This is a genomic window from Anaerosolibacter carboniphilus (assembly GCF_014205875.1).
In the GTDB taxonomy this organism is placed as follows: Bacteria; Bacillota; Clostridia; order Peptostreptococcales; family Thermotaleaceae; genus Anaerosolibacter; species Anaerosolibacter carboniphilus.
This window is the reverse complement of sequence record NZ_JACHEN010000006.1, coordinates 115344-169307: the sequence shown is the minus strand read 5'-3', so window position 1 is coordinate 169307 and position 53964 is coordinate 115344. Positions and strand designations below refer to the sequence as shown.

General features: G+C 39.3%; 46 protein-coding genes and 2 other annotated features (1 of these 48 cut by a window edge). Of the genes, 7 read left to right on the top strand and 39 right to left on the bottom strand.

Features of this window, described 5'->3' with window-relative positions; translation table 11 throughout:
• Window positions 1-245: 245 nt before the first annotated feature.
• The 5 genes from HNQ80_RS06870 to HNQ80_RS06850 form a co-directional block, all read right to left on the bottom strand.
• Window positions 246-851 carry a methyltransferase family protein gene (locus HNQ80_RS06870; protein ID WP_184309501.1) on the bottom strand — a complete coding sequence of 202 codons (606 nt, stop codon included), beginning with the start codon at window positions 849-851 and terminating at the stop codon, window positions 246-248.
• A gap of 134 nt (window positions 852-985) precedes the next feature.
• Entirely contained in the window at window positions 986-3394 is a 2409-nt protein-coding gene (gene leuS / locus HNQ80_RS06865; RefSeq protein ID WP_184309499.1) for a leucine--tRNA ligase, read from the bottom strand.
• A 50-nt stretch (window positions 3395-3444) separates the two neighbouring features.
• Window positions 3445-3651 (bottom strand) — a binding site (T-box leader).
• A 96-nt stretch (window positions 3652-3747) separates the two neighbouring features.
• Window positions 3748-5652, bottom strand: a complete 1905-nt coding sequence (locus HNQ80_RS06860; protein WP_184309497.1) for a sensor histidine kinase — start codon at window positions 5650-5652, stop codon at window positions 3748-3750.
• The gene (locus tag HNQ80_RS06855) at window positions 5649-6329 is read right to left on the bottom strand and encodes a response regulator transcription factor (RefSeq protein WP_184309495.1); all 681 of its coding nucleotides are present in this window, start codon (window positions 6327-6329) and stop codon (window positions 5649-5651) included. Before HNQ80_RS06855 ends, HNQ80_RS06860 begins: the two co-directional genes overlap by 4 nt.
• A gap of 112 nt (window positions 6330-6441) precedes the next feature.
• On the bottom strand, window positions 6442-7278 hold the full coding sequence (locus HNQ80_RS06850; RefSeq protein WP_184309493.1) for a hypothetical protein: 837 nt from the start codon (window positions 7276-7278) through the stop codon (window positions 6442-6444).
• A 161-nt stretch (window positions 7279-7439) separates the two neighbouring features.
• Here HNQ80_RS06850 and HNQ80_RS06845 point away from each other — a divergent pair, with 161 nt between their 5' ends.
• Window positions 7440-8084, top strand: coding sequence for a RecX family transcriptional regulator (locus HNQ80_RS06845; RefSeq protein ID WP_184309491.1), 645 nt, complete (start codon window positions 7440-7442; stop codon window positions 8082-8084).
• A gap of 39 nt (window positions 8085-8123) precedes the next feature.
• Here the strand turns inward: HNQ80_RS06845 and HNQ80_RS06840 are convergent, their stop codons facing one another.
• From HNQ80_RS06840 to HNQ80_RS06790, 11 genes are all read right to left on the bottom strand, one after another.
• A complete protein-coding gene (locus HNQ80_RS06840; protein WP_184309489.1) occupies window positions 8124-9470 on the bottom strand; it encodes a PAS domain-containing sensor histidine kinase in 1347 nt (448 codons plus the stop codon).
• 392 nt (window positions 9471-9862) lie between these two features.
• Complete coding sequence (locus tag HNQ80_RS06835; protein WP_184309487.1) at window positions 9863-11005, bottom strand: pyridoxal-phosphate-dependent aminotransferase family protein; 1143 nt, start codon at window positions 11003-11005, stop codon at window positions 9863-9865.
• 187 nt (window positions 11006-11192) lie between these two features.
• Complete coding sequence (locus tag HNQ80_RS06830) at window positions 11193-11732, bottom strand: ECF transporter S component (protein WP_184309485.1); 540 nt, start codon at window positions 11730-11732, stop codon at window positions 11193-11195.
• Window positions 11733-11907: 175 nt separating this feature from the next.
• The gene (gene pepF, locus HNQ80_RS06825) at window positions 11908-13797 is read right to left on the bottom strand and encodes an oligoendopeptidase F (RefSeq protein ID WP_184309483.1); all 1890 of its coding nucleotides are present in this window, start codon (window positions 13795-13797) and stop codon (window positions 11908-11910) included.
• A 115-nt stretch (window positions 13798-13912) separates the two neighbouring features.
• Entirely contained in the window at window positions 13913-15214 is a 1302-nt protein-coding gene (locus tag HNQ80_RS06820) for an MFS transporter (RefSeq protein ID WP_184309481.1), read from the bottom strand.
• A gap of 439 nt (window positions 15215-15653) precedes the next feature.
• Window positions 15654-16472, bottom strand: coding sequence for a sugar phosphate isomerase/epimerase family protein (locus HNQ80_RS06815; protein ID WP_184309479.1), 819 nt, complete (start codon window positions 16470-16472; stop codon window positions 15654-15656).
• Between the two features lie 194 nt (window positions 16473-16666).
• Window positions 16667-17008, bottom strand: a complete 342-nt coding sequence (locus tag HNQ80_RS06810) for a hypothetical protein (RefSeq protein ID WP_184309477.1) — start codon at window positions 17006-17008, stop codon at window positions 16667-16669.
• A 42-nt stretch (window positions 17009-17050) separates the two neighbouring features.
• Window positions 17051-18430 carry a glycosyl hydrolase family 18 protein gene (locus HNQ80_RS06805; RefSeq protein WP_184309475.1) on the bottom strand — a complete coding sequence of 460 codons (1380 nt, stop codon included), beginning with the start codon at window positions 18428-18430 and terminating at the stop codon, window positions 17051-17053.
• Window positions 18431-18656: 226 nt separating this feature from the next.
• Window positions 18657-20447, bottom strand: coding sequence for an NAD(P)/FAD-dependent oxidoreductase (locus HNQ80_RS06800; protein WP_184309473.1), 1791 nt, complete (start codon window positions 20445-20447; stop codon window positions 18657-18659).
• A 254-nt stretch (window positions 20448-20701) separates the two neighbouring features.
• Window positions 20702-21451: a GNAT family N-acetyltransferase gene (locus HNQ80_RS06795; protein ID WP_184309471.1), complete on the bottom strand. Its 750-nt coding sequence runs from the start codon at window positions 21449-21451 to the stop codon at window positions 20702-20704.
• Between the two features lie 520 nt (window positions 21452-21971).
• On the bottom strand, window positions 21972-22205 hold the full coding sequence (locus HNQ80_RS06790) for a hypothetical protein (protein WP_184309470.1): 234 nt from the start codon (window positions 22203-22205) through the stop codon (window positions 21972-21974).
• Between the two features lie 149 nt (window positions 22206-22354).
• On the opposite strand from HNQ80_RS06790, the gene HNQ80_RS06785 reads away from it, so the two are divergent.
• Entirely contained in the window at window positions 22355-22519 is a 165-nt protein-coding gene (locus HNQ80_RS06785; protein WP_184309468.1) for a hypothetical protein, read from the top strand.
• A gap of 14 nt (window positions 22520-22533) precedes the next feature.
• Here HNQ80_RS06785 and HNQ80_RS06780 read toward each other — a convergent pair whose 3' ends face one another.
• From HNQ80_RS06780 to HNQ80_RS06770, 3 genes are all read right to left on the bottom strand, one after another.
• Window positions 22534-23211: a beta/alpha barrel domain-containing protein gene (locus tag HNQ80_RS06780; protein WP_184309466.1), complete on the bottom strand. Its 678-nt coding sequence runs from the start codon at window positions 23209-23211 to the stop codon at window positions 22534-22536.
• 127 nt (window positions 23212-23338) lie between these two features.
• Window positions 23339-24403: an ornithine racemase Orr gene (gene orr, locus HNQ80_RS06775; RefSeq protein WP_184309464.1), complete on the bottom strand. Its 1065-nt coding sequence runs from the start codon at window positions 24401-24403 to the stop codon at window positions 23339-23341.
• Between the two features lie 188 nt (window positions 24404-24591).
• Window positions 24592-25134 (bottom strand): flavin reductase family protein, encoded by a 543-nt coding sequence (locus tag HNQ80_RS06770; RefSeq protein ID WP_184309462.1) that lies wholly within the window; start codon window positions 25132-25134, stop codon window positions 24592-24594.
• Window positions 25135-25393: 259 nt separating this feature from the next.
• Here HNQ80_RS06770 and HNQ80_RS06765 point away from each other — a divergent pair, with 259 nt between their 5' ends.
• The gene (locus HNQ80_RS06765; RefSeq protein ID WP_184309459.1) at window positions 25394-27106 is read left to right on the top strand and encodes a methyl-accepting chemotaxis protein; all 1713 of its coding nucleotides are present in this window, start codon (window positions 25394-25396) and stop codon (window positions 27104-27106) included.
• Window positions 27107-27142: 36 nt separating this feature from the next.
• On the opposite strand, the gene HNQ80_RS06760 is transcribed toward HNQ80_RS06765, so the two are convergent.
• Window positions 27143-28504, bottom strand: coding sequence for an MATE family efflux transporter (locus HNQ80_RS06760; protein WP_184309457.1), 1362 nt, complete (start codon window positions 28502-28504; stop codon window positions 27143-27145).
• Between the two features lie 304 nt (window positions 28505-28808).
• Here HNQ80_RS06760 and HNQ80_RS26240 point away from each other — a divergent pair, with 304 nt between their 5' ends.
• Both HNQ80_RS26240 and HNQ80_RS06750 read left to right on the top strand, forming a co-directional pair.
• Window positions 28809-29033, top strand: coding sequence for a glutaredoxin family protein (locus HNQ80_RS26240; protein ID WP_184309456.1), 225 nt, complete (start codon window positions 28809-28811; stop codon window positions 29031-29033).
• Between the two features lie 120 nt (window positions 29034-29153).
• Window positions 29154-30047, top strand: a complete 894-nt coding sequence (locus HNQ80_RS06750; RefSeq protein ID WP_184309454.1) for a DMT family transporter — start codon at window positions 29154-29156, stop codon at window positions 30045-30047.
• 55 nt (window positions 30048-30102) lie between these two features.
• Here the strand turns inward: HNQ80_RS06750 and HNQ80_RS06745 are convergent, their stop codons facing one another.
• The 14 genes from HNQ80_RS06745 to HNQ80_RS06680 form a co-directional block, all read right to left on the bottom strand.
• Entirely contained in the window at window positions 30103-31899 is a 1797-nt protein-coding gene (locus tag HNQ80_RS06745) for a methyl-accepting chemotaxis protein (RefSeq protein WP_184309452.1), read from the bottom strand.
• A gap of 352 nt (window positions 31900-32251) precedes the next feature.
• Window positions 32252-33172, bottom strand: coding sequence for a branched-chain amino acid transaminase (locus HNQ80_RS06740; RefSeq protein WP_184309450.1), 921 nt, complete (start codon window positions 33170-33172; stop codon window positions 32252-32254).
• A gap of 11 nt (window positions 33173-33183) precedes the next feature.
• The gene (gene ilvB / locus HNQ80_RS06735; protein WP_184309448.1) at window positions 33184-34842 is read right to left on the bottom strand and encodes a biosynthetic-type acetolactate synthase large subunit; all 1659 of its coding nucleotides are present in this window, start codon (window positions 34840-34842) and stop codon (window positions 33184-33186) included.
• A gap of 29 nt (window positions 34843-34871) precedes the next feature.
• Window positions 34872-36536, bottom strand: coding sequence for a dihydroxy-acid dehydratase (gene ilvD, locus HNQ80_RS06730; RefSeq protein ID WP_184309446.1), 1665 nt, complete (start codon window positions 36534-36536; stop codon window positions 34872-34874).
• Between the two features lie 10 nt (window positions 36537-36546).
• Window positions 36547-37539, bottom strand: a complete 993-nt coding sequence (gene ilvC, locus HNQ80_RS06725; RefSeq protein ID WP_184309444.1) for a ketol-acid reductoisomerase — start codon at window positions 37537-37539, stop codon at window positions 36547-36549.
• A gap of 61 nt (window positions 37540-37600) precedes the next feature.
• On the bottom strand, window positions 37601-37900 hold the full coding sequence (gene ilvN, locus HNQ80_RS06720; protein ID WP_184309442.1) for an acetolactate synthase small subunit: 300 nt from the start codon (window positions 37898-37900) through the stop codon (window positions 37601-37603).
• A gap of 64 nt (window positions 37901-37964) precedes the next feature.
• Window positions 37965-38241 (bottom strand) — a binding site (T-box leader).
• A gap of 179 nt (window positions 38242-38420) precedes the next feature.
• A complete protein-coding gene (locus HNQ80_RS06715) occupies window positions 38421-40127 on the bottom strand; it encodes a methyl-accepting chemotaxis protein (RefSeq protein WP_184309440.1) in 1707 nt (568 codons plus the stop codon).
• Window positions 40128-40409: 282 nt separating this feature from the next.
• A complete protein-coding gene (locus HNQ80_RS06710; protein ID WP_243183014.1) occupies window positions 40410-41369 on the bottom strand; it encodes a hydroxymethylglutaryl-CoA lyase in 960 nt (319 codons plus the stop codon).
• 148 nt (window positions 41370-41517) lie between these two features.
• Window positions 41518-42306: an IclR family transcriptional regulator gene (locus HNQ80_RS06705; RefSeq protein ID WP_184309438.1), complete on the bottom strand. Its 789-nt coding sequence runs from the start codon at window positions 42304-42306 to the stop codon at window positions 41518-41520.
• Window positions 42307-42619: 313 nt separating this feature from the next.
• The gene (aroQ, locus tag HNQ80_RS06700) at window positions 42620-43057 is read right to left on the bottom strand and encodes a type II 3-dehydroquinate dehydratase (protein ID WP_184309436.1); all 438 of its coding nucleotides are present in this window, start codon (window positions 43055-43057) and stop codon (window positions 42620-42622) included.
• Window positions 43058-43142: 85 nt separating this feature from the next.
• Complete coding sequence (locus HNQ80_RS06695) at window positions 43143-43529, bottom strand: VOC family protein (protein ID WP_184309434.1); 387 nt, start codon at window positions 43527-43529, stop codon at window positions 43143-43145.
• A 35-nt stretch (window positions 43530-43564) separates the two neighbouring features.
• Complete coding sequence (locus tag HNQ80_RS06690; RefSeq protein ID WP_184309432.1) at window positions 43565-44506, bottom strand: ketopantoate reductase family protein; 942 nt, start codon at window positions 44504-44506, stop codon at window positions 43565-43567.
• A 25-nt stretch (window positions 44507-44531) separates the two neighbouring features.
• On the bottom strand, window positions 44532-44966 hold the full coding sequence (locus HNQ80_RS06685) for a MaoC family dehydratase (RefSeq protein ID WP_184309430.1): 435 nt from the start codon (window positions 44964-44966) through the stop codon (window positions 44532-44534).
• 99 nt (window positions 44967-45065) lie between these two features.
• Complete coding sequence (locus HNQ80_RS06680) at window positions 45066-46649, bottom strand: acyl CoA:acetate/3-ketoacid CoA transferase (protein WP_184309428.1); 1584 nt, start codon at window positions 46647-46649, stop codon at window positions 45066-45068.
• 697 nt (window positions 46650-47346) lie between these two features.
• Between HNQ80_RS06680 and HNQ80_RS06675 the strand changes: the two genes are divergently transcribed.
• Window positions 47347-48387, top strand: a complete 1041-nt coding sequence (locus HNQ80_RS06675; RefSeq protein ID WP_184309426.1) for a LacI family DNA-binding transcriptional regulator — start codon at window positions 47347-47349, stop codon at window positions 48385-48387.
• Between the two features lie 103 nt (window positions 48388-48490).
• Here HNQ80_RS06675 and HNQ80_RS06670 read toward each other — a convergent pair whose 3' ends face one another.
• Entirely contained in the window at window positions 48491-49525 is a 1035-nt protein-coding gene (locus tag HNQ80_RS06670; RefSeq protein ID WP_184309424.1) for a LacI family DNA-binding transcriptional regulator, read from the bottom strand.
• Window positions 49526-49884: 359 nt separating this feature from the next.
• On the opposite strand from HNQ80_RS06670, the gene HNQ80_RS06665 reads away from it, so the two are divergent.
• Window positions 49885-51057: a Gfo/Idh/MocA family protein gene (locus HNQ80_RS06665; RefSeq protein WP_184309422.1), complete on the top strand. Its 1173-nt coding sequence runs from the start codon at window positions 49885-49887 to the stop codon at window positions 51055-51057.
• An 86-nt stretch (window positions 51058-51143) separates the two neighbouring features.
• Here the strand turns inward: HNQ80_RS06665 and HNQ80_RS06660 are convergent, their stop codons facing one another.
• The 4 genes from HNQ80_RS06660 to HNQ80_RS06645 all read right to left on the bottom strand — a co-directional run.
• Complete coding sequence (locus HNQ80_RS06660; RefSeq protein ID WP_184309420.1) at window positions 51144-51995, bottom strand: MBL fold metallo-hydrolase; 852 nt, start codon at window positions 51993-51995, stop codon at window positions 51144-51146.
• Between the two features lie 48 nt (window positions 51996-52043).
• Window positions 52044-52967 (bottom strand): DMT family transporter, encoded by a 924-nt coding sequence (locus HNQ80_RS06655; RefSeq protein WP_184309418.1) that lies wholly within the window; start codon window positions 52965-52967, stop codon window positions 52044-52046.
• Window positions 52968-52990: 23 nt separating this feature from the next.
• The gene (locus HNQ80_RS06650; protein WP_184309416.1) at window positions 52991-53779 is read right to left on the bottom strand and encodes an IclR family transcriptional regulator; all 789 of its coding nucleotides are present in this window, start codon (window positions 53777-53779) and stop codon (window positions 52991-52993) included.
• Between the two features lie 114 nt (window positions 53780-53893).
• Window positions 53894-53964: the 3' portion of an MFS transporter gene (locus HNQ80_RS06645; protein WP_184309414.1), read on the bottom strand. 1105 nt of this gene lie beyond the right edge of the window; only the last 71 of its 1176 coding nucleotides appear in the window; the start codon falls outside the window, past its right edge; it ends in the stop codon at window positions 53894-53896.

The window sequence follows — 53964 nt, the reverse complement described above, 5'->3', positions numbered from 1 at the left end:
ATAAGTACTTTAAGATAAAGTTCACACTAGCCAATGTAGGTACTTTTCTTTGGCTTATTTGTTATGCCTATTTTCTATCAACTTGATTTCTCTAGTTTTTTTAAAAAATTTATATTGACTTTTGGTGGCTGGTCTACAACCTCGTCCTTCTGTCGCATCATTCTACTAAGACTACTTCTCTATTTCCCACTGATTTCCTCCTCAATATAAAAATCGATTTATTATACTTTTGAATAAATCGATCCCTAGAAAAATAAATACCTTGCTGTCTCATTCTTATATTCTCTATATCGTTCCTGGAAAATCATCTCTAAATGTTTCTCCTCTTGAAGGATGAGTTTATGAATTGACATAACATTCAATATGAAAACAAAGAATGTGAGTATATTGGGATATGTTAAAAACACACCTGTAAACATGAGATCAAAGCCAACAAAGGCTGGATTTCTGCTATATCTATAGATTCCCTCTGTAATTAGCTCTGTTTTTGTTTTCTTATCAATACCTACCCGCCATGATGTTCTCATTGTAATCATAGCTAAAATAAATAACCCTAGCCCTGCTGCCATGGCTGCGATGCCAACATAACGTATATTATCGTTAACAGGAAAATCTTTAAAAACATTTCTAACCAAATCATCTGCCACTGATTCAAAAAACCATACGAACCCCCATACAAAGGTGGTAATCTTAAGCAAAATTTCCGTATGGTCAATTTCTCTTCCCTTTTTCCCTTTCCCCAGTACATTCCCATGGATACCATGCCTTCTATATAGCATGAATAACTTCATGAGATAAGATACAAGAAAAATGATAAACAATATAAATGATAAAACATTTGTGACTTTCATAATAATACCTCCCAATATTATATGAATAAATGCTCATATAATCATGTATATTATAATACTTCTTTTTCTTCTTTTCAATATGAAAAATGAAAAACAGCCCTAATCTTTTGACAAGGACTGTCTATAAAATATATTTACTTCACAACGATATTAAAGATCTTACCTGGTACGTAGATTTCTTTCACGACGGATTTTCCATCGATAAAGGCAAAAATCTTTTCGTCTGCCATTGCCTTTTCTTTTGCGTCTTCTTGAGAAGCATCAGCAGCGATGACGATGGTACCCCTTACTTTACCATTCACCTGTACAGCCATTTCAATGGTATCATCCTTTGTTTTGGCTTCATCCCACTGTGGCCAAGATTGATCTGTAACCATACCTTCGAACCCATTCATCTGCCACAGTTCTTCTGTAATATGGGGTGCGATTGGATTGAGTAACATTAAGAATACCTTAAATTCTGCTTTATTGATAGCACCTTTCCCATTAAAATCATTGATCAAAGACATCAAGGCTGCTATAGCTGTGTTAAACTTCAAGTTTTCAAAGTCTTCGCTGACCTTTTTGATCGTTTTATGAATGGTGCTTTCCAGGTCACTGGATAGCGCATCTCCATCCACCAAGATGCTTTGAAGTTTCCAAGTACGATCTAGGAATCTTCGGCATCCCTTGATACCATTTTGTGACCACGGTACACTCTTCTCGAAATCCCCAATAAACATTTCATATACTCTCAGGGTATCTGCCCCAAACTCCTCAACAATGTCATCAGGATTTACCACATTGCCTCTGGATTTTGACATTTTCTCGCTGTTTTCACCCAAGATCATACCATGGGACGTACGCTTCTGATATGGCTCTGGCGTTGGTACTACACCATAATCATATAGGAACTTATGCCAAAATCTAGAGTACAATAGATGCAGGGTTGTATGCTCCATACCACCATTGTACCAATCAATCGGTGTCCAATAATCAAGATTCTCCTTGCTGGCCAGTTCTTTATCGTTATAAGGATCTGTATATCTTAAGAAATACCAAGAGGATCCTGCCCATTGCGGCATGGTATCTGTTTCTCTTTCCCCTTTTCCTCCACACTTTGGACAGGTAGTTTCCACCCAATCTCGCATGTTAGCCAATGGAGATTCTCCATTTTCCGTAGGCTCATAGCTCTCTACCTCAGGCAACACCACTGGCAGTTCTTCCTCTGGTACAGGGACCCATCCACATTCCTGGCAGTAAACCAGCGGAATTGGCTCTCCCCAGTACCGCTGACGGGAGAATACCCAGTCTCTCAACTTAAAGTTTACCTTTCGCTGACCAATTCCTTTTTCCTCAAGCCAGCTGCTGATCTTTTCCTTGGCTTCCTTTACTTCTAAGCCATTGATAAATCCAGAGTTTATCAAGACACCGCTCTCTGTATCCGTGTAGGCAGCTTCTTCCACATTACCGCCTGCTACAACCTCCACAATTGGAAGATTAAATTTCTTTGCAAATTCCCAGTCCCTTGTATCGTGGCCTGGTACAGCCATGATGGCACCTGTACCATAGGATATCAATACATAATCAGAAATGAAGATTGGAATTTCCTTTTCTGTGACAGGATTTATCGCCTTAACGCCTTGAATCTCTACCCCAGTTTTCTCTTTTACCAGCTCAGTTCGCTCAAAATCAGACTTCTTGCTGGCTTGTTCTTTATAGGCTTCAATCTCATTTAAATTTGTGATGTGACTTTTCAATTCCTCAATCAATGGATGTTCAGGGGCAATAACCATATAGGTTGCACCAAACAATGTATCTGGCCTTGTGGTATAAACCCTAATCTGTTGATTGCCCGTCACATTAAAATCAATTTCCATTCCTGTGGAGCGACCAATCCAATTTTCCTGCTGAATTTTTACACGGTCGATATAATCGACAATTTGTAAGTCCTTGATCAATCGTTCTGCATATTCTGTTATTTTTAGCATCCATTGGTTTTTGATCTTACGAACGACCTCGCCGCCGCAACGCTCACAAACACCATTGACCACCTCTTCATTGGCCAAACCAACCTTACAATCTGTACACCAGTTAATAGCTGCCTCTTTTTTATAGGCTAATCCTTTTTCAAAAAGCTTTAGAAAAATCCATTGGGTCCATTTGTAGTAGTTAGGATCTGTGGTATCTACCTCTCTTGACCAGTCAAAGGATAATCCCAATGATTTCAATTGAGCCTTGAAGCGAGCAATATTTTGCTCCGTAACGATCCTTGGGTGAATCTTATTTTTGATAGCAAAGTTTTCTGTCGGTAATCCGAATGCATCCCATCCCATAGGATAAAGAACATTATAACCTTGCAATCTTCTTTTTCTCGATACAACGTCCAAGGCTGTATAGGATCTTGGATGTCCAACGTGGAGCCCTTGTCCCGATGGATAAGGGAACTCTACCAATGCATAATATTTAGGCTTCGACTTGTCATCGGAAGCATAAAAAGTTCCTTTTTCATCCCATATGTCCTGCCACTTCTTCTCAAGGTTTTTTGGATTATACTCTTTCATGCTGTTCACATCCTCTTTTTAGTATAAAAATAAAAAGTCCTTCATCTCCATATAGAGACGAAAGACTCGCGGTACCACTCTATTTGACAGCCTTAGACTGTCCTCTCAAAAACGATAACGGGTTTATCCGATCAGGGCTAATACTTTCACCCCAATAGCTCCAGGACGAGTTCAATTTTCTTTGCTGTCATCTTTCACCAACCGATGACTCTCTGGAAACAAAGATTCAACCTACTACTTCCCTTCTTTGCCAAATATTCATTTGAAAGTATTGTATCAAATAATAAAACAGAAATCAATTTATTATTTCAATTATTCCCTAAATAGGAAGATACTAAACATACTTATCTTCTTCATGCTTCTATCCCTTTCGCTAGCGTAAAGAAAAATTCCACGCCCATGTCAGTATTCCTTACACCATATTCACTTCCATGAAGCTCTAAAATATTTTTTACGATGGCAAGACCCAATCCTGTTCCCCCTGATTGACGCCCTCTCGCTTCTTCAAGTCGATAGAAACGATCCCAGATTCTATCCATCTTCTCTTCTGGAATAGGCTGCCCCTCGTTTTCAATCCCAATTACGACTTGATCTTCCCTCGTTTTTATATAAATATGAATATTCCCTTCCACTGGTGCATGCCTTATGGCATTACTCAATAGATTAACGATCACCTGCTCAATCCGCCACATATCTCCATAACACCAGCATTCATCTTCTTCATAAATATGTTTTAATCGTAGACCTTTTTTCTGAACCTGTTGAATAAAACGATGGGCCACCTCGTCAATCAATGAATGGATAGAAAAATTCTGTTTCTTCAGCTGATAGGCCTTAGACTCCAACTTAGATAACTCCAGCATATCCAATACGAGAACATCCATTTTTCCTATTTCATCCAGAATCACTTCCAGATAATATTCTTTCTTCTCTTCAGCTATCCCATCTTTTAATCCCTCAGCATATCCCTTCATGATACCCAAAGGTGTCTTCAACTCATGAGATACACTGGAGACGAACTCTTTCCTCATTTTTTCCAAGCTTCTTTCCTTTTCAATTTCTACTTTAAGTTTTTCGTTGGTTGTCTGTAAATCCGCCATGCTCCTGCTAAGGTTTTTGGAAAGGCTGTTTAAGCTGTTGGCTAAGCTTCCGATTTCATCGGTGGATGTACTGTCACAGGTCACTGAAAAATCAAGGTTTGCCATCTTCACTGCTGCATTGTTGATCTGAATCAGCGGTTTCGCAACCATTTTGGAGTAAATATAGGATAATGCCATGATCAATAAACCAGCGAGAAGAAATAGGTAGATATAGTAATCCTTCATCACTCCAGCGGCTTCTCCAACGGGCTGCAGCGAGGTCATGGTAAAGATCATTTCACGTAATCTTCCATCTTCTATAATGGGTTTTACCAAGACAACATTGTCGATACCATTCATGGGATTCTTATATGGATAACGAATGACTTCATCATCTTTAAATGCAAAATTTTCTCCATTTGCAACCCAAAACCATTGATCCACAGCAGACCAAAACATGTCTTCTTTGTATGGCGCCATATTATCCCTTCGTTCTGGCAGATTAACCTCTACGATCTTTCCTTCAATATTTTCCATATTGATTTGGATAACTTGCGCTTCCTTACTCCCAGCTACTTCGAAGGGTATATCACCTTTTTGAACTGCAATTTTCCCTGGTTGAGCTTGTATGGCAAATTCTGCTGTTTTAGGTATACTGATGATTTTGAATTTGTTTACAGCTGGTGTTAACTGGTTCAAGCTTAGCCACGGGGAACCCTTCATCTGGATACGAAATGGGTAGAACGTACCATACTTTTCTCCAGTAAAGATGCCTTCCAGCTTCACATCGGATCCTACAGTTACATTCAGTTCCTGGAATACTTCCATCATCATAATATTGTTTAAAGGAATCGTAATTCTCTCTTTTTCTGCATTTTCCACTACAATATCAAAGGCATGGACATACTTAGGTGCACCACGTTCGTTTAATATAGCCACTTGAGCGTTATTTTGATCAATAAACTTGTTGATATTCTTGACGATCGTTTTCTGATCCCATGGTCTTCCTTCATACAAGTTTGCAAAGTCTTCTATACTTTTTTCCAGGCGATTTACTTTCTGATAGATATAGAATCTTTCAAAAAACAATGTTTGAGCAACAGCCGTAACCATTAAAAAAAATATAAAAAATGCTGAAGTAATGGCAAAAAGCTTAAAGGTTATACTTTTGTTCCTCATTTGTTCACCTCAAATTTATACCCCACTCGGGTGATGGTGCCGATATGTTTAGACCATTCTCCCAGCTTGCTCCGTATCTTTTTGATATGGGTATCCACAGTACGAAGATCTCCGAAATAATCATATCCCCACACATGATTTAAAATTTGTTCTCTCGTCAATACCATTTCCTTATTTTCCATCATATATAAAAGCAGCTCATATTCCTTGGGTGCTAGTTCTACCAATACATCATCCAACTTCACCGCACGAGACAACTTATTGATCTCAATTCCCCCGCAATGTAAAACGCTGCTATCCTTTCCTACATTTCCTTCGGCCCGCTTTAGCAGCATTTTTGATTTAGCCACCAGAACCTTTGGACTGAAGGGCTTTGTCACATAGTCATCAGCGCCTAACTCATAACCCATCAATTTATCATCTTCATCAGAACGAGCTGTCAGCATAATGACTGGTACATCCGATTCTTTTCTTATTCTCTTGCAAACCGCCCATCCATCAATCTCTGGAATCATAATATCTAAAATTACCAGATGAATATTGTTCTCTTCAAATATCTCCATGGCTTCCCTTCCATTGGATGCTTCAAAAATATGGAATTGTTCTTTCTTAAAATAATCCACTAAGATTTCTCTCATTCTATCTTCATCTTCTATCAACAATAAATTTCTGTTCATTCCCATTCCTCCTTTAGGAATTAAAGACCATAATTTCCTATAGATGAACAAAGCAAATACCTACTTATATTATAGCCCATAAGTAGGTATTTGTTTGCTATCTATGTGTATATTACTCCTCCACTTTTTCTGTGGCTGGCAATGCTGGTATAGCTATTTTCATTGCTGGCAGCTTTAATGTCATGCCACCGACAGTGATCTCATGGGCCGTAAACAAATCTCCCTTTAATTCTTTCAGAAAATCCTTACCCATGGAAATCACGTTTCCTTCGACAGGGATACCTTTTACAGCTTCACCAATCTCTACCCCTTCATCCTTTATCCTTTTAAGAATCTCTTCCTTATCTAATTCAATAATCCCTTCTTCTCCCTTCATCTTTAAGACCGGTGCTTTCTCTGAAATTTCAGCAAAATCCTTTTCTGTCAAATTCATTCCTTCTTCAGCCGGAATCGCTTTTACGACATGGATACCCCCTGTTTCTTTATCCGACATTATCTTTAAAATATCTTCTTTGTCTAGTTCAACAATGCCCTCTTTGTTCCCTAGCTTAAATACTGTCACAGTCTCAGAAAGCGCTGCATCTTCATCTCCCTTTATACCTGCTGCTGTACGGAAGATCTTTACTGGGCCATTCGCTAGATTTAGGCTATTTCCTTTTAGGGTCACCTTTGTTCCGACTGTTGGATCCAACTTTTTATAATCCTCTAATTGCTCAAATCCAAAGATTGGAACTGTATATTCTTTCCCATCCTGGTCAGCCACAATCCAAGCATGATCTTGTATCTCCTGAATAGTCCCCTCTATTATCTTTTCTTCAGGTGCTTGAATTTTTCCTGCAAGCACATTTTTCGGCGCTTGCTCTGTTTCCTGGTTATCTGCTAACACTGGGGATGTCAGTACTCCTACTGACAAAGTCAATGCCAATGCTGTTGCTAATACTTTGTTCATGTTGTTTCCTCCTCAAAATTTGTTTTACTTACATTACCTAGTTTAAACGTCTTTTGTGTCCTTACTGTGAACAACCTTTGTATTTTTTATGAAATATACGCTCTTCTGTGGATAAAATATAGTAAAATGTTATTAGATCCTTTTATGGAGGAGGTATACAAATGTCAGAAATTCATCGAGGAATCATTACAAAAATTGAGCAGCAGGAAAAGAACAAAGGTCGCTATTCCATCTATGTAGATCATCAGTTTGCTTTTGGCATCTCTGAAGACTTGCTGGTGAAATACCGTTTGCTGAAAGGGAAAGAAATTGATCCTGCCTCCATGGAAACAATCATTGAAGAAGAGGAACAGAATAAGGCCAATCACTATGCCCTCAAGCTTTTATCCTTCCGCGGTAGAACCCGCCAGGAAGTGGAGAAGAAGATGAAAGAAAAAGAATATGAGGCTCCAACCATCGAAAAAACCTTGGCTTTCCTCCAAACCCATAACTACATTAACGATGAGGATTTCGCGGCGTCTTATATCCGTGATAAGGTAAACATTCAAAAGTTGGGTAAGATGCGGATTAAGCAGGAGCTTTATCAGAAGGGAATCGACAAAACTACTGTCCAAGAGGCGATAAACGAACAAATTGATCCTATTGATGAATTCGAAACAGCCCTAGATCTTGGAAGAAAAAAGCTGAATTCTACCTATCGAAATGATGATAAAAACGCCCAGTATCGGAAGCTTGGCAGTTTTTTACAAAGGAGAGGTTATGATTACGACATCATTAAGAAGGTACTAAATACCCTTGTAAAATAAGTATGAAAAAGGATGGCCTTTCGCCATCCTTTTTCATACTTATTTTACATATATATCTGAAAACTCAATATGAATTCTTTCAATATTGCCCGTGCTATAGTAGGTATTTCTCTCCTGTATTTGACCTGCTTCAATCCTTTTTACAGGCAGCACGATCTCAAATTCACTACCCTGACCAACTTCACTCTTTAGTATAATTCGCCCATGATGCATTTCTACGAGAGATTTTACTAAAGATAGACCAATGCCGCTTCCTTCTTGGTTTTTTGCAAATGTTTTTTCACATTGAATAAATCGCTTAAATATTTCATCCTGCTTTTCTTTTGGAATCCCTTCTCCAGTGTCTTTTACACAGATATGAATATTGTCCTTCTCTTCAGAAATGTGAACAGATATTTGTCCTCCTGACGATGTAAACTTTATGGCATTGGAAAGGAGGTTCAGTATAATTCTCTCGATCTTATCAGGATCGCATGCCATCACTTTCTCCTCTACACTTGTATCAAAAACCATATCTACGCCCTTGTTTCCTATGTATTCTGCCACAGATAATGTAATATCTTCAACAATTCTAACGATGTCATAATTCCCTAATTCTGCATGAATATAACCTGAATCGATCTTCGTCCTATCAATAAAATTATTTACCAACCGAATGAGGCGATAGCAGTTCTGCTTGACCATGCGAATATATTTAACTAGCTTTTCTTTAGAAGCTGCATCCTCCATGTCTCGCGCAATTAGATCAATCATCTCATTAGATCCCAATATTACATTTATCGGTGTCTTCAACTCATGGGATATATTGGTAAAGAATTCCGTTTTCACTTCGTCACATTCCATGGCCAATTTCAATGCCCTTTCATCTTCCTTGCGCTGGGTGATATCCCTAGAACAGAATATAGCTCCCACAGGTTGATTTTTCTGATCATAAATTAGTTTTCCGACGGCTTCCAGCCAGACATAATGCCCCCTTGCATGTCTATACCTACATTCTATCTTATAACTCTCACTCACCCTCTCCGACACATTTTCAAAAAACTGACCCATCAGCTTCTGTCGGTCATCAGGATGGATCAATGCAAAAATCGGCTTGCCCAAAAGATCAGCAGACGTATATCCCAGAATATCTTCATGGGAAGGTGTCACATATTGAAGGATGCCTTCCAAATTCGTTTTGGAAATGATATCAATCGTATTATCTACAATTTGTTTTAAATGTTCTTCCCGCTCACATAGAGCTTTCTCAATCTTTTTTCTCTGTTGAATCTCCTGCTCCAACTCCATGATTTTATTCTTTAGATAAAGTATGATCTCTCCTTGAGTTTGGCTGAATGCATCACCTTGTCGCCCAGCCTTATCCCTTTGTGTTTTTCCCAATACCATAAACCTTCCCCCTTGTAGCTAATAACGTAGCAATAAACTCGGTAAACAATATATCGGAAAACATCATCAAGTTTTAAATATTTCTTTAGCAACTTATTTCCTATATTTTACAAAATTCCTGCTTAAATTTTTCGCAACTTTCGACAGCATTTACATTGGATGTATTAAATGAACAAAGTTGCCTATCGGCAATTTGTTTTCGCTAGGAAACCCTAGGTTTCCTTCGACGGCTGCAAAACAGCCTGAGGACCTTCCTGAATACGGCAAAGGGGAAAATCCCCTCTGCACACCCCATATATAGGAAATTGAAAACCATAATTTCCTATATATCAAAAAGGCCGCTATAACAGCGACCTAAAACTTGGATTTAATATTTCTCTCATAAAGTACTTTTATCTTTCTTCCATATTCTTTAGAAACAGTCTATGGAGATCATCCTTCAATGGTACCTTTAACTCTCTTAACGCACCATTCAATGCCTTCATGGTTATGTACAGCTTTTCTTCCCTACAATTTTCCCCCATGTGGCCGATACGAAACACCTTATCCTTTAAGAATCCAAAAGCTCCTCCTATCATGATGTTATGTTCCTTTAACATCTTTTCATTAATCTCTTGAAATGAAGTTTCAGCAGGAACCATTACTGTTGTAACCGTATTGGAATACCCGTCTACTGGGTATAACACTAATCCAGACTCCATCAGGCTCTGTCTTACGGCATTTCCAATCTTCTGATGCCTTTCAACTGGAGAAGCTTCTTGCAGCCATCTTTCAATGGCAGTTCTTAATCCATAGATATCACTAATAGGCTGGGTATAGGGGAACCATTTCTCTTTATCCCAGTTTTTCCAATGGGAAAGGTTCGTATAAAAACCTGTGATGGCTACCCTTCTATTCAATATTTTACGCCATGCATTGTCACTGATACTTAAGAAAGTCAAGCCTGGAGGTGCTGATAAACACTTTTGAGATCCCCCCAATATCATATCAATTTTCCAATCGTCGGTTCTTAATGGCTCACCGCCAACCGCCGAAACGGAATCTACCACTGAGATAATCCCATATTTGTTCAAAAGGGGACAGATATGATCCACTGGGTTCGTAATTCCTGAAGGAGTTTCACAATGGACCAATGTAGCTATTTTAAAATCATGATCTTCTTTTAGAAAATTCTCTAGTTTTTCCACATCCACAGCCCTGCGATAATCTGATTGGAAATAAACCACTTCTCCACCATACATTTTTACAAAATCCCCAAAGCCATTACCAAAAATTCCGTTATCAATACAAAGTACCCGATCTCCTGGCTCAATTAGAGATGCACAGGCCGCCTCTAACCCTAATATCCCTTCGCCACTTAAAATTAAGATATCATTTTTTGTATGCAGCAGCTCTTTCAATTTGTTACAAGTCTCCCGATAATAATCGAAGAAATTTTGATCCAAATCAGGATTTGTAATTTCTTCTGCCATAGCTTTTCTTACATCCTCATGGACGTAGGTAGGCCCTGGTGTCATAATCATAGGCTTTTTCATCACATGCCAACTCCTTTATGATAAACGAACAAAGTTGCCTATCGGCAATTTGTTTTCGCTAGGAAACCCTAGGTTTCCTTCGACGGCTGCAAAACAGCTTCCTGAGGACCTTCCTGAATGCGGCAAGGGGGAAATCCCCTCTGCACACCCCATATATAGGAAATTGAAAATCATAATTTCCTATATATTAAAACAACTTCGTCTTTTTAATAGCAGTAATCACCGGAAGTCCTAAAACTGCACCTGCTATAATTTGAACCACATTCCCAGGTATTGATGTCACAGGGCTTACCCAGTTTCCATAAAGAATAACCTCTGTAACATAATACCCAAATAACATCCATATTCCACCGATCAAAATCGCTGCCATGTTCCATAATAAATTATTCCCATTTCTCCCACTACTATGTGAAATACTACCTATTACATAACCCATGATTCCTCTGACAACAAAAGTAAACGGTGCCCATGCCATCCACCCAGATACCATATCAAATAATGCCATCCCAACAGAACCCGCCAAAGCCCCCTTTTTCTTTCCAAAAACAATGGCTGCCATAAAAAGCATCGTATTTCCCAAGTGAATTAATCCTCCATTCATAGAAATGGGCAATCGAAGATTAATAAACTTGGTAGCAATAAATACAAGAGCGATGAGCAATCCTGATATCGTTACATCCTTTGTCTTACTACTTGCTTTTTTAGCACCTACAAAATTATTTTCCATAAAACTCCCTCCAATTTTTTGATCATTACAATTTATTATATTACGCAGACAATATAAATACAATCTATTTTTTATGCATACAATTTACCGTTTTATAGATACAATTTATCGAATGCCCCTTTGAATCTAAATAGAAAGAAAGGACACCAGGTTTAATAGCCAGTGTCCTTTCCCTCTATTTAGATTGACTCATTAGTTGATCCAGCTCATCTACTAACTGATCGAATTTTGCCAGTGCTTTCTCCACCGGCATTGTGCTTGACATATCTACGCCCGCCTTCTTTAAAATCTCTACAGGATAATCAGAACCTCCTGCTGCTAAAAAATCTAAATAAGCGTCTCTGGCTGGCTGACCTTCATTGATGATTTTGTAACTGATGGCCTCTGCTGCTGCCATGCCGGTGGCATACTGATATACATAGAAAGTGTAGTAGAAGTGGGGAATTCTTGCCCACCATACTTTTACGAGTTCATCTACTTCAAAATCGGGACCATAATATTTTTGCATCAAGCTGCCCCACATTTCATTTAATGCTGTTGCACTTAGTGCCTCTCCAGCTTCTGCCTTTTCATGGATTAGTTTTTCAAACTCTGCATACATCAACTGGGTATAAATAGAACCTCGAATATTTTCAAGATACGTATTGATTAAGTACATTTTCTCTTCTTTTGTCTTGGCATTCTTAATCAAATAATCCAGCATGAGAGACTCATTGGTCGTTGATGCCACCTCTGCGGTAAAGATAGGATATTCAGCCGTAGCATAGGGCTGAGACTTATTAGAATAATAGCTATTAAGGGCATGGCCCATTTCATGGGCAATGGTTAACACGTCATCCAAGGACCCATTATAGTTTAACAGTACATATGGATGGGTGTCATAACTTCCCCATTGATAAGCGCCAGACCGTTTGTTTTGTGTTTCATATACATCAACCCAGCCCTCAGAGAATCCTGCCATTAGGTCACTGATATATGTATTCCCTAAGGGTGTCAGCGCTTCAGCTACCATTTTCTTTCCATCTTCATATTTGATATCCGTATCTACGTCATTCACCATGGTTACGTACATATCGTAATAATGTACCTTATCTTGTATCCCCAAAGCTTTCTTTCTTAAGGCAACGTATTTATGCAATGGTGCTAGATTCTTGTTTACCGCTTCAATTAAGCTATTGTATACTTCTGGTTTAATATTGTTTTGATCCAGGGACCATGCTAGGGCCGAATCATATTTTTTTGCCTTAGCAAAAAAGATGTTCTTCTTTACTTCACCTGACATAGCCCCTGCGATTGTATTGATATAATCATTATAACTGGTAAATTCCGCTTCAAAAGATTGCTTTCTCAACTCTCGGTTGGGATGGTCTAGCATTCTACTATATGTTCCACCCGTTAGAATAATTTCTTTTCCTTGCTCATCTAGTATTTTCCCAAGCTTTCTATCCACATTCTTGAAGGTTCCATGAATATTGCTAGGTGTAGAAGCCATATCCCCTGCTAAAGCCAGAATCTGTTCTTCACCTGCCGATAGGGTATGGGCTTTCATTCTGAAAAGATTATCAAAATAAAAGTTATAGACCTTTAGCCCCTCCTTCTGCTCCATAAATTCAGTCATTGTCTTTTGATCCATGCTGGAAAGCTCGGGCTCCATGAAAGAAAGAGCAGTACTCAATTTTGTATTTAAAGATTCAGCTCTGTCAGCCATCCCTTTGTAGATATCGTTTCCTTGATCTTCATCATATTTCATATTTGCATAAACATATACCTTATCCATCAACCTCTTCATATCGTCTCTGAGGGTCAAGGCTGCCAAAAGTTCATCTGCCGATTTGCTTAACTTCCCCTTGTATTGTTCGATCTTCCCAATCATGTCGTCTAGCTTGCTATAATCCTGCTCCCATGCTGCATCTGTAGCATAAATGTGTTCTAGCTTCCACTTGTCATTTGATTGAATACTGGATCTGATTGGCACATCTCCATAAGATGCCACTGTTGAGAACATCATCGCAAGCAGTACAACCCAAACCAGTATCTTTGATTTCACTATACCCCTTTTGTTCATTTTCCTTCTCCCCTCTTTTTGAAAGTTTTAAACATTTAGAAAATTTTAGCATGTCGCCTGGGGAAAGTAAAGTTTTTATTATATACAAAAAACTTTTTATGTCGCCATAATCTGCCTATTCTTCCTCTAATCCCTTATAATCTGGCAGTTCTTTCTCCAACTTTCTAATGCTCTGCATTCCATAGACAAAAATCGTGCTAATCAGAATCAGAATTCCTGTGGTGGTCAATAGGAGTCCCATGCCTGCTCCTAGTCTTTCTCCAAAAATCCATTCTACAAACTTCCAACCCGACTGCCCTATGGCTGGCTCCAATACCTTATCTATCAACTGTCCTGTCAATAGGAAGGATATAGGTGTCGTGACATAGGACATCTGAGAAAAAGCTGCAAACATTCTCCCCTGCATATCTTCTGGCGTTTTTATTTGCAATATGGACATTGTCAGCACATTTCCAATGGATAGTGGCATCATCAGCAAAAATAGTGAACCAGCTAAAAGAAAAGGAGTTCGCACGACGCCAAATACCATCAGCATCAATCCATTTAGGATCATTCCTCCCATTAATGTATGAATTCGAGGTCTCGTACCACCCCATAGGGCAATCAGCATGGAACCCATAAAGGCACCTCCACTCATGACCCCTAAAAGTATCGTGGTGATTTTCTCACTATTTGTGATACGAATTAAATAGGGAATCACTAATTCCAAGGGACCATTTAAAAGGAAATTCGTGAACATATAATAAGTCACCAGTCCAAAAAGGGGCTTTCTATGGAATAAATAGCGGAACCCGCCCATTACTTCTTTCCAAAAGGAACCGCCATATTCCTTAGAAACCGCAGTAACCTGAGGCTCTGGAATATGCATAAGTAACAATACGAATACAGAAATGACAAAGGTAGTCAAATCAATAAGGATCACACCTTGTATTCCCACGAAGGTATAGAGTAGCCCCGATAGGATTGGTGCAAGCACCCCGGCCACAGGAAAAGTCATTTCTTTTATGGCATTGGCCCGTTCCCGCTGTTTTTCGGGTACCAGCAGCGTTGTTGTTGCATTAGCAGCTGGCCCTTGAAGCATAGAAAAAATACCTTGCAGTGTTACCACTACATACAAATGCCATACTTCAAAACGCCCTGTGGCTAAGCTCATTAACAACAACAATGTTCCTGCAGCTTGGCCTGCATCCCCCACAATCAATGCCAATTTACGTGGCCAGCGGTCTACCAGTACGCCTGTCAAACTGCCGACAAGCATGGGAGGCAGTTCATTAAAAAACGGTACCAACAGCAGATAAGTGGTGCTTCCTTTCTCTTGAAACAACCATATACCTAGAGCAATTCCTGTCATACGGCTTCCGATTAAAGACAATCCTTGAGTCAAAATCAAAATATATAAAGTATATAATTTTTTCATTCTGTTTCCTCCTTGAAAGAAATAAAAATAAAGGCTGAAAATGAATTATAATTCATTTTCAGCCTTTGATACCCATATCAAATGAAGCTATAAAATCACTTCATTTCATGCCGAAAGTTCTTATCATCATTCTTAACTAGTTAGGCCTCACGCGCAACAAATAAATCTGATCTCCCAGATTCAACATTGAAGCCTACAATATGGAATTTCCACTAGTTAAGTTGATTGATGATGATATCCGGCATGCAAACTGATTCCCCTTTCAAGGTCATATTCTTACTATTATTATATATGGATTCTTCTGATTTCGTCAACAAAGCTTGTCTTCTTCCCATCATAAATTCTTAGAACGTTCACTCTCAGATAAGTAAATGAAACATAATACGTATAATATCCTTTTTAGATCAAATCATTTTTCTGTCCTTCGTTATCCTTGAATCTATCTCCGTGGATTGGCGTCAAGATAAACCTTAGCCGACTGTATACATCGTCGCGCATGTTCTGCATAACCAAGTACCTTAACATTTTCCAAGTTTGGCAGTTCAATGGAATACACCATCTCAGGCATACTATTTATGATGCTTGCAATATCAATACCACCTTCCCCTACATAGGAACGTGCTTCGCGAAGGATACGGGTCATCTCATCTTTTTCTGTAGGAATTTCCCCAGGCGCATCGCAAAGATGTGCAAAGTGGAACCATTCACGTGGTAACGCTTTCAGATCCTCCACATGATCTCTCGCCCGTTGGAAATGATGGGTATCAATCATAATACCAGCATTTTCACGATTGACACTCCGAAGTACATCTGCTGCTCTCGCAAGGGTATTTACACTAGCTATAGGAACGTATTCTAAGTCTACCGTTAAGTCAAATTGCTTCGCCAGATCGCAAAGTTCACCAAATTTTTCGATATAAAAATTACGATCAGGGGTCCAGATGCTGCTCAAAACAGCCTTACCACCTAATTCGGCTGCTACTTCCATCGCTGGCAAATATCTTTTGGGATCTACATCTTCATAGATACGTGCCAGCTCGATATCGTGAAGTTTGACACCTGTATCCGCAAGGGCTCTTTTTGTTTGTTTCATCATTTCTTTGTTTACTACTAAATCGTAGTTCGGCTCACCTGGCAGACCCATATAAATAGGTCGTATGCTGACATAATCATAACCAGCCATGGCTGCTATATAAGTCATTTCAGGTGGTGCACATCCTAGCACCGTAAGATGTGCCAGCGAAAATTGTCTCTTCATTTTTTTACCCCTTTCAAGTACCACTGTATGGAACTAAGTTTTATCACATGGATTCTAAGAAAATTATATTGAAATTATTGGTGATTGTCAATACTTACATTGCTTTTAGCCAGTTCAATCCTAGATATTAAAAAAGCCCCGCTGCTTGATTTCTAACCAAACAACGGAGCTTTTTTATAACATTGAAAAGACCTTTATCCATGTTCTTCTTTCTTAGGCTCATTCCAGTCATTCTCAAAAATACCACGTATTCTTAATCCCTTGGTGAGTTTTATGAGCAATTTAAAAGGAAAATAAGCTAACAGGCAGACAAACAATCCCAGAAAAAGCGCTACAACGGGTGAAATGAAAATAGATGCAATAGCCGCTGGAATACCATAAAGAATAGATTCCCCCAGATTGGCTGTGATATTTCCTCCCATAAGTCCAATGACGCAGAATAAGATGCCCGTTATCACACCGAAGGAAAATGAAATACCCATCATCCATTTGAAAAAAGAGCTAAACTTAATATCTTTGATCGTCACCTGATCCATCGTCTCATTCCTTTCCCTTTTCTTTTTATCTAGTATAATCCATTATGGACGCTGGATCATCACCGTCTTGCTTTCATTATGCCAAGTTACACCGTAGCCAAAAGCCTCAAACAAATATCTTAAAGGCACATAGCTTCTTCCATCCCTTATGACTGCCTTTGTATCCAAGTCCATCCTACGACCATCTACGATAATATAATTTTTATCTATAGGTATTTCCAATGTGATTCCTTCTTTCTCTGCAATGACAGTGCTGGGGTTTTCCTCGAAACGAACCGCCGCCCCTATGCTCTCCAATGCCTTTCTCACTGGCACCATGGTCCTGTTGTTTTCATCAACAAATGGCACGCCTAATCCATCATCCTCTACAAACGCTAAGGGCTGACCGTTCAATATAAAATAAATATCTTGAAACCCTGCAAATGTTGAAGAAAAGAATTCGTTTTTTGTGTCATTAATTACCTTTAAAAGACTTAGTTCATCGGTAGTATCTTCATTTATATCAAAAATCATGATTCCTGAAGCATATTGAAGGGCAACTTTCGTTTTTGCTCTAATCGTATGTATCCCATTATAATAGGAATCAAAAGGTTCACCCTTTGCATAATCCATATAGGCATTTCCTCTATCTTCTGCTACCAAATGCCTGTATTGCTTCCAGCTTGGCTTTGCATAAAACGGAACCCCTAGCACGATCTTCTCCTTAGGTACATTCCTATGAAGCCAATATTGTATCGACGTCTCTGCAAACCATAATGGACTGTGCTGTTCATTGTTCATATCATAAGCCATGATATTAATCCAATCAAAAGCCTTCAAGCATGGATCCGTAACAGCCCTTGATACAGAGGGTCCTTCTGTTTTAGACCATGCCCCGTTGAGAGCAGCTGTTAAATATTTGCCTTCTGCCTTCAGCGCTTTGCTTAATTCCAATACCAGCTTCTCATAGTTTTGGGAAGATATCCCTTCATCGGGATATTCCCAGTCGATTTCTACACCATCAAAGTCATAATCTTCTACAAATTTCAAAACACTCTCTACAAATTTTGCCCTGGCTTCATCAGATGCTGCCAGTTTCTCAAAGGTAGGGTCCAGGGGAATGTTTTGATAAGACCATCCACCCACGGCAATCAACACTTCTACATCGTTCTTATGACTTTTTGCAACCAATTCTTTCAGCTTTTCAGGTTTTTCAATTCCAATCAATGACCCATCCTCACCGGGGATTAAAAACGCATATGTAATATGGGTCAATTTATCGAACTGCACCCTTTCATCGATTGGATCATCGAATATTTCTGAATAGTATCCCACTACTCTGAAATCCTTATTCCCTTCCGCAAACACCCCTTGGGTATTCAAGGTTAAGGATATTATACAGACAAATGCAATGAAATATGAAATATACCTTTTTGGCTTCATCCTTAATATTCACCTCAACATAATTTGATTTGTCTCATACGGTACTGTGCCATTGGCAAGAACTACCTATTATTATATCAGCTATACATTACAAATGTATTACAAACACATTTCCAGGCTTTTACATTTAAAAGACATTTATAGAATAATGTATATGGAAACTTCATACAATGCTTTACCAGAGTCTTTCGTAAATCAAAACTACCCGCTGAGCGGGTAGTTTTGATTAAATATTTAAACGCAATCGCCTATTCCTTACGATATAACGCCATTGACGCATCAGCCATGGAATGAGATAATGATCCACACCGAAAGATCTACCTGCACCTGCCATACAGGCAATGGAGGTAACAATATACCAGTAGTCATATAATCCTGTGGAGAATAGGAAATTGATATTCATTCCAATAGAGATCAAGGCTGCAATGAATGTAAAGGTTCCCGTTAAAAATGCCAAGCCTAGAGCAATCTCCGTCAGAACGATTAGATTTTGAAACAGTAGTGCATTGGGTACAATAATGTTCTCAAGAACCCAAGCATACCAATAGGGTGTATGTTCACCGATTAAATTCAATCCCTGTTTCACCGCCTCTGTCGATGTATCTGCTGCCGGGCTCGGATTGGCAATGGCATCTGGAAGCGCTGGCCCAATTCGTTGGGCATAGATAACGGTTTTCGTTAACCATCCATCCTGATATTTTTTTATCCCCTGTGAGAGCCACATATATCCTAAATATAAGCGCATAATCACCAAGAAGGCTGTATAGGAGCGAGGTGTTAAATGCTCTTTTAAGAAATGATCATCTTTTCTTTCATGGATAAATTGGTGTTTTATATATTTGATCACTTGCTCGAATCCTGCTACTTCAAACTGATAATGGATATTTACCATATGCTTGATGAACATGGCCATCATGCCTGAAGTACGGAACCCCATGGTATCAGCCACAGCATACTTTCTTCCGATGGAAACCATTACCCCATGAAGCTTCGTCTTACATCTCTCCAAAGGCTTATCATGAATGAGTCGAATTACATTCTTTCCGGCAGCCTTACCTGTCTGCATGGCAGATTCAACCAATGGAGGCAGCACCTCCCCTTGCTCTGTGACAAAATAGGAATTGTCTCCTATCAAAAACACATTCTTATACTTGGTGGACTGAGTATATTCGTTGACCTCAATTCTTCCCCTTTTTACCTCAGGCAAATCTAACCCTTCTAAGAAGCTGTTGGCTTTGATGCCCCCTGTCCAAATCACGGTACAGGTAGGAATTACAGTTCCATCTTTGATTTCCAGATAGGTTGGTGCGACCTTGGTAATAGCTGCATTGGTGAAAATCTCAACACCATTCTTCTCTAAATAGTTCACTGATTTTTCTGCTAAACTCTGATGTAGTACCGTTAAAATTTGATTCATGGCTTCCACCACAATGATCCTTACTTCTTTTCGCTCGATTCCATATTCTTTACATAGAACATTTACCCATTGAATCAATTCTCCTACCATTTCGATACCTGTAAAGCCACCACCACCGATGATAAAGCTAAGATATGCCCGTCTCTTTTCAGCATCTTCTTCCCTGGAAGCCTGCTTGAACATTTGTAGAATATGGCTGTGAATCCTTCTCGCATCCTCTAATGACCAAAGGGTTAGCCCATGTTCTTCCATTCCTTCAATGCCAAAGTATGCTGGTTCACTGCCACAGCCAATGATGAGATAATCATAGCCATATCGGTGGGCTTTGGATTGTAACACCTTATTTTCGAAGTCAATATTAATGATTTCATCCTGAATAACCTGCACCTTTGTATACTGAAAAATATCCTTCAGAGGAATTTTTACACTATCCTCCTCCACTCTGTTTCCAGCTACTTCATGAAGTTCCGTTAATAGAGTATGACGATCATGGCGATCAATCATTATAATGTTTACGTCTTCATTCCTCAAGCCTTTGTGAAGGGCAAGGCCTGCTTGTATACCAGCATAGCCTGCTCCCAAAACGATGACGTTCTTCATAAAATTCCTCCTGATTCTTCTTCATCTCCGGTTTAGTTATAAATTCCGTTTATCCCTTTTCATAGAGATCAAGTTTTGTAGAAAAAATTCTTCATTATTCATAGTTTTCTTTTACCAGCCCATTCCTATACAACAAAAATCAAATCCTCCGACCAATCATTCTCCATGAAGCCCTCTCAGCAAAATTTTTTCTCCATGATTGATATAATCATAAAAGGTCATAGACGAATTGTTCTTCACCTATGACCTTTCCATTATTCTTTTCCATATGCGATGGTAAAATTGTCAATTTGTTCATGGGATACAATCTTAAAGCCCTCATACCCATTATTCAAAAACATCTTTTGCTTTTCAATTTGGTTATTTACTAAATGGACCGTGTGTCGATATTGCTTCCCAGCTTCCTTTTGTAAATCTGTCCATAAGATATAACGTAGTTTCCCATCAATCTCATCATCAATAGCACCATACTTCTTTTTTACTTCTTTTATGACAAAGCCCGCTTTTATGAGATTCCTTACACTATAAAGGTTGTTTGGAGATATGGTAGCCAGACCATGGCTATAGCCTTGCTGAAATAAAATTTCTTTACTCTTTAATAGGGTTTTAAATTGCAGACCATGTCCTCTAAAATCAGGATGTACCACTGTTGAATCAAAAATAGCAACCTTCTTCAATTCTTCTTCAGAAAAGTCCAGATCTTTTCCTAGATTACGGTTACCCAATCCTGGCGTATCAATAATTCGAAAAGCAATCAATTGGCTTTTAAAATATACCCCTAAAATATGTCCTCCCACATCCAATATATCATAGTTTTCTTCAAGGGTATTGGGATGATAGGTTTCCTTGTTCTCTACATGCTCATAAACAATATCCTGAAGTTTCATTATCTCATCCATCTTTTCTTTCCCCAGCATCTCCATTTGAAAATCATGGGATACTGTCGTTTGAACTTCATGTAATAGACTCTCTGCCAATTTGTTTTTCTGTAAAATTTCTAACATTTGCATCTCTCCTTTCTCAAAATCCTGTAAGGCACAATGACTTGAAGACAAGGGGACTACGAAAGATGTGTTAACCCATACCTCCCATGAAGAAAATTTATGAGGCTGATTCAAAATACTTTTACGAATATTTCGACAATATTTTTTATATAATAATAAATATTAATTATTTTATATACTATAAATAAGCCAAATAAACAATTTTTTAATGTAATAATCCTCATCATTTGAAATAGAATAATCTAAGATTTGATTTTTCGTAGAGTACATATAATTGAGATATGATATCAGATCCATAGGATGTATATCCATACACCTAATTATGAATAGAAATAAATCGATAAATTTATAAAATTATACTACAATTTCCATTAGCTGTCAAACCCTTTAGAAAAATTATTAATCTTTCTGTATACATGGATGACTATTCTACATATGAATAATACAACAAAAACAAAACGAGAGTAAGGAATTTCTTACATGATTTTCCTTACTCTTCGTTATAAGCGTAAATATATCTTTAACTGCGTCTTCTCAGGATTTCAACAAACTCCTTGGTCAACTGATTTGCCTCTTCCATTGACCTTTTTAATGCATTGAATTTCTCAGATACCCGTGCATCCTTCACAGTTCCATTATTATCATCTGATAATAATAAATCTATACTGGTGATATGCTCAATGTTGTTTGAGTTATTCTGATCCATCCCATTTATCTGACGAATAATTTCCTCTGCCGTTCTTCTGTCTTCCATTTGCATCCATCCTTTCCCTTCATGCTTTTCTTGAGCCTGTATCTTCATAGGATCAAAACAAATTCCCTAAGAATATTTTCTGAATGTATTTCAGATATTATTCATATAGAATAGTAGTCCATTAAAATCACAAAATAGGAGGACATCATATGGATTTAAGCATCTATCCAGAAAATGTGCAAGATTTTCTTTCAGAATTTATAAAACGAGGCATTATCGATTCCAATAGTATTCCTGACAAAACCTTCATTCATTTTCTTTCTACCCAGAAATATGATGCTGATTACATTGATGCCTTGATGCATTTGAAATAGATAGACACAACTGACTACATGTCTCCAACGCCTCTATATTTATTCATGATTTGACTAAATATTTTGGCTGTCGAAGGTGGTGTATAGGTAATCGCATTGGCACCAGCTTCGATGGTTTCCAAAATACTCTCCTCTGTGGGTCCTCCTGTGGCTATTACAGGGAAATGTGGATAAACTTTACGAATTCGTTTTAGGATATCCACCGTTTTTGATCCACCTGAAACATTTAAGATTGCCGCACCACTCTCAATTCTTCCCTTGATATCATCATTTTCAGAAACCACAGTTACCACAATGGGTATATCGATTCGCTCCCGCATCTCACGAATCACATCATTAGGGGTAGGTGCATTCAATACCACCCCAATGGCTCCTTGGAATTCTGCATGTAGGGCAATATTAATGGAACGCTGGCCTGTGGTCAATCCCCCACCGACACCTGTAAACACAGGTACTGGTGCTACTTCTAGAATAGCTTGGGTAATAGAAGGCTGCGGTGTAAAGGGATATACTGCGATGATGGCATCAGCGTTTATATTTTTAATAATCGCAACGTCCGTTGAGAACAAAATAGATTTTATCCGCTTCCCTAATATTCGAATGCCGCTGGCCATGGAAATGACTCTTGGCACCTCAATAATATTTTTGCGAAGCTCCGTAGTTATTTCAGGTACAAATTTCTCCTTCTCCATAGATAGATCCTCCTTCTTTCTTAATGATAGTTTTACCATTCTGCTATATATTTCATCCCTGATCGGACTCCATTTCTTTCAAATATATGAGCAAAGACCTTGGTTTCCCAAGGTCCAATTATTTTCTTTATATAATAATCTCTTTCATCACATAATCCGAGGTCATGACTGCCAGCAATGCTCCATAATTCATTTTTAACTCCATAATATCGCCAACATGATAACTCGTCTTCGAGTCGTGGATGTCCAGGATGAGATGGTCGCTGCTTGCACCTAAAATCGTAACTTTTTCATCTTTTGGTGTAATCCCCTCTAAACGCACGTCTTGTCTTCCAAGGGCCACGATGGCTCTCTTTCTTATTCCTCGATCTATAAATTCAGGGATATTACCAAAAGCATCTATGCCTCGCTTTCCAATAGGTACAGAGGGTTTATTTTTAATTTCAACGATCTCTCCATATAGACGAAAAGCATCATCGTAGAGTCCCTCGATGACTTGATCGTACACATCTTCCTTTGCCAGCACAAAGGGATAACCAATTCTTAGATGATTGATACCCTCGGGCATCTGATCTTCCCAGATCAAATGAAGACTGTTGGAATTTCCCCCAGATAGATAGGGTATAGAAATACCATACTTTTTTTCTAGACCTTGCTTCATGGCGATCAACTTCTCCAAAGTATGTCTTTCTGGTATAATTCCCCCGTAGCATCCGAAATTCGCGCCCAAGCCTACCAATTGAATGCCTTTCATCATAAGGACTTTTTCCACCACGGACTCTACCTCATCCTCCCATAAGCCCTCTCTCAAATCTCCCAGGTCTACCATGAGCATAACCTGATGAACTTTGTTTCTTTTTAAAGCTTCTTCAGATATTCGATCCATCACCTCAAGTTCAGAATTGATGCTGATGTCTACATGTTCCACCAATTCTTCGATTTCACTCATCATGGGTATTCGAATCAACATCTTATGGGCTTCAAGTCCTTCGAGTCTCTTTATATTACTAATCCGTGAATCAGCTAACATCGTGACCCCTGCTTCCACCAATACCCTGGCGATTTCTGGATGTCCTCGGAAAACCTTGGTTACTGCTGCAATCTCTATTCCCTTTTTTCGGCACATTTCTACCAAAGTCTTTCCATTATGATATATTTTCGGCAGATTTATCTCCAATTTTGGATATGTCATGTTGCTCCCCCCTTCATCCAATGTCATGTCCAGATATTCATTTATTTTCGTATAATTATACCCTATCTGAAAGAGTTTTTAAATGATAATTCAAATCCTAGGAGAAAAAGGTTCCTAGAATAAAATAATTGTTTTGAATATTTATTCCAATATATACACTTGCTTTTTAAAAGATAGGTCTACTGATTCTATTTCGTCAAATTCTCTGAAAAGTCACCATACATATCAATGATTTCTCCAAAATATAGGGTATGATAGGTTCTCTCTGGGACATCCGTCTGATAATGGGCTTTTACAATCTCTGGGTCAACCAATGTAGGATTCATTTCACTTTTCATCACAATCTTACATTCGATATTCAAGAAGGCCTCTTCTATGATGGGTGTCACCACTGCCTTTGACTCCCCTGGCGTTAGCCCAGTTTCTTTAAATTTATCAAAGTCTCTTCCTGATTTACTTCCACAGAACCCCATAGCCTTATTATAAGTCCTATCAAAAAAGTTTACTGTGAAACTCTCACTTTCTTCCAACAGCTTGTATGTGTATCTGGAATCTCGAACCAGCACAACAAATATGGGTTTATTCCATGCATACATGATGCTTCCCCAGGCGATGGTCATGGGATTTGGTTTTCCATCTTTCCCCTGAGCCACCAGCAATGCCCGCCCTTCCTTCAATACTTCCATTATTTCTTTCCCATAGTCAGGAAAATCAATCTTTCTTTTTGTCATGGTACTATACCCCTCTCTCATTTTTCGATCATCAAAATGTTCTATAGGATAATCATATCATTTCTTTACCCATTTATGAATGGAATCATACAATCTCTTCTTTATGTTTTAAAGACAATAACTGACCTTTTCCATCGTTATATCTAACACTTATTGCATACTTATGAAAATTATTGTTGTAATTTGTCTTCAGAATAGTTATAATCGTATTTATATTCAAAAAATTAAAACTTTATCCTATTGAAGGGAGGCATTATGTATGAAATGGTATTTAAACTTGAAAACGGGAACCAAAATCATCTCAGGCTTTCTAATCCTATCTATCTTAATTGGTGCTGTAGGTTTTATAGGAATTATCGATATGAAACGTATCAATCAAGGAACGAAAACGATGTATTATGATCGATTGATTCCCATTCAAATACTGGGAGATATCCAAAATAACGTTACATCCGTTCGCATGCACTTATACAGCTTACTAACGCATGAAAATAAAACAGCTGTTTCCGAGATTAAGAATATCATTGGTCCATTAAAATCTGAGAACGATGCGTTGCTCAAAAAATATGCTTCCACGGAATTAACACCAGAAGAGGAGCAGCTACTACAGGAATTCCAAGGAGATTTAACTCAATACAGCTATGCACAGAATAAATATTTAGCTCTGGTGGAGAACCATAACATGAGTGGTGCCGTTCTCGCCTTTGATAGTATTAAAAAGTCAGCTGATAAACTCCAAGAATCTTTAGACCGCCTCGTATCCCTAAACGAACAAATTGCTGAGCAAATTCATTCCAGTAGTGATGACTTATATAAAAATACTTTAATGTTTATGTCTATCATCATTCTTAGTGCCATTCTCGTCGCCGTGTTCTTGGGAGTTTTACTGACCAAGATCATTACTCAACCTTTAAAGCAAGGTTTGCAGTTTGCTGAACAGCTTGGCGATGGTGATCTAACTCAGCAAATAGAGATAGACCGTCAAGATGAAATCGGACTATTGATCAGAGCACTCAATAAATCTGTCATCAATACCCAACATCTTATCCGAGAAATTGTGAATAATTCATCAGAATTGAGCGCTTCCAGTGAAGAATTATCTGCTACCGTCGAAGAGGTATTGGCCCAAATGCAACATGTTGATACAGCAACGGAAGGCATTTCTAAAGGCACTGAAGATGCCAGCGCTGCTCTTGAACAGGTCAATGCATCCTCTCAAACGGTTACACTTACTGCCAATAGTCTGGTACAAAAGGCTAGAGAGGGAAATCAGTCTGCCATAGAAATTCAAAAGAGAGCTGAGTTTATGAAATTAGAGGCAGAACAATCCAGGGAAGCTGCAGAAAGTATTTATCAAGAAAAACAGCGTAAAATTCTAGATGCCATTGAGGCAGGTAAGGTAGTAAAAGAAATCGAGATGATGACTCAAGGTATATCAGCTATTTCAGAGCAAATCAATCTTTTGTCACTCAATGCCGCTATTGAAGCTGCCCGGGCCGGGGAGCATGGAAGAGGCTTCGCAGTAGTAGCTGAGGAAGTAAGAAAACTGGCAGATGAATCTTCTAAAACTGTCACCAGTATCCAGCCCGTGATCCAACAAGTACATAAGGCCTTTGCAAACTTATCTAACAATGCCAATGAATTATTACGCTTCATCGATGAAAAAGTATCTCATGATTACGATACCCTTGTAAAAACAGGGATTCAATACAAAAAAGATGCGGAATTCATCCATGGACTCATTCAGGATTTCAATATGAATATTGAAAACATCGACCACATCACCCAGCAGGTAGACGCTGCTATAGAATCTGTTTCAGCAACTTCAGAGGAAACCATGGCGGCCTCCCAAGAGATATCCAGTAATATCTCTCAGGCTGTCGATGCCTTGGAAGAAGTGGCCAAGGTATCTCAAGTACAAGCAGAGCTAGCGGAAAAGTTAAATCAAATGGTACAGAAATTCAAAATTTAGAACATATGGAAAGGGCGCTCAAAGTTTGAGCGCCCTCTACATATGTTCTACTACATTTCTTACCCATTTCTTGGATAATACCCTTGGAAAGCCTAAAAAAGCTTTGATGAGTTCCTCTATGGAAATTAAGCCATACACCCAATATACGGGAAGCTTCCAAACAAGGGCGCCGATAAAGGCCAATGGAACACCCACAAGCCAAACGCTGCCCATTTCCAAATATAAAGAAAATTTTGTATCTCCACCACTACGGAAAACACCTATGATCAGTATGGTATTGAAAATTCGAATCGCCATGGTAACGCCCATGATCATCAAGATCCAATAGGCACTTTCATGAACACGCTGTGAAACATTAAAGAATTGTAGAATATATGGTGAAACCAGAGCTAAAAATCCACCAATAGCGGCACCCAATAGGGTACCTAACAGAATAAAGGTATTCCCATAGGTGATCGCTTTTTCCTTGTGTCCAGCACCAATTTCATTGCCCAACATCACAGCACAGGAGTTACCCAGCCCCATAGCTACCACCATAAAAATATTTTGAATCGTATTGGCAATCTGAATGGATGCAACAGCATCTGTACTGATTCTGGCATAAACGACAGAGTACATGGTCATTCCCAATGCCCAAAACCCTTCATTTAAGATTACAGGAATTGCCGTTTGGTAAACACGCTTCACAAAGTCAAATTCAAAATCCAACAGTTCACCAATCTTGCCTGCCAGGACATCTCCCTGTTTATAGATGATGCTTAGTAGAAGAATCAACTCTACACTACGGGCAATGACCGTGGCAAGGGCAGCACCTCGAACCCCCATTTCCGGAAATCCTAAGTTTCCAAAAATCAATAGATAATTCAATAAAGTATTGGTCAACAAGGATACGGCGCTCACCACCATGGGCAGCTTAGCTTGACCAATGCTTCTGGATGCAAAGGCATAGGCAAAGCTGATAGTAGTAATTAAATAGCTAAAGGAAATGATTTTTAAATACTGACTGCCTAAATCAATTACCAAAGAATCTATGGTGAAAAGTCTTAAAACAAACTGAGGTACAAAAAAGGCAATACAGGCAAACACCAAGCTAAGAGAACCTCCCGATACCAAAGCAAGTCCCAACACGCGGCGGATGTTGGCAATATCTTTCTTTCCCCAAAATTGGGCAGTAAAAATGGCACAACCGCTATTGATTCCAAACATCAATAAAATGAATAAGAAAAACAGCTGATTTGCCAAACCTACAGCTGCAATCTGTGTTTCACCAAGTTTTCCTATCATCACCGTATCAACCATGTTCAAGGAGGATGAAATCAGGTTTTGGAGGGCTATTGGCAGTGCGATAGCCAACATGGTTCTATAAAAATTCCGATCTTTCAAATGCATCTGCTTCATATTCTTTCTCCTGTCTTATTAAATCTGCTATCTATTATACGAAGTGTATCCATTAAAGTTTCTCTACTCGTAAAAAAATCCTTTTATATGAATGAATAGACTTCATGATATCCATTTGTTTGTTTTTATTTTCTACACTTGCTTTCTACATTATAAATTCGAAAAGCTACATCATTATATCAGTATTTCCCTCGATTTTCAAATGAATTCCCTTCAATTAGAAGGATAACGGCTACAATTATAGAAATACTAGATATACAAGGATTTTCTTTATGATTCAAACTATAAAATGGAGGTATTTTATATGAAAAAGGTTACAGTATTCACCACAAAAACATGACCCCACTGTGTAACAGCGAAGGAGTATCTTTCGCAGAAGGGTATCAGCTACGAAGAAATAAATGTTTCAACCGATGCTGCTGGTCGTAAGGAATTGATGCAGAAAGGAATTATGGCTGTACCCGTTATTAAAGTTGACGAAGAATATGTGGTAGGCTTTGATCAAGAAAGACTAGATACCATTCTATAGGGCATCTGTCTAAACATTTGTAGGGAGTAGAAATTTCTGCTCTCTACTTTTCCTTAGATCATACCACCCTTCATTTCATAGTAAAGAGCCTGTATTTATAATATAAGGGGGACATTCCATATGTTTAAAAAAAATAAAAATCTCTATGCAGACTTATCCCTACTTTTAGTAGCCTTAATATGGGGTAGTGGTTTTGTGGCAACAAAACATGCCCTAAATACCATTACGCCCTATTACATGATGACATTTCGATTTACCATCGCATGTCTATTGATGGCCATCGTTTTCTATAAACGGCTGAAATCTGCTAAATTTCAAGATTTTAAAGCTGGAACCGTCATTGGTCTCTTTTTATTTGTTGCCTTCGCTGCTCAAACCGTTGGATTACAGTATACAACAGCAGGAAAGCAGGCATTTTTAACAGGCACCAACGTGGTGATTGTACCTTTCTTATACTGGATCGTGAAAAAGAATCGCCCTGATAAATATAACCTCACCGCTGCCTTTCTTTGCTTTTGTGGCATAGGCCTTCTTACCTTGAGTGAAAGTCTGTCTATTAATTTAGGAGATCTCCTCACCTTGGTTTGTGCATTCTTTTTCGCCTGTCATATCGTTTCTATTGGGTATTTTGCAGAACATCATGACCCCATCGTATTAACCATCGTCCAACTGGGAATATCTGCTGTCCTGTCCTTTGCTGCTTCCTTGCTGCTTGAAACAGCACCTCAAAATGTACCTACAGATACGATATTAGCTGTACTATACCTCGGGGTATTCAGCACTTTGGTTGCCTTCTTGATTCAAAATGTGGCTCAGAAATATACCACACCTACCCATGCGGCCATCATTTTAAGCCTTGAATCGGTATTTGGCACTATTCTTTCTACCATCCTTTTAAAGGAGCTCTTTACAGTGAAAATGTTTTTCGGTTGTGTAATTATCTTTGTTGCCATCCTCACAGCCGAAACAAAGTGGGAATTCCTAAAAATGAAGAAAGTTAGAGAAAACAGTTAAACCTTGATATGACGTGAAACCACGTCATATCAAGGTTTTTAATTAGACAATATATCTACAATTTAAAAATACAAATCTTATCCTCCAATGTTTTTGACAACTGCTTAAGATTTTCAGCCATCTCTGCAATTTCCTCCAAGGTGGCTGTCTGTTCCTCTACCGATGCAGATACTTCTTGGGAAGATGCCGATGATTGCTGCGTAACAGAAGCAATGTTCTCAATCGATGCCATAACGCTTTCCTTGTACTGCTCTACTTTATTTGCGCTGTCCACCAGATTTTCCATTTGCTTTGTAATTTGGAATAACGCATTTGATGTCTCTTCAAAGGCCTTTTCCACTTCGGCAGTTGCTTCATCTGCCTTGTCCACAATAACCCTCGTTTGATCCATGCTTTGACTTGCTGTCTCGATCTCTTTTTGTATCTCTGAGGTAATATTCTTTATCTGGTCCGTAGACTGAGCTGTTTGCTCTGCTAGCTTTTTTATTTCCCCTGCAACCACAGCAAAGCCTCTTCCAACTTCTCCAGCTCTGGCTGCTTCAATCGCTGCATTGAGGGCAAGCAGATTTGTCTGGTCAGCAATCGCTTGAATCACACCCACGATTTCTCCAATAGAACTAGATTTCTGGGCAAGATTATTTACATTTCCAGCAACTTCAGCTGTCATCTGATTATTCAGTTTAAAACTATGCTGCAGACTTTTCACAGTGGCTGCAGATCGATTGGTAATTTCATTTGTTTGGTCAAGATGGCTGCTGATAAAGATCGTGCTCTGAATCATTTCGTTGATTCGTTTATTCAATTCTTCCAGTTTGGATAAGCTTTCGCTGGTTTCTGCCGCTTGGTTTGTGGAGCCATTAGCCAATTCTTCTATTGCTCTGGCCACTTCATCAATGGATAATGCCGTCTCATTTGTATTGGTAGAGAGATTATTGGCATTGGTTAATAGTGTTTGTGATTGTTTCCGAATATCTCCTATCATCGCTCTTAAAGCCTGTCTCATATTGAGCATTTCTTTTGCCATTGTTCCTGTTTCATCTACGTTCTTTTTCAAACCCTCAAAGGATTGATCATGGTATAAATCAAAACTTGCCGTTTTCTCAATCAGTTTAGTCAATCGAATAATTGGATCTGAAATTCTCTTTCCCATAAAAAAAGCTATAATTGCTGTAATCAGCAGAAGAATTAGAGCTACCATAAATGTCATATAGATACTCTTGCTCCTGTATTCTTCTAAAATGGTTTCTTTTTCTTTTACAATCTGGTCAATATCGTCTATGTAAGCCCCTGTACCAATAACCCACCCAAAGGGCTTAAATTGTAAGCTATATCCCCGTTTAGGCAAAGGCTCTGTCTGCCCAGCCTTTGGAAACCAATAATCGGTATAGCCCCCACCTTCCTTCTGCCCATTGGCAATAATCTCTTTGATAAAAAATACTCCATTGGCATCCTGACTCTCTATTCTGCTCTTTCCTTCAGCATCGACCTTTCCAAGAAGGACAACGTTTACCCCCTCTACTGTATCAATCCAAAAATAACCGCTATTGTCTTCCCCATATCTTAGCTCTCTGATTAAATCTGCACCAAGCTGTTTTGCTTCATCCAGGGTAATTTCTCCACGCTCAGCTTTCTTGTATAATTCATCTAGTAAACTGACTACAATCTCTACCTCGGATTTGATCATTCGGTCAAAGTCTTCCCGAAGCTGACGATCCAGCTGTTCTCCAGCATGGTTTCCCATCTGTTTCATCATATAGGAGGACGTAAACGTTAACGCCAAGGTTAAAACGATACTTACACAGATCAATGTTGTTAAAATTTTAGTCCTTATACCCATTTTCGCTTTTTTCAAATGGCTCAGCCTCCTTTTGTTGTATGTTTATGCAAATACTATCTCGTAAGATCATATTAGAATATGATTCGACACAATTCATCATTTTCCTTTTTTCTTATTGATAATTTTCAAAAAATTTTGATAATTTTTCCGGCTATACCAACTATTTCTGGAACAAAGTTGCCTATCGGCACTTTGTTTTCGCTAGGAAACCCTAGGTTTCCTTCGACGGCTGCAAAGCAGCTTCCTGAGGACCTTCCTTAATGCGGCAAAGGGGGAAAATCCCCTCTGCACACCCCATATCTAGGAAATTGAAGCCCGTAATTTCATAGATATCAAAAAAAGAGAGACCATTGTCTCTCTCAAAAACCTATTTTTCATATACCGGCGTGCAGTAATGAGCATATTTGGGGTTCTTTCCCAAGGCTACATCAAAGAAAAGCTCTTTGATTTTCTTGCACACCTCCCCGGATTGACCATCGGCAATTTTCCTGTTGTCTACCTCCACCACAGCTGTTACTTCCATGGCCGTTCCGCTGAAGAATACTTCCTGAGCACTATAAAGCTCTGTTCTCCCTACACTTCTTTCCACCACTTCCATCCCCAATTCTTCCTTTGCCAGGGTCATCACTGTATCCCTCGTAATCCCTTCCAAAATATCATCGGCTGGAGATGGGGTTACCAACTTACCCTTCTTTACTAAAAATATATTTTCACCAGGGCCTTCACAAACATAGCCATCCTTTGTTAATAGAATCGCTTCATCATAACCGTTTTGTAAAGCCTCCAAGGATGCCAGGGCCGAGTTTAAATAGGCAGCAGTCGCTTTTGTTCTCGGTGGCAGCATGGTATCTGAAATTCTTCTCCATGAGGATATGGCAGCCCGGAACGCATCTTTACCAGCGAATTTCCCCATGGGTTGACAGTAGATCAGTACACGATTATCATCATCAAATAGGGTTGGGAATAAATGATCCGATCCTTTAAATGCCACCGGACGAATGTATACAGTTGTTTTAAAATTATTTTTTCTGAGAAGTTCTACGGTCCACTGACATAGCTCCTCCACTGTATATGGTAAATTCATATACAATGCCTTGCATGATTCCTGAAGTCTTTCGAAATGTTCTTTCAATCGAAATACATACAACTGCTGAGCTTCTTCATCCCAATAGGCACGAATACCTTCAAAGCATCCTAAGCCATAATTAAAGGCTTTACTTCTTATACTTATCTGAACTTCGCTTTCCTTCACGATCTTTCCCTGATAAAAAACATATGTGTCTTGCATTTTTTCTCCTCCTATGATTCCATAATATATTGATGAATCGGTTGCCCTGGGGGAACGATGGGGTATACATTTTCATCCTGATGAAGCATACATTCAATAATCATCCCTTTCCCATCCTCCAAGGCCTCCTCCAGTGCAGATTCAAATTCCTTTATATTGTCTACTTTCCTACCCCTTAATCCATAGGCCTCTACCAGCTTCATATAATCAACATCGTCTTGGATATCTGTTTCAGAGTATCTGCTGCTGTGGAAAAGATGCTGCCATTGGCGTACCATACCAAGGGATTGATTGTTAAACAATAGGGTAATAATAGGCAGTTTATAGGTAGCAACAGTGGCAAGCTCATTACAGTTCATCCGGAAACTTCCATCCCCTGCTATGTGTAGTATTCTTCGATCTGGATTGGCAATTTGAGCCCCGATGGCAGCACCTAATCCAAAGCCCATCGTTCCCAAGCCCCCGGAAGTAATAAATGTCCTAGGTGTCTCAAACTTCCAGTGCTGCGCCGTCCACATTTGATGCTGTCCTACCTCCGTTGTCACAATAGCATTTCCTTTGAGCTTTTCCCAAGCACAGTCCAGGATCTCCTTTGGATGCATTTTCTGATCATCTGATTGAAATGGGTGTCGCCAACAATCAATCTCCCTATGCCAATCCTTCCTGTCCTTTTTGATTACATGGTCTGTCAGATAAAAAAGTATTTCTCCCACATCCCCCAATATGGCCATCTCTACAGCTTTGTTTTTTCCTATTTCGCCCCGGTCAATGTCTATGTGCATCAGCTTTGCCTTAGGCGCAAAGGCGTTCACTGCCCCAATCACACGATCACTAAATCGAGTGCCCACAGCAATCACAAGATCGCTATTGGTCACCGCCATATTTGATTCTGGTAGGCCATGCATGCCTACCAGCCCTAGAGACAATGAATTGGTTCTAGGAAAATTACCTAACCCCATCAGTGTATTGACTACCGGGATATCTCCTTTCACAGCTAGTTGATACAATTGGGACACTGCATTGGAATAGCTTACCCCACCTCCTGCATAAATCACAGGGCGCTGAGCGCTATTAATGAGCTTTGCAGCTTCTATACAAGACTTTGTATCTAGCAGTTCCCCCACTGGTTGCTTTCCTAATTTCTCTTGTTTTTCATAATATCCTTTTGCCATCAAAGCATCCTTGGTAATATCTACCAATACAGGTCCCGGTCGGCCAGAAGCCGCGATGACAAATGCCTCCCGAACCGCACCTGCAATTTTATTCACATCCTTTATACAATAACTGTGCTTTGTAATGGGCAAGGTAATCCCTGTGATATCTACTTCCTGGAAAGAGTCTTTCCCCAGTAACCCAGAGGCTACCTGTCCGGTGATCACCACCAAAGGAATAGAGTCCATGTAGGCCGTGGCAATGCCCGTTACTGTATTGGTAGCTCCTGGTCCAGAGGTGGCGATACAAACACCCACTTTTCCACTTGATCTGGCATATCCATCGGCTGCATGGGCGGCCCCCTGTTCATGGCTCGTTCTTACATGTAAAAAATGATCTTTGTTATCATAAAGGGCATCATATAATGGGATGACTGCGCCTCCCGGGTATCCAAAAATTGTATCTACACCCTGTTCCTTTAGACATTCCAATACGATATGTGCACCGCTTAACTTCATGTTAAAGCCTCCTTCCCCACTTCAATGCTTTATTCTTTGCTTCTACAGATGGCACCTTCAGCCCCAGAACTTACAAGTCCTTTATACTTCCCTAGATAACCCTTTTGCTGCTTCACCATGGGCTTCCAATTACGTTGTCTTTCTTTCAGCACCTCATTGGATACCAACACATTTAATTTCTTGTTAGGAATATCAATCTCAATTTGATCTCCTTCTTCAACCAAACCAATAGGACCACCTTCATAGGCTTCTGGAGAAACATGGCCAATGGATGCACCCCTTGTAGCTCCAGAAAATCTTCCATCAGTAATTAACGCCACTGACTTATCTAATCCCATGCCCGCTAAAGCGGATGTAGGGGTTAACATTTCCTGCATACCTGGGCCGCCTTTTGGTCCTTCATATCGGATGACGATCACGTCCCCATGATTGATCTGGCCATTTAAGATGGCCGCTGAAGCTTCATTTTCTTCATTGAACACCCTTGCTTTGCCTTGATGCTGCATCATGGCTTCATCTACAGCTGATTTTTTGACCACAGCCCCTTCCGGCGCCAGATTTCCTTTTAGGATGGCAATACCACCCGTAGGACTATAAGGATCGTCTATTGGACGAATTACATCTTTTCTTCTTACTAGGTGTCCCTTCACCAGCTCTCCCACAGTTTTTCCTGATACTGTTAAGACTTCGCGATGAAGGAGATCCTTTTTATCCAATTCATTCATCACAGCTAGAACGCCTCCAGCTTCATATAAATCCTCCATATAATGGCTGCCTGCTGGGCTTAACCTGCAGAGATTCGGTGTTGCATCACTAAGGGCGTTAATCTGATCCAAATCCACCGCTACCTCTGCTTCATGGGCGATGGCTGTAAGATGAAGCACAGTATTGGAAGAGCATCCCAATGCCATATCTACCACCAAGGCATTTCGAATGCCTTCTTCATTCATGATATCCCTTGGAAGTATCTGCTTTTCTACCAGTTCCATTACCTTCATACCCGATTCTTTTGCCAGCCTTAACCTTTCTGCATATACCGCTGGTATAGTTCCATTGCCAGATAGGGCTAAGCCTAGGGCTTCTGTCATACAGTTCATAGAATTTGCTGTGAACATTCCGGCACAGGAGCCGCAACCTGGACAAGCATGCTCTTCCAGTTGGTGCAATTCCTCTTCTGTCATTTTTCCTGCCTTCACCGCCCCTACAGCCTCAAACACGGTACTAACATCCACCTTTTTACCATTTACACGACCTGTCAGCATCGGTCCACCGCTTACAACAACGGCTGGTATATTGAGTCTTGCAGCCGCCATCAGCATACCAGGTACCACCTTGTCACAATTGGGAATCAATACGATACCATCAAATCCGTGGGCCTTTACCATAATCTCTATACTGTCTGCTACAATTTCCCTGCTGGCTAAAGAGTATTTCATTCCTACATGATTCATAGCAATACCATCACATACTGCTATGGTTGGAAATTCAAAAGGCACGCCTCCTGCCATCATGACACCACGTTTCGCAGCCTCAGCAACTTCTTTTAAATGCTTGTGTCCAGGTACAATTTCATTATATGCATTGACGATGCCTATAAAAGGCCTTCTCATTTCTTCATCTGTTAATCCTAAGGCTTTTAGAAGAGAACGATGAGGTGCTTTTTCAACACCTTCTTTTACACTTTTGCTTCTCATAAATTACCTCCTATTTCTTCAGCCATGTCATCATCTGTCTTAATTCCTTACCCACCTGCACGATTGGATGCTGTACTTCTTCATTTCTACGGGCATTAAATACAGGACGACCCGTCATATTCTCCAATATCCATGCTTGAGCAAACTTTCCTTCTTGGATCTCCTTGAGAACTTTCTTCATTTCCTTCCTAGTTTCCTCATTAATGATTCTTTTACCTACCATATAGTCACCGTATTCTGCTGTATCGCTAACACTGTATCTCATTCTCTCCATTCCGCCTTCATAAAGCAGATCTACAATTAATTTCATTTCATGAAGGCATTCAAAATAAGCCACTTCTTTTTGATACCCTGCCTCTACCAACGTGTCAAAACCTGCTTTGATCAATTCTGTAACACCACCACAAAGAACGCTTTGCTCTCCAAATAAATCCGTCTCTGTCTCTTCCTTGAAGGTCGTTTCAATCACGCCGGCTTTCGCAGCACCAATTCCCTTGGCATAGGCTAACGCGATGTCCTTTGCTTTTCCTGTATAATCCTGGTGTACAGCAATCAAAGCTGGTACCCCTGTCCCCTCTACATATAATCTTCTTACCAAATGCCCAGGTCCCTTTGGTGCCACCATGAAAACATCTACATCAGCAGGTGGTACAATCTGATTAAAATGTATATTGAATCCATGGGCAAAAATAAGGGCATCTCCTGCCTTTAAGTAAGGTTTGACAGACTCTTGATAAAGCTTTGACTGCTTTTCATCGGGTACCAGAATCATAAAGGCATTGCTGCACTTTACTGCCTCATCTACTGCCATTACCTCTAAACCATCGGCCACTGCCTTCTCCCAAGATTTACTGCCCTCATAAAGTCCCACAACCACATCCACGCCGCTCTCCTTTAAATTCAAGGCATGGGCATGGCCCTGACTGCCGTAACCAATGACAGCAACCTTTCTTTCCTGTATAAAATTAAAATTAGCATCCTTTTCATAAAACATTTTTGTCATTTTAAATCCCCCTTATTTTTTATAATATTTAAGTTTTGATTTTCATAGCTTTTAGTAATATTTACATGGGTCCCATAGCTGTGAGGTTTTCATCGGCAAGAGCCCAGAACTGCTCTGCATTAAATCCATATGCAATTTCGTCTACGCGATACACATCAATGAGTTTATTCATTTGATGGATTGCTTGATTGATATCCTGGTTTTCTCCTGTCAGCGTAGTCACCAAGTATGCAACGGCTGGCGTTTTACTTTCTCCCATACTAATGTGTTTAATATCCAATCCCTTTCTTCTCAGCAATCCCGTGACCCTCATCAACACTTCAGGTTCGTTGTTCACAAATGCCAACAATGTTCTGCTCATTTACATACCTCCTTACAATGAATAAAATAAAAATCCCTCGTTCCTAGAACACAATTTTTTGTATTCTAGGGACGAGGGATATCTTCGCGGTACCACCCTAGTTCACAATTCATTCACATGAATTGACTCTTCAGGTCGAAAGAAAGCTTCTTTTTAACCCTAGCCATATAACGGTGGCACTTCTGTTCTTAACAGAATCCCGGCGTCATCTACTCAGCCTGCGCTTTTTGACTCGGCAGTTCAGGAGTGATTATTATATACCGCTTCGACACCAACTCTCAGCAAATCGTTGGCTCTCTGTAGTCTTAGGATGGTATTTTTCTCTCCCTCATCACTTTTGATTATTAATTTTTCGAATATTAAAATTAATTTTACACGTTATATCTATACATGTCAACAGTATAAATAAAATTTTATGAAAATTTTAAACTATATACAAAATACAAACACCTTTCACTCCTAATTTTTAAGGATCGTATCATATGAGCCATTATGAGTCATATTATACAATCCTTATTTTTTACAATCTAAATTGATCCACAATACTCTTTAAAACATTTGCTGATCTTGCTAAGGAATGGGAGTTTTGAGCGATCATCTCCATGGAACTATTCTGCTGCTGCATGGATGCGACCGTCTGCTCAATTCCAGCAGAATTTTCTTGAGAAATCGCTGCAATTTGTTCACCTGCAGAACTTATTTTATTACTGTTGGCAGATATTTCATCCAAGCTAGCAGATACATCCTGTATTCGATCCGCCATTGAAACAACTTCCCTATGTATTTTTTCAAATCCATCCCCGGTAATTTTAATTTGCTTGGTGCTTTCTTCTACATTTTCATATCCTGCTACCAAAGACTCTGTCATACTCTTAGAATCCTTTTGAATACCAACTACGATACCGTTTATCTCACTTACTGACGTCCCTACTTGTTCTGCCAATTTTCTAATTTCATCGGCTACTACAGCAAAACCTCGTCCTGCTTCTCCTGCTCTAGCCGCTTCAATCGCTGCATTGAGTGCCAATAGGTTCGTCTGCTCAGCGATGGCATTGATCACTTGTCCGAGGGTGGATACTTTTTTAGAATTTTCATCTAACAATTTAACCTTCGTAACGGACTCCTTGATGATCTTATTGATATCATTCATATTTTCGATAGAAGTTTCCATATGGGTTCTTTCCCTTTGGACCACATCCAGAATGTCCTTCGATGAAGCTTCCAGCAATTCTTTATTTTTACTAGCTTCTGTAATTAATTCAGTCAAACTGAATATGGAATTTGCAATTTCTGTGGCTGATCCAGCTTGTTCTTCTGCGCCAGAAGCCATCTCCAGCATCGTTGCTGCAATTTGTGCGCTGCTTTGTTGTACTTCATTTGCAACATTCTTAAGCGTACTGCTCTCATCGTCCACCTTTATAGCAGCTTCTGCAACTTCTTGAATCATGCTTCGCAGATTGACTACCATTTCATTCATTGCTGCGGATAGTTGACCAACTTCATCCTTGCCCCGATACGTAATTTCCTCTAGGCTAAGTTCACCCTTCGCAACTTTGCCAGTCGCCTTGACAACTTGATTCAAATTACGACTGATATTTCTGCTGATTAAGAAAACCAAAATACAGCCAAGGATTGCGGCTGAAAGTATCCCTACGATTAAAACGCCAATTGATTTTTCAATGCTTTTATGTGCAATATCTACTGACTGCTGACGTTCATCATCTATACTTTCTTTGATCTTTTCAAAAAGCTGAGCAGTAGGATTTCTCAAACCAGATATTTTTACAAATCCCGCCAGTGCTTGTTCTGCATTATTTTTCTTTGTTTCAGGAATCACTTGATTCATAAAGATATCATCCATCTGTTTATTATTTTTGCTGATTAGCGAAAATTGTAACTCTACGTTCTTTGTATTCATATAAGGTTGAACTTCAGCTTGTAGCTTGTCGAATTGACTTTTAATTTTTGTATATTCATCTACAGCACTAGCTTTTCCAAAAACCTTATAGTCAGAAATAAGCAGTTCCTTTGTCCTAAATAGAGAATCCATTTGCGCCATAGCAATAGATCTATTGTTTTTGACTTCAATATCATTTACTGATTCCCGAATGGTGAATAGGGATGTAATAATCAGTCCAGCAGCAATAATAAATAGAAAAATGGTAGTAAATAATGCCATACTATACTTAAATCCAATTTTAAAATTACTCCAAGCCAGCCTAGTCAAACAAAATCCCTCCAATTATGTATTTTCATCTGATGAAACCGTTTTCCATTTAATGAAATCTCTTTTTTCCATTATACTACAAATATTCAAAAAAGTTAGTCTAAATTTGTCGAAAAAAAATATATTTTGTATTTTGGGAAAAACTACTCTTTTCAAAATAGGAAAGGAATACTATTTCTCAAGGGATTAGACATCAACATGTACAGGCTAAGGTTGAGGATAACCCTTAAAAAATGTAGGGGTGATTCACCATCACCCCTTAACCTCAGCTTATTTCAATATTTACTTATTGTTCTGATGTTGCGCCTTCTTTCTCGTCAAATCTTCGCACCGCCCGCCTCTTAGAACAGCGCTTTGGCCTTGGTGCTCCACGATTGCCTCTGTCATACGGGCTGTTGCCATAGCCTTTTCTAAATCTACCCCCGTATCTATTCCCATTTCATGAAGCATATGGATGACATCTTCCGTAGCGATATTTCCAGAAGCTCCTGGGATGTAAGGACACCCGCCAAGCCCAGCAAAAGCTCCATCGAAAGTAGTAAAGCCAGCTTGGAGACCTGCAACGATATTACCGATTGCCATGCCTCGGGTATTGTGCAAGTGGAGCACCCATTTTACCTGTGGAAATTTCTCCATCATGTGGCTTCCTATTTCATAAATCTGACGAGGATTAGCCATCCCAGTGGCATCGGACAAAGACAGTTCTGTAATACCAAGCTGCAGATATTCATTTACAATTTTTTCAATCTGCTGGACTGATATTTTTCCCTCAAAGGCACATCCCCAAGCGGATGAAAGGGCCCCAGATATTTTGATATTATGTTTTGCCGCATATTCCACACAGGGAATAAATCCTCTTATCATTTCCAAGGGAGTTTGATTAAAGTTGTTAATGCAGTGGGACTCACTCACCGATACGGTCAGCTTGACCTTTGTAAGACCAACTGCATGGGCACGCTCCAATCCTTTGAGATTAGGTACCAAAACACGATATTCTACGCCGTCTACCCGTTTCATTCGCCGAGCTACTTCCTCGGTATCAGCCATTTGAGGGACAGCCTTAGGATGTACAAAAGAACCAATTTCAACAATTTTAATACCCGATTGAACGACAGCGTCCAGAAGCTGCAGCTTTTCTTCTACATGAAGTATTTTTTTTTCATTTTGCAGGCCGTCACGTAGACCAACCTCACAAATCGTTACCCTATCTGGCCATATCATATTTGCATTTGTCATTTTCATTTGTCCTTTCTCTACAGATTATCAACTTTTTGAACTCCTATATTTCAAAAATGTAGAGATACTAAAAACAAAGACACTCGATACGTCAACTATCCTTTTGCTTTTTCAGAAAAAGTATTTTGTGTCCCAATAAACCTATCATTCCAAATTATTCCATATATCCAGGGCTTATTTCATAATAACCCAATTGATTAGAAATCTTTTTTGCACCGTCCACAACCAATTCGCTATAGTAATCTATATTCTCAGGGAACCTAAATCTAGGACCTGATATGGCAAGGCAACCAATAACTTTTCTATGGGCATCAAAAATAGGGGCAGCAATACAACCTACCTCTGCATTCTTTTCACCCACACTGACCGCATATCCTCTTTCTTTCACCTTCTTGAGTTCGGTAATGAATGCATCAGGATCTGCGATGGTATCTTCTGTAATAGGTCTCAATTCTTTTATCATTTCATACCAAACATTTTCCTTTAGATTCGCTAAAATAGATCTTCCGGTCGCACCTTGCCAGATGGAGACCCTCTCACCTATTTTCTCAGATTTTTTTATTGGCTGAGGACTTTCCACCTGCTCAAGACATACCCGTTCTCTATTTTCCAATAGATATAGATTTACAGTTTCTTGGGACGCCCGACCAATTTCCTCCATGATTGGACGACTAATTTTCCTTATATCTAAACTTTCTTTTGCAATCAACCCTAGATAATAAATATTGTGTCCCAGCTTAAATCTATTGGTTTTCTGATCCTTAGAAATAAAGCCTTCCAATTCCAAAGTGGTTAGCAGTCGAGATACTGTAGATTTTGCCAATCCAATTTTCTCGGCAATTTCTGTCAGTGTCAGCTCCCTTTCGTCCCAATTAAAGCACAAAAGGATATTTAAAGCTCTCTGTATGGAACGAACGCTATTTTCATTAGATTTTTCAGTCATGTCAATCCTCCTATTATTCATTATCTCTTTTTTTAGAATTCTATAATATTTTATGGCATTTCGTCTGGCATTCTTATATTCTTTTATCTATCTCTATTATAATGAAGAATTGACATTTATTCTATATATTTAATCAATTGCACCCTTTGACATATTTAAAATCTCTTTGTTTTTAGCTATTAAATAATGATAGGTGAGATATCGCCTCTTGTTAGCTTTACTTTTAGCAAGTATCCACTTCAAAGGCTATGATCCCACCTATCATTATTTTTTGCTATGCTCTACATTAAAATTTGCTTTCCAAATGTTTAACTTATTCCATAGCTCCTATAGCAGCTCTTAGTCCAAGAAGATAGCTGTCTAATCCGAATCCACAAATTTGTCCCTTAACGATTTCAGCAAACACAGAATGATGACGGAACTCTTCTCTTGCATGGATATTGGACATGTGGATCTCTACAATAGGTACTGTAAGAATTGCTAATGCATCCCTTAAACCATAGCTATAGTGGGTCCATGCACCAGCATTGATGACTACTGCATCTACTTTTTCTAAAAATGCTTGATGAACTCTTTCGCACATTTCACCTTCATGATTTGTTTGGAAGCTGATCACTTTCACACCTAGCTCTTTTCCTAGTTCCTGCATTTTTTCATCAATTTCAGCAAGGGTGATCGTCCCATATTGTACAGGATCTCTCTTTCCAAACATATTGTGATTTATTCCGTGTAGCATCAGAACTTTTTTCATAAATATCCTCCTTTAAATGTTTATATATTAGATAGAGAGGTACACGACCTCTTCTTTGAAAATATTCTAGAAACTTCTTTGGTTCCTAATCTCTAGGGTTGATCGCCAAGGCTTCTGTTACTGCCTCACCTCTCGCTTGCATCAGTTCAATACATAGTCCATCGGGTAATTCAAACCAATTTCTTCCTTGAGGCATCTGGGTTACACCCCAGCTATAGGCCTCTTCCAGCGCGGCCTCTATATCTTCAGTCATTATGCCGAGGTGGGCCATCCGCCCTTCTGGCCCTTCGAAGCTGGGATCGGAAATCAACTGCATTCCTCCCACTGTCCAGACTTGATTTGGCGCTTCTTCTGCTCCATCAACACTCCGAATTGTCATGCCCAATACTTCTCTAAAAAAACGAATATGCCATTGAATATCTTTTACACGAACTGCCGTATGTTCCACGTAAGATTTTTTCTGATAAGTCATAGCGGCCACCTCTCTTCTACAATTGACATAAACACCTAAGCTTGCGCCCCATAATGCTCCATCCAATATTCAATTCCTTTAACACTAGCCACCAGCGCTTTGTTGACAGGTGTCGGTATATTGCTTTTCTCTCCCCATCTTACCACTGACCCATTGATGAAATCGATCTCCGTTTTCTGCCCTTTCTCTAGGCTTTGCAGCATTGAAGTCTTAAACTCATCGGGTAATCCTTCGGCTGCCATCAACCAAATCTTTTCAGGATCCTCTACGGATAGCTTCACACCATTTGCACTTGCCACGGCAATTCCTTCTGATATGGCTGCAAATGCACAATCCCTAATTTCTGGGATTTTGTACAATCCCCCATAAGGTAATTTTGTGATACCGGCCAAAGCACCAGTAGCGACGTTAATCAATAGTTTATCCCAGATCATACCTACAATATTTTCACTCACTGTAGTCAATAAACCCGCTCGATTAAACACCTCAGCCACCTTGGTAATCCTTTCGGTAATTGAACCATCCATTTCTCCAATATAAGTATATTTTCCCTTGGTACCGGCGATAATATGGCCTGGCCCAAGCAACACACCACCAACATAAGTCTTGCCACCAATCAAACGCTCCATTCCAACAACTTCACCAAGGGTCTCCTCATTGCCAAGACCATTCTGCAGCGACATCACCATCGTTTTATCCCCTATGATTGGCGCCGCTTTTTCGATGGCTTCCCTGGTATGAAAGGATTTTACTAGAACGATAACAAGGTCTGCTGGTCCAATTCCTGTACAGCTCGTTCGGCCCTGAACCTTCACAAATTTATCCGTTGATCCTTCCCTTACCTTCAATCCATGTTCATTCATGGCATTAACATGATCTGTCCATTGGTCTATTAAATAAACCTCTTCCCCTGCTTCTGTGAGGACGCTGCCAATGGAACTGCCCAATGCTCCTGCACCAAGTACACAAATTTTCATCCTCGTCACCCTTTCTCCAATATATTTATTTTTCAAAAGGAATGAATTTTAAAATATGTTGAGCCACCGTACACAATTCACCCTTTTGATTATAAACTTCTACCTTCGCAACAGATTTTAAATTTTCCTCATCAATTTCGCTAATCGTATATTTGGCAGTAACTGTGTCCCCGAAAAATACTGGCTTGATAAAGCGAAGTCGGTCATAACCATAAGAGACACTTGGAATTTCAGCCTTTGCCTGAACTTGTATTAAGGTAGAAGCAGTAGAAGCTAGGGCAAAAGTAAGTACCCCATGGACGATTCTAGTCTTATAAGGCGTCGTCTTCATAAATTCTTCATTCATATGCATTTGGCTAAAATCACCCGTAATCCCTGCAAACAAATATACATCGGATTCACTGATGGTTTTCGAATAGGATATGGTATCTCCAATTTCAAATGGTACTCTATTGCTCATATCATTTTCCTCCTTAAATTTTAATATATATTTTATCGAAATAAGTTCTATTCTTTGTCTCGTAATCCTCATGACCCTATCTTCGTCTAGGAATCAGCCCTACTTTCCCCATTCTGTGCTAATACCCATTTTCTCCGTCAGAAACAAGCGTCGATCCATTTCCTTTAGATCACTAGCAATCTTAGGTGTAAATCCCATTTGCTGAACGATGTCTTTTTCAATATCTATGCCTGGCGCAACCTCGCAAAGTTCAAGGCCTTCTTTTACAAGACGGAATACAGCTCGTTCAGTAATATATAGCACTGTTTGTCCTCTACGTATGGCATCCTGCCCATTAAAGGTTATTTCAGGTACTCGTTCAACGAATTTCTTGAATTTACCTTCCTGATCAATTCGCACTGCGCCATTTTCTACTATGCTTTTCAAACTTCCCGCAGTTAAGGTACCGCTAAAAATAACCTTTTTGCTGTTCTGGCAGATATTAACAAAGCCTCCTGTGCCCATTATCTTTCCATTGAATTTATGAACATTGACATTCCCTGCTTGATCAACCTCTGCAAAACTTAGAAAAGCTACATCAAGTCCACCGCCATCATAGAAGTCAAACTGGGCTGGCATATCCAGCACCGCTTGCATGTTTACACTGGCTCCAAAGAAGATTCCTTGGGCAGTCACACCGCCAATGGGGCCGGTTTCTACTGTAAGGGTAAATTCTTCGCTGATTCCCTCTTCTCTAGCAACTACGCCAATACCATCAGAAATTCCTACGCCCACATTTCCTACATTGCCTGGTGCTATCTCCATGAGAGCTCTGCGAACAATCACCTTTCGTTCATTCAGGGGTAATGGCACTACTTCGCCTGTATCAAGAACATAGTCACCGGAAAAGAACCGATTTACTTGACCTGAATAGAGTTGAGGTTGATCCTCGACAACCACTAAAGCATCCACAAGATAGCCCGGTATCTTAATGGATCTAGGGTGTAATGTACGTCCCTTTACTAACCGCTGAACCTGGGCGATAACGATACCTCCATTGTTATGGGCTGCTTGTGCCAATGCCAAGGCATCCAAGTAGGTTATCTCATCTTCCATGCTGATATAACCCTCTGTATCAGCTGTTGTACCCCTAATAATTGCTACATCGATAGGAACCACAGGGTAATACAACCATTCCCTACCATCTATCTCCATGAGCTGAACAAGATCTTCTGTGGTGACCTCATTCAGTTTTCCCCCTTGCTGCCTTGGATCAATAAAAGTACCCAAACCAACATGGCTAAGAATCCCTGGTTGACCTGCTGCAGCCGTTCTTAAGAGCTGACTCATAACCCCCTGTGGAAAGTTATATGCTTCTACTTCATTGCGTTCAGCCATTTCAGCTAGTCGCGGTGATTGTCCCCAATGACCTCCAAAAATTCTTTTCACTAATCCATTCTGAGCCAATGAAGAAAGGCCTCGATCATTACGGTCTCCTAATCCTGTCGTATGCCAGAAAGTCAAGTCTCTGGGTTCATTAGACTCTTTAAATCGATTTGACAGGGCTTTAATTACCTCAGTGGCCTCAAGAATTCCGCCACCAGCACCTGTAAATCCGACAGTCGCACCATATGGTATGAATTTAACAGCTTCCTCTGCTGTAAGAACCGAAACTGCATTTCCCTTTCGTAAAGGTTTTTTCATTTTATCACTCCTTAATTCTAAACTCACTGTACATATGTTTTATGGCTTTAAATCTTTTTTTATTTCAAAACCTATATGACACGTATTGGATCGATCCGATAAATTACAGATAAAGTATTTATCTTTATGACCTCAATTTATGCCCCTCAGCATAGCATCGTTCTCGGATCGATCCGATGTATGTTTGATCTAATTATACTCTCCTGCATAGACCATTGTCAATAATTTTCAAATTATTTTTCATATGCTTCTAAAACTGATTTGCCCTTCTAATAGATATTTGGAAGATCCTTGGCTGCTTTCAGTCTACAATTCGTCATCATGGTCAAATATATACATGTATCACAAGAGCAAACCTGTTGGAATTTGCCCATTAAATTGACACTGACAATTTATTCATGATATAATAGGATCAATTTTAGCATGTCCAATTATCAATATGAAATGGCAATGTTTGTTCTCTTTTAGGTGTATCTCATCCCTTAGTTAATATAGTTATTTGTTTAGATGATCTAAGATCGATCTTGTAATGATTTCAATCATTACAAGATCAAAAACTACACTGAAAATCCTTCGTCTAATTAGATAGTCTACCAATTTCTGATTAGAAAATATTATGCATCTGAGTACTACTCTTAAATTCAACATTGATATTTTATTCTTGTTTGGATTTTATGTTTAAAGTTAGGAGGTTCCAATGAAACAAGACAAACCAACCCATGTAACCTTATTGCAGGTAGCAAAACATGCTGGTGTATCTCGATCGACGGCTTCCTTGGCCCTAAGGGGTGGCCGTTATGTATCCGCAGAGACACGAGAAAAAGTTTTCGAGTCCATGCGAGAATTGGGTTATGTTTATGATCGTAGTGCAGCAAGTTTACGTTCCAAATCTTCTTCTTCTGTTGGTTTGGTTTTTGCAGATCTTGATAACCCATTTTATACGGCCCTTCTGATTGGCATCAACGAGCAGTTAAATAAATATAACATTACTCCCCTTTTAGGTACCACCTTTGAGTCGTGCGCTATTCAAGAGCGTCTTATTTCTACGATGCTGGAGTATCGTGTAGGAGGCATTATTCTTTTCGCAGTCCCAGATACACCAAAGGATCTGATCAATCGAATCAAACAAGTAGGAATACCTGTTGTCTTGATCAATAGAAATTTTCCAGAGCGTTCATTTGATTATATTGGAATCGATGATTTGGCTGCTGGACAAATTGCTACAGAACATCTCATTGAGAAAGGTCATCGTCAGATTGCTTTTATAGGCGGTTTCTCTAAACTTTCTTCTTGGCGGGAGCGCAAACAAGGATATATAAATGCCCATACCAAAGCAGGGCTGGATATTGATCATACTTTAATCATTGAGGGCGCTGCTACCCGTGAGAGTGGATATGAACTCATGGAAAAGATCCTCAATTTCCAAACACCGCCCACTGCTGTCTTTTGCTATAATGATATTGTTGCCATCGGAGCAATGATGAAACTTAAGGAAAGGGGTCTCGAGCCAGGGTATGATATGGCCATTCTCGGAGTTGATGATATCCCTGAAGCATCTATATTCACACCAAAGCTTACAACGGTTTCATCCTTCCCCATGCTTAGAGGCGCCAGAGCGGCTAGTCTGTTATATCAACGTATGGAGGGGCTTACTAATGAACCTCCTCAGTCTATCATCATACAGCCTGAGCTTATCATACGGGAATCTTGCTCATATAAAGATGAGATCCATCCTTAGATCATGCCGTGAAGTTACATTTCTTTCAACATTCGAATATTTTAACACGCAAAAAGATAGCCTTCATTACTTAATTGGCTATCTTTCTTCATTTCTAAAAATCCTATTGATTTATTCTCTCTGAATTACTTGAATCTCTTATTATAAGCTGTGGTTCTATGATAATACTCTGTGGTTCCCCAGCATAACCATTAATCCTTTCATGTAAAATATTTGCGGCCTTGACTCCCCTAAGAAAGGGATAAGAAGACACGGTCGTAAGTTTAGGCTTTATAATGGAGGCTTCAGGTATGTCATCTACACCAACAATGGCAATATCACGGCCAGGAATAATGCCATTTTCCTCAAGCTTCATCATAGCCCCAATTGCAATAACATCATTAAAACAAAATATCCCCGATGGCTTTTTATCTAACTTTAGAATTTCTTCTGCCAATTTGTACCCTGACTCTTGTGTAGGGGGCCCTTCAATGATCAATGATTCATCTATTTGTATTTGATGTTCCTTAAGAACCCTTTCATAGCCTTCTCTACGTTTATACCAAGAAGAAAGCTCCGATGTACCCCCAAGGTATGCAATTCTACGATGGCCTCTTTCTACAAGGTGTTCGGTGGCTAATTGACCCGCCAAGACATCATCTATACCTATATAATCGCAGGTGAATTCAGAGAAGTTTCGATTCACCAGTACCACAGGAATTCCTAGATTTTTAATCCTAGCAATTAATTCGTTTGAACTTCCTAAAACTGCAAATAGAATAATGCCACAAACCCTATATTCAAGCATTGAAGAAATAAGCCGGTCCTGTACCGTCAGGGACTCATTGGTGGAACCTAAGAGTATGGTATTTTCAAGCTTATTGAGTGCAGTATTCACGCCGCTTAGCAGCGCTGTATAGAAAGAATTATCTAAATCTGGAATGATCAGTCCTACTGTTGAAGAAGCATTTGAACGCAAGCTGGCAGCAGCCCGATTGTATACATAACCCAATTCTTGAGCAGCAACAATGACTTTATGTCTAGTTTCTTCAGAAACATAATCCCCACCGTTTAGAGCAACAGAAGCAGTGGTTTTAGATACCCCGGCATGATTTGCTACCTCTTGTAATGTTATATTCCCAGTTTTCCTTTGCTTCATAATAATCCTCCAATGGAACACATCTAGTCAATCACCTTTAGTATAGCAAATAGAGAATCATACCGTCAATCGATTCAACCCATCATAAACAGGGAATTGCTAGGCTACTTCATTCGAAAAAATTTTTAGATAATTCCTATTGACACCATATGAGCTTCGGAATATAATTTAGATATCGAATCGTTCCGGGAAATGCTTCTTTTTTTATACTTGACACCGAATCGATTCGGGAATCTTTTTTTCATTCTTATCCAACAAAATTAGGATTATATTTTTTAAGTCATGCCGAATCGATTCGGCATTGTGCCAGGCCTGTTTTGCAATCATACATATTATTTCATTTGAAAGGTGGTCATAAAATGAAGACTGTCAATGTAGCTTTAATTGGAGGGGGTTATGGAGCATTTTTACATGCCAATGGGTATGCAAAGGTTCATGGTGTCCCCGTAAGAATTAAAACCTTGGTAGACATTGATTTAGAAAAAGCGAAAAGCTTTGGGCAAAAGTTTGGCATTCAAAATATTACATCCAATATAGAAGAAGTACTACACGATCCCGAAATTGACATCATCGATATTGTAACTCCTCCTGCATCTCATATCGATATAACCATTAGAGCTTTAAACGCAGGAAAACATGTGGTTTGTGAAAAACCTTTAACAGGCTATTTCGGAGAAGACGGTGATGAAAAACCCATAGGGACAAAAGTTTCTAAAGCAAAGATGTATGAAAAAGTAGTGAAACACATGGATGAAGTGAAAAAAGTCGTTGAAGCCAGCGATAAACTCTTTATGTATGCTGAGAACTATGTATATTGTCCATCGGTAACGAAAACTGCTGAAATCATTAGAACAAAAAAGAGTAAGCTTGTCTTTATGAAGGGTGAAGAAAGTTTGAGAGGCTCATCCTCGCCAGTAGCAGGTCAATGGGATAAAACAGGCGGTGGTTCACTCATGAGAACGGGATGTCACCCTCTTTCTGGTATCTTGTGGCTAAAACAGGTGGAAGCCCAAGCGAGAAACGAGAAAATATATGTAGTGAGTGTAAACGCTGATATGGGCCATATCGGCAAATGTCTCACCGAATATGATAGGAGACATTTAACCAGCAATCCCATTGACGTAGAAGATTTTTCAAACGTTACTTTAACATTTTCTGACAATACGAAGGCTATCGTTATTGCAAGTGATAATGTATTAGGTGGAACGAAAAATTATATTGAGATTTATGCCAATGACGGAGCCCTTATGTGCAACATTACCCCTGCCAATAATCTGCAGACCTATTTCTTAGACCAAGAGGGTTTGGGCGATATTTATTTTGCTGAGATGATGCCTGAAAAAACAGGTTGGAATAACATTTTTCTGATTGACGAATTTTTAAGAGGATATGTTTATGAGCTTCAAGATTTCGTTGAGTGTGTATCTTATGGAAGGAAACCTCAATCTGATATTGAATTGGCGTATGAGACAACAAAAATTATGTATGCTGCTTATCAATCCGCCAGTGAAGGTCGAACAATATATCTATAGGATATTTTCGTATAGTCTGCATTCTATTTAGGGTCTTAAATCCTGAGCTTTCTTTATATAATAAAAATCAGGATTTAAGACCCACATTATATTTCAATTCCATTTTTTAACGTAAGCATTTCTCCAGGTGCCAATATTCTCGCTCTTTTACTTCCATTCTTCACTTTCCTGAGCACATCATCTGGATTACCTAAATGTGCAGGTTTATCAGGTACATCATAGGTACCGTAATGAATAGGGATTAATAGCGCATTAGGCATTGAATCCGCAAGCACTACTGCCCCTAGATGATTAAGATGAAATGGATCAATGGAAACATCAAGCGCTAAAAGGTCTATATCACTGATTGTTAAATGTTCCTCCATAAGTCTTGTGTCCCCAGGAAAAAAACAACGGACATCCGGTGTTGTGACAATAAAGCCGCAACAGTCTCCACTGCGAAAGGGTTTACCGCATCGCTGAGGGTCCTGAAGCTGCCATGGATGATCTGCAGGAGTTACTTCTATCGTAACATTCTTAATATGAATGATATCACCAGTGCGACAAGTCTCAATATTTTTAGGATTTATACCTATCTGCGCAAGTCGATTAAATACTGTGTGTGGACCAATGAATCTTGGATTTAACTGTGCAAGAATATGAGCGGTATGATGACCTAAATGATCATTATCTGGATGGGTATAGAGTACAGCATCAGCTATAGGTATATCTGTAGCTTTAATAGGATAGGAAATACTCATCTTCAAACCCGCTTCGCTTATATCATTCTGGCCAGGTCTTGTCATTAATACGGGATCAATTAAAAGGATAGTTCCCCGTGCATTTATCAAAAATCCTGCACTTGCAAGCCATGCAATAGAAGTATTGTCAATTTCTTTAAAAGCCTCTTCTCCAATCTTAACTGACTCCTCAGCTTTTACGAATTTCATTTTGGACATATGCATTCCTCCTTCATGAAATGAAGAGTATTAAAAATCACATTCTATTTAGGTATCTTCGTCCTGCCCAATCTTATTCTTTTGACTGGCATATATCAGTCCATAGATAATTAACATACCTCCCATGAGCTGGGTCTTCGTGATGACTTCTCCCAAAATCAACCATCCTGACAAGATAGAGATGAAAGGCGGAAGATTCGCATAAATTGAAGTTCGAGTGGCCCCTACCTTTCGAACCCCTATATTCCAAAGGATATAGGATATACCAAATACAAAGACCCCTGAAAAAACAACACCTCCCCAAGCGATCGACGAATACGTGTCCCAACTTGCAGCCAAAATTGGTTTTAATGAAATCATCGAAAAGAAAATTGCTGTAAGGGTCATTGAATAGGTTGTCACTTTCACAATGGATATATCTTTAAAATATAGTCGAATCATGATCGTATATAAGCTCCAAAACAGAGTGGCGATCACGATGAGTATATTCCCAAAATGAGATTCCATCGACACACCTTTACCTCCAGCAGCACCCATAACCACCAAGGCCACACCAGCAAAGGAAATAATAATACCCATAATGGTTTTATTATTTCCTTTTTCTAGCTTCAGCAGGCTTGCTAGGAAAGCCACACACATAGGTGTGGCAGCCAAGATCAGGGAAGCCGTCGATGCAGAAGTTTTTGATACACCATATACAAATGCCACTTGGTTGATACCATGCGCTACAATCCCCATCATCAATAAATGTACCAATTCTCTCTTGCTAACCCTAAAATCTTTTTCCTTTAACAGTAAAATGATCCAGCAAATAACCGCTCCAATAACAAATCGCAAACTATTGAATACCAGAGGATTCATCTCTCTTAATGAAATTTTTGTCACGACATAATTTAATCCCCAAATGATAGCTACAAAAACCAGTAGTATGTCTGTGGTGCTGAATCGATTCGTGTTTCGTGAATTTTCCATCCATTATCACCTATCTATCTTACTTATTCCATATATTCTGGGCTTCTGTCATAATATCCCAATTGATTAGAAATTTTTTTGGCACCCTCTGTTACCAATCTGCTGTAAAAATCTATATTGTCTGGAAATCTAAATCTAGGACCTGATATGGCAAGACACCCAATGACCTTTCTATGAACATCAAAGATAGGTCCAGCCACACAGCCTACCTCATAATCCTTTTCTCCTACGCTAACTGCATATCCTTGTTCTCTCACCTGCTTCAACTCGGCAATGAATGCATCTGGTTCTACAATTGTACTTTCTGTGAGGCTTCTTATATCTTCTATCATTTCATACCAAATGAGTTCTCCCAAGTGAGCCAATATGGCTTTTCCTGTTGCCCCCGCCCATATGGCGAATCGCTCTCCGATTTTTACAGATTGCTTTATAGCTTGTGGACTTTCTACTTGCTCAAAGCATACCCGCTCTCTATTATCCAATAAATATAGATTTACAGTTTCCTTGGATGCCTGACAAATTTCCTCCATAATAGGTCGGCTGATTTTCCTTATATCCAAGCTTTCTTTTGCAATCAACCCTAAATAATAAATATTACGTCCCAATTTGTATCGATTGGTTTTCTGATCCTTAGAAATAAACCCTTCCAGTTCCATAGTGGTTAACAATCGGGATATGGTTGATTTTGCCAGTCCTGCCTTTTCTGCAATTTCCGTCAAGGTCAACTCTCGATCACTCCAGTTAAAGCACAATAGAATATTGAGCGCCCTCTGTATGGAACGTACACTGTTTTCACTCGATTTTTCAGCCATGTCAATCCTCCTGTGATAAATTTTTCTAAAATAGTGACATTCCTTTTTTTCGTAGTACCCATATATTTTTAAAGATTCCTCTGCGATAATGAAGAATTGACTTTTTTCCATAAATTAATTGCTCGTATAATTCGAAATGGATCTGCTCTCATTTACTCCAAATACGCCTATTGATATCATTGCAA

Excerpts from the sequence above, each read along its gene's own strand:
- HNQ80_RS06870 (WP_184309501.1), bottom strand. The coding sequence starts at position 851 with ATGAAAGTCACAAATGTTTTATCATTTATATTGTTTATCATTTTTCTT.
- leuS (WP_184309499.1), bottom strand. The coding sequence starts at position 3,394 with ATGAAAGAGTATAATCCAAAAAACCTTGAGAAGAAGTGGCAGGACATA.
- HNQ80_RS06860 (WP_184309497.1), bottom strand. The coding sequence starts at position 5,652 with ATGAGGAACAAAAGTATAACCTTTAAGCTTTTTGCCATTACTTCAGCA.
- HNQ80_RS06855 (WP_184309495.1), bottom strand. The coding sequence starts at position 6,329 with ATGAACAGAAATTTATTGTTGATAGAAGATGAAGATAGAATGAGAGAA.
- HNQ80_RS06850 (WP_184309493.1), bottom strand. The coding sequence starts at position 7,278 with ATGAACAAAGTATTAGCAACAGCATTGGCATTGACTTTGTCAGTAGGA.
- HNQ80_RS06845 (WP_184309491.1), top strand. The coding sequence starts at position 7,440 with ATGTCAGAAATTCATCGAGGAATCATTACAAAAATTGAGCAGCAGGAA.
- HNQ80_RS06840 (WP_184309489.1), bottom strand. The coding sequence starts at position 9,470 with ATGGTATTGGGAAAAACACAAAGGGATAAGGCTGGGCGACAAGGTGAT.
- HNQ80_RS06835 (WP_184309487.1), bottom strand. The coding sequence starts at position 11,005 with ATGAAAAAGCCTATGATTATGACACCAGGGCCTACCTACGTCCATGAG.
- HNQ80_RS06830 (WP_184309485.1), bottom strand. The coding sequence starts at position 11,732 with ATGGAAAATAATTTTGTAGGTGCTAAAAAAGCAAGTAGTAAGACAAAG.
- pepF (WP_184309483.1), bottom strand. The coding sequence starts at position 13,797 with ATGAACAAAAGGGGTATAGTGAAATCAAAGATACTGGTTTGGGTTGTA.
- HNQ80_RS06820 (WP_184309481.1), bottom strand. The coding sequence starts at position 15,214 with ATGAAAAAATTATATACTTTATATATTTTGATTTTGACTCAAGGATTG.
- HNQ80_RS06815 (WP_184309479.1), bottom strand. The coding sequence starts at position 16,472 with ATGAAGAGACAATTTTCGCTGGCACATCTTACGGTGCTAGGATGTGCA.
- HNQ80_RS06810 (WP_184309477.1), bottom strand. The coding sequence starts at position 17,008 with ATGGATCAGGTGACGATCAAAGATATTAAGTTTAGCTCTTTTTTCAAA.
- HNQ80_RS06805 (WP_184309475.1), bottom strand. The coding sequence starts at position 18,430 with ATGAAGCCAAAAAGGTATATTTCATATTTCATTGCATTTGTCTGTATA.
- HNQ80_RS06800 (WP_184309473.1), bottom strand. The coding sequence starts at position 20,447 with ATGAAGAACGTCATCGTTTTGGGAGCAGGCTATGCTGGTATACAAGCA.
- HNQ80_RS06795 (WP_184309471.1), bottom strand. The coding sequence starts at position 21,451 with ATGTTAGAAATTTTACAGAAAAACAAATTGGCAGAGAGTCTATTACAT.
- HNQ80_RS06790 (WP_184309470.1), bottom strand. The coding sequence starts at position 22,205 with ATGGAAGACAGAAGAACGGCAGAGGAAATTATTCGTCAGATAAATGGG.
- HNQ80_RS06785 (WP_184309468.1), top strand. The coding sequence starts at position 22,355 with ATGGATTTAAGCATCTATCCAGAAAATGTGCAAGATTTTCTTTCAGAA.
- HNQ80_RS06780 (WP_184309466.1), bottom strand. The coding sequence starts at position 23,211 with ATGGAGAAGGAGAAATTTGTACCTGAAATAACTACGGAGCTTCGCAAA.
- orr (WP_184309464.1), bottom strand. The coding sequence starts at position 24,403 with ATGACATATCCAAAATTGGAGATAAATCTGCCGAAAATATATCATAAT.
- HNQ80_RS06770 (WP_184309462.1), bottom strand. The coding sequence starts at position 25,134 with ATGACAAAAAGAAAGATTGATTTTCCTGACTATGGGAAAGAAATAATG.
- HNQ80_RS06765 (WP_184309459.1), top strand. The coding sequence starts at position 25,394 with ATGAAATGGTATTTAAACTTGAAAACGGGAACCAAAATCATCTCAGGC.
- HNQ80_RS06760 (WP_184309457.1), bottom strand. The coding sequence starts at position 28,504 with ATGAAGCAGATGCATTTGAAAGATCGGAATTTTTATAGAACCATGTTG.
- HNQ80_RS06750 (WP_184309454.1), top strand. The coding sequence starts at position 29,154 with ATGTTTAAAAAAAATAAAAATCTCTATGCAGACTTATCCCTACTTTTA.
- HNQ80_RS06740 (WP_184309450.1), bottom strand. The coding sequence starts at position 33,172 with ATGCAAGACACATATGTTTTTTATCAGGGAAAGATCGTGAAGGAAAGC.
- ilvB (WP_184309448.1), bottom strand. The coding sequence starts at position 34,842 with ATGAAGTTAAGCGGTGCACATATCGTATTGGAATGTCTAAAGGAACAG.
- ilvD (WP_184309446.1), bottom strand. The coding sequence starts at position 36,536 with ATGAGAAGCAAAAGTGTAAAAGAAGGTGTTGAAAAAGCACCTCATCGT.
- ilvC (WP_184309444.1), bottom strand. The coding sequence starts at position 37,539 with ATGACAAAAATGTTTTATGAAAAGGATGCTAATTTTAATTTTATACAG.
- ilvN (WP_184309442.1), bottom strand. The coding sequence starts at position 37,900 with ATGAGCAGAACATTGTTGGCATTTGTGAACAACGAACCTGAAGTGTTG.
- HNQ80_RS06710 (WP_243183014.1), bottom strand. The coding sequence starts at position 41,369 with ATGAAAATGACAAATGCAAATATGATATGGCCAGATAGGGTAACGATT.
- HNQ80_RS06705 (WP_184309438.1), bottom strand. The coding sequence starts at position 42,306 with ATGACTGAAAAATCTAATGAAAATAGCGTTCGTTCCATACAGAGAGCT.
- aroQ (WP_184309436.1), bottom strand. The coding sequence starts at position 43,057 with ATGAAAAAAGTTCTGATGCTACACGGAATAAATCACAATATGTTTGGA.
- HNQ80_RS06695 (WP_184309434.1), bottom strand. The coding sequence starts at position 43,529 with ATGACTTATCAGAAAAAATCTTACGTGGAACATACGGCAGTTCGTGTA.
- HNQ80_RS06690 (WP_184309432.1), bottom strand. The coding sequence starts at position 44,506 with ATGAAAATTTGTGTACTTGGTGCAGGAGCATTGGGCAGTTCCATTGGC.
- HNQ80_RS06685 (WP_184309430.1), bottom strand. The coding sequence starts at position 44,966 with ATGAGCAATAGAGTACCATTTGAAATTGGAGATACCATATCCTATTCG.
- HNQ80_RS06680 (WP_184309428.1), bottom strand. The coding sequence starts at position 46,649 with ATGAAAAAACCTTTACGAAAGGGAAATGCAGTTTCGGTTCTTACAGCA.
- HNQ80_RS06675 (WP_184309426.1), top strand. The coding sequence starts at position 47,347 with ATGAAACAAGACAAACCAACCCATGTAACCTTATTGCAGGTAGCAAAA.
- HNQ80_RS06670 (WP_184309424.1), bottom strand. The coding sequence starts at position 49,525 with ATGAAGCAAAGGAAAACTGGGAATATAACATTACAAGAGGTAGCAAAT.
- HNQ80_RS06665 (WP_184309422.1), top strand. The coding sequence starts at position 49,885 with ATGAAGACTGTCAATGTAGCTTTAATTGGAGGGGGTTATGGAGCATTT.
- HNQ80_RS06660 (WP_184309420.1), bottom strand. The coding sequence starts at position 51,995 with ATGTCCAAAATGAAATTCGTAAAAGCTGAGGAGTCAGTTAAGATTGGA.
- HNQ80_RS06655 (WP_184309418.1), bottom strand. The coding sequence starts at position 52,967 with ATGGAAAATTCACGAAACACGAATCGATTCAGCACCACAGACATACTA.
- HNQ80_RS06650 (WP_184309416.1), bottom strand. The coding sequence starts at position 53,779 with ATGGCTGAAAAATCGAGTGAAAACAGTGTACGTTCCATACAGAGGGCG.